This is a genomic window from Kitasatospora kazusensis (assembly GCF_039529945.1).
GTDB lineage: Bacteria > Actinomycetota > Actinomycetes > Streptomycetales > Streptomycetaceae > Kitasatospora > Kitasatospora kazusensis.
In genome coordinates this window covers 1-44,336 of the sequence record NZ_BAAANT010000046.1, presented here as the reverse complement: position 1 = coordinate 44,336, position 44,336 = coordinate 1, and the positions used below count along the sequence as shown (strand labels likewise).

At 73.9% G+C, this 44,336-nt stretch carries 34 protein-coding genes and 1 pseudogene; 6 read left to right on the top strand and 29 right to left on the bottom strand.

Annotation, left to right across the window (positions count from 1 at the left end; all coding sequences use genetic code 11):
- Nucleotides 1-64: 64 nt before the first annotated feature.
- The 10 genes from ABD330_RS27555 to rimP all read right to left on the bottom strand — a co-directional run bounded on the left by ABD330_RS27555 (nt 65) and on the right by rimP (nt 13,039).
- The gene (locus ABD330_RS27555) at nt 65-1,000 is read right to left on the bottom strand and encodes a bifunctional riboflavin kinase/FAD synthetase (protein ID WP_344468713.1); all 936 of its coding nucleotides are present in this window, start codon (nt 998-1,000) and stop codon (nt 65-67) included.
- Nucleotides 1,001-1,064: 64 nt separating this feature from the next.
- Nucleotides 1,065-4,406 carry a trypsin-like peptidase domain-containing protein gene (locus ABD330_RS27550; RefSeq protein WP_344468712.1) on the bottom strand — a complete coding sequence of 1,114 codons (3,342 nt, stop codon included), beginning with the start codon at nt 4,404-4,406 and terminating at the stop codon, nt 1,065-1,067.
- A 171-nt stretch (nt 4,407-4,577) separates the two neighbouring features.
- The gene (truB, locus tag ABD330_RS27545) at nt 4,578-5,483 is read right to left on the bottom strand and encodes a tRNA pseudouridine(55) synthase TruB (protein WP_344468711.1); all 906 of its coding nucleotides are present in this window, start codon (nt 5,481-5,483) and stop codon (nt 4,578-4,580) included.
- A gap of 49 nt (nt 5,484-5,532) precedes the next feature.
- Entirely contained in the window at nt 5,533-6,618 is a 1,086-nt protein-coding gene (locus tag ABD330_RS27540) for a DHH family phosphoesterase (protein WP_344468710.1), read from the bottom strand.
- Between the two features lie 2 nt (nt 6,619-6,620).
- Nucleotides 6,621-7,061: a 30S ribosome-binding factor RbfA gene (gene rbfA, locus ABD330_RS27535; protein WP_280719179.1), complete on the bottom strand. Its 441-nt coding sequence runs from the start codon at nt 7,059-7,061 to the stop codon at nt 6,621-6,623.
- 151 nt (nt 7,062-7,212) lie between these two features.
- Entirely contained in the window at nt 7,213-7,509 is a 297-nt protein-coding gene (locus ABD330_RS27530) for a DUF503 domain-containing protein (protein WP_344468709.1), read from the bottom strand.
- A gap of 146 nt (nt 7,510-7,655) precedes the next feature.
- A complete protein-coding gene (gene infB / locus ABD330_RS27525) occupies nt 7,656-10,811 on the bottom strand; it encodes a translation initiation factor IF-2 (protein ID WP_344468708.1) in 3,156 nt (1,051 codons plus the stop codon).
- 206 nt (nt 10,812-11,017) lie between these two features.
- A complete protein-coding gene (locus ABD330_RS27520; protein WP_344468716.1) occupies nt 11,018-11,308 on the bottom strand; it encodes a YlxR family protein in 291 nt (96 codons plus the stop codon).
- A 69-nt stretch (nt 11,309-11,377) separates the two neighbouring features.
- Entirely contained in the window at nt 11,378-12,391 is a 1,014-nt protein-coding gene (nusA, locus tag ABD330_RS27515; protein ID WP_344468707.1) for a transcription termination factor NusA, read from the bottom strand.
- Nucleotides 12,392-12,448: 57 nt separating this feature from the next.
- Complete coding sequence (gene rimP, locus ABD330_RS27510; RefSeq protein ID WP_344468706.1) at nt 12,449-13,039, bottom strand: ribosome maturation factor RimP; 591 nt, start codon at nt 13,037-13,039, stop codon at nt 12,449-12,451.
- 413 nt (nt 13,040-13,452) lie between these two features.
- On the opposite strand from rimP, the gene ABD330_RS27505 reads away from it, so the two are divergent.
- Both ABD330_RS27505 and ABD330_RS27500 read left to right on the top strand, forming a co-directional pair.
- Complete coding sequence (locus ABD330_RS27505) at nt 13,453-14,724, top strand: ferritin-like domain-containing protein (RefSeq protein WP_344468705.1); 1,272 nt, start codon at nt 13,453-13,455, stop codon at nt 14,722-14,724.
- 85 nt (nt 14,725-14,809) lie between these two features.
- Nucleotides 14,810-15,733: an aminoglycoside phosphotransferase family protein gene (locus tag ABD330_RS27500; RefSeq protein WP_344468704.1), complete on the top strand. Its 924-nt coding sequence runs from the start codon at nt 14,810-14,812 to the stop codon at nt 15,731-15,733.
- Here the strand turns inward: ABD330_RS27500 and ABD330_RS27495 are convergent.
- From ABD330_RS27495 to ABD330_RS27460, 8 genes are all read right to left on the bottom strand, one after another.
- Nucleotides 15,706-16,281, bottom strand: coding sequence for a GNAT family N-acetyltransferase (locus ABD330_RS27495; RefSeq protein WP_344468703.1), 576 nt, complete (start codon nt 16,279-16,281; stop codon nt 15,706-15,708). The two genes, ABD330_RS27500 and ABD330_RS27495, sit on opposite strands and share 28 nt — an antisense overlap.
- Before the next feature lie 53 nt (nt 16,282-16,334).
- Nucleotides 16,335-17,210: a GNAT family N-acetyltransferase gene (locus tag ABD330_RS27490; RefSeq protein WP_344468715.1), complete on the bottom strand. Its 876-nt coding sequence runs from the start codon at nt 17,208-17,210 to the stop codon at nt 16,335-16,337.
- A 344-nt stretch (nt 17,211-17,554) separates the two neighbouring features.
- Nucleotides 17,555-18,715, bottom strand: coding sequence for a flavodoxin-dependent (E)-4-hydroxy-3-methylbut-2-enyl-diphosphate synthase (gene ispG / locus ABD330_RS27485; protein ID WP_344468702.1), 1,161 nt, complete (start codon nt 18,713-18,715; stop codon nt 17,555-17,557).
- 135 nt (nt 18,716-18,850) lie between these two features.
- Nucleotides 18,851-20,161, bottom strand: a complete 1,311-nt coding sequence (locus ABD330_RS27480) for a M50 family metallopeptidase (RefSeq protein ID WP_344468701.1) — start codon at nt 20,159-20,161, stop codon at nt 18,851-18,853.
- 58 nt (nt 20,162-20,219) lie between these two features.
- Nucleotides 20,220-21,449, bottom strand: a complete 1,230-nt coding sequence (dxr, locus tag ABD330_RS27475; protein WP_344468700.1) for a 1-deoxy-D-xylulose-5-phosphate reductoisomerase — start codon at nt 21,447-21,449, stop codon at nt 20,220-20,222.
- 98 nt (nt 21,450-21,547) lie between these two features.
- Nucleotides 21,548-22,990 (bottom strand): aldehyde dehydrogenase family protein, encoded by a 1,443-nt coding sequence (locus ABD330_RS27470; RefSeq protein WP_344468699.1) that lies wholly within the window; start codon nt 22,988-22,990, stop codon nt 21,548-21,550.
- Nucleotides 22,991-23,177: 187 nt separating this feature from the next.
- The gene (locus ABD330_RS27465) at nt 23,178-24,743 is read right to left on the bottom strand and encodes a PucR family transcriptional regulator (RefSeq protein ID WP_344468698.1); all 1,566 of its coding nucleotides are present in this window, start codon (nt 24,741-24,743) and stop codon (nt 23,178-23,180) included.
- 150 nt (nt 24,744-24,893) lie between these two features.
- Nucleotides 24,894-26,942, bottom strand: coding sequence for a type IV secretory system conjugative DNA transfer family protein (locus tag ABD330_RS27460; RefSeq protein WP_344468697.1), 2,049 nt, complete (start codon nt 26,940-26,942; stop codon nt 24,894-24,896).
- A gap of 242 nt (nt 26,943-27,184) precedes the next feature.
- On the opposite strand from ABD330_RS27460, the gene gabT reads away from it, so the two are divergent.
- Nucleotides 27,185-28,525 carry a 4-aminobutyrate--2-oxoglutarate transaminase gene (gabT, locus tag ABD330_RS27455; protein WP_344468696.1) on the top strand — a complete coding sequence of 447 codons (1,341 nt, stop codon included), beginning with the start codon at nt 27,185-27,187 and terminating at the stop codon, nt 28,523-28,525.
- Nucleotides 28,526-28,965: 440 nt separating this feature from the next.
- Nucleotides 28,966-29,592: a phosphatase PAP2 family protein gene (locus ABD330_RS27450; protein ID WP_344468695.1), complete on the top strand. Its 627-nt coding sequence runs from the start codon at nt 28,966-28,968 to the stop codon at nt 29,590-29,592.
- A gap of 8 nt (nt 29,593-29,600) precedes the next feature.
- Here the strand turns inward: ABD330_RS27450 and ABD330_RS27445 are convergent, their stop codons facing one another.
- Nucleotides 29,601-29,942 (bottom strand): DUF2218 domain-containing protein, encoded by a 342-nt coding sequence (locus ABD330_RS27445; RefSeq protein WP_344468694.1) that lies wholly within the window; start codon nt 29,940-29,942, stop codon nt 29,601-29,603.
- Nucleotides 29,943-30,233: 291 nt separating this feature from the next.
- Here ABD330_RS27445 and ABD330_RS27440 point away from each other — a divergent pair.
- Nucleotides 30,234-30,545, top strand: a pseudogene (locus tag ABD330_RS27440) (MarR family winged helix-turn-helix transcriptional regulator); the annotation flags it as partial.
- A 76-nt stretch (nt 30,546-30,621) separates the two neighbouring features.
- On the opposite strand, the gene ABD330_RS27435 reads toward ABD330_RS27440, so the two are convergent.
- Nucleotides 30,622-31,578: an EamA family transporter gene (locus tag ABD330_RS27435; protein ID WP_344468714.1), complete on the bottom strand. Its 957-nt coding sequence runs from the start codon at nt 31,576-31,578 to the stop codon at nt 30,622-30,624.
- 178 nt (nt 31,579-31,756) lie between these two features.
- Here ABD330_RS27435 and ABD330_RS27430 point away from each other — a divergent pair, with 178 nt between their 5' ends.
- Nucleotides 31,757-32,656, top strand: coding sequence for a LysR family transcriptional regulator (locus tag ABD330_RS27430; RefSeq protein WP_344468693.1), 900 nt, complete (start codon nt 31,757-31,759; stop codon nt 32,654-32,656).
- 59 nt (nt 32,657-32,715) lie between these two features.
- Here ABD330_RS27430 and ABD330_RS27425 read toward each other — a convergent pair whose 3' ends face one another.
- The 9 genes from ABD330_RS27425 to ABD330_RS27385 all read right to left on the bottom strand — a co-directional run bounded on the left by ABD330_RS27425 (nt 32,716) and on the right by ABD330_RS27385 (nt 43,880).
- Nucleotides 32,716-33,555: a ZIP family metal transporter gene (locus ABD330_RS27425; protein WP_344468692.1), complete on the bottom strand. Its 840-nt coding sequence runs from the start codon at nt 33,553-33,555 to the stop codon at nt 32,716-32,718.
- Nucleotides 33,556-33,735: 180 nt separating this feature from the next.
- Nucleotides 33,736-35,346 (bottom strand): restriction endonuclease, encoded by a 1,611-nt coding sequence (locus ABD330_RS27420; RefSeq protein WP_344468691.1) that lies wholly within the window; start codon nt 35,344-35,346, stop codon nt 33,736-33,738.
- Between the two features lie 201 nt (nt 35,347-35,547).
- The gene (locus tag ABD330_RS27415) at nt 35,548-37,335 is read right to left on the bottom strand and encodes a hypothetical protein (RefSeq protein WP_344468690.1); all 1,788 of its coding nucleotides are present in this window, start codon (nt 37,333-37,335) and stop codon (nt 35,548-35,550) included.
- A 265-nt stretch (nt 37,336-37,600) separates the two neighbouring features.
- Complete coding sequence (locus ABD330_RS27410) at nt 37,601-37,891, bottom strand: cupin domain-containing protein (protein WP_344468689.1); 291 nt, start codon at nt 37,889-37,891, stop codon at nt 37,601-37,603.
- Between the two features lie 235 nt (nt 37,892-38,126).
- A complete protein-coding gene (locus ABD330_RS27405) occupies nt 38,127-38,774 on the bottom strand; it encodes a YigZ family protein (RefSeq protein WP_344468688.1) in 648 nt (215 codons plus the stop codon).
- A gap of 117 nt (nt 38,775-38,891) precedes the next feature.
- Nucleotides 38,892-40,181 (bottom strand): DUF6986 family protein, encoded by a 1,290-nt coding sequence (locus ABD330_RS27400; protein ID WP_344468687.1) that lies wholly within the window; start codon nt 40,179-40,181, stop codon nt 38,892-38,894.
- A 134-nt stretch (nt 40,182-40,315) separates the two neighbouring features.
- Nucleotides 40,316-41,893 (bottom strand): DUF2637 domain-containing protein, encoded by a 1,578-nt coding sequence (locus tag ABD330_RS27395; protein WP_344468686.1) that lies wholly within the window; start codon nt 41,891-41,893, stop codon nt 40,316-40,318.
- 161 nt (nt 41,894-42,054) lie between these two features.
- Complete coding sequence (locus ABD330_RS27390; protein ID WP_344468685.1) at nt 42,055-42,708, bottom strand: response regulator transcription factor; 654 nt, start codon at nt 42,706-42,708, stop codon at nt 42,055-42,057.
- Complete coding sequence (locus tag ABD330_RS27385; RefSeq protein WP_344468684.1) at nt 42,660-43,880, bottom strand: sensor histidine kinase; 1,221 nt, start codon at nt 43,878-43,880, stop codon at nt 42,660-42,662. The genes ABD330_RS27390 and ABD330_RS27385 overlap by 49 nt, the downstream gene beginning before the upstream one ends.
- Nucleotides 43,881-44,336: the final 456 nt, after the last annotated feature.

The following is a 44,336-nucleotide window of genomic DNA, read 5'->3' as shown; positions in this document are numbered from 1 at the left end:
CCGCGCCGCCCGCCGCAGCGGCCGCGGCTCGGCTGCCGGCCGGCCCGGTCAGCCTTCGGCCCGCTCAGCCCTCGGTCAGCTCGCGGGCCCGCTTGACGTCGTCGGCCATCCGGTCGAGCAGCGCCTCGATGGACTCGAACTTCTCCATCCCGCGCAGGTAGGCCAGGAAGTCGACCGCCACGTGCAGGCCGTACAGGTCCAGCCCGACCCGGTCGATCGCGTAGGCCTCCACCGTCCGGGCGGTGCCGTCGAAGGTCGGGTTGGTGCCGACCGAGATCGCGGCGGGCATCCGCTCACCGTCGGCCGTGAGCCAGCCCGCGTACACCCCGTCCGCCGGGACGGCGCTGTGCGGCACGGTGTCCACGTTCGCCGTCGGAAAGCCCAACTCCCGTCCGCGCTGGGCGCCCTGGACCACCACGCCCTCCACCCGGTGCGGGTGGCCGAGCACCTCGGCGGCGGCCGAGACCTCGCCCTCGGCGACCAGTCTGCGGACCAGGGTCGAGGAGAACGGCTCACCGGCCGCGCAGCGCAGCCGCAGGTCGACCACCTCGACGTCGAAGTCCGCCGTCCGCCCGAGCTCCGTGAGCAGCGCCACGTTCCCGGACGCCTTGTGGCCGAAGCGGAAGTTCGGGCCCTCGATGACCTGCCGGGCGTGCAGCGCGTCCACCAGCACCTGCTGGACGAAGGCCTCCGGCGACTCGCGGGAGAACTCCGGCGTGAACGGCAGCACCAGGACAGCGTCCACCCCGAGCTCCGCCATCAGCTCGGCGCGGCGCGGCTGGGGGGCGAGCAGCGCCGGGTGGCTGCCGGGGCGGACCACCTCGCTGGGGTGCGGGTCGAAGGTGACCACGACGGCCTTCACGCCCAGCTCGCGGGCCCGCTCCACCACCCGGCTGATGATCAGTTGGTGGCCGCGGTGCACACCGTCGAACGATCCGATGGTGACGACGCTGCGCCCCCAGTCCCCGGGGATCTCCTCCAGGCCACGCCAGCGTTGCACCCTGACCGCTCCTTGTTCCGTACGCGCGTACGCTCGGTACGCTCAAACGCTCCAACCCGAACCCCTATAGCGTGCCATGCGCCCGTCCCTGCTTCGGCACCGGAAGGCCCCCTGCGCGCGGCGCCCCGCCCCCGGCGTCCCGCTCGGCCTCGGCGGCGGCGTACTGCGGGTCGCGCCCGGCCGTCACCAGGGCCCGCATCCGCGCCAGCAGCGGGCCCCCGCGCAGGGCGGGCCCGGCGGACGGCCACTCGGCCAGCAGCCGGGCGAAGGCGGCGGAGCGGCCCGCGCAGCGGACCAGCGCGGCGTCCGCCGGTCCGGCCCCGGCACCGGCCAGCTCGACCAACTCCCTGGCCCGGGCGGGCTCGTGCTCCGAGCAGGTCTCGGCGATCCGCTCCAGCACGGCCGTCAGCACCAGCGGATCCCGCTCACCGGCCAGCAGCACGTCCAGCGCGGGGCCCCGGGCGGGCGGTCCGGGTTCGGCCAGCAGCACGGCGAAGACCCGCCGGGCGGCTACGGGCAGGCCCGGGACGACCGCCAGCAACGGCGTGGCGTCCGCTCCGCGGGCGAGCACCCGGTCGAGGTACTCGGCGAGCTGGGCGGCCCGCTCGGGGCGTTCGCGCAGCAGCTCGGCGGCCAGCTCCAGGCCGCGCCGGACGGTGGCCGGGTCGGCCGCACCCGCCAGTACCCGCAGCCCCTCCGCCGGCGCCCCGCCCGGCGCGGCCAACCGCCGCCGCAGGGCCGCCAGCACCGGCCCCGGATCGCTCGCCAGCGCGGGGGCGAGCACCTCGGCGGTGACGAACGGGTCGTCGGCGGCGTACGCGGCGAGCGCCGCCGCCAGGTGCCGCACCCGGGTCTTCGGATCGAGCACCAGCAGCGCCAACGCGGCACCGTGCAGGCCGGGTTCGCCGTCCCGGGCGAGCAGGGTGAGCGCGGTGAAGCGGAGCAGGCCGGGGCCGGAGCCGGTGGCGTGGGGGGCGGTGCGCAGCGCGTGCACGGCCGCCGCGACATGCCGCTCGGGCCTCGGGTCGTGGCTCCAGCGGTCCACCGCGCGGCAGAGCGCGGAGGGCTCCTCGGCTGCCAGCAGCGAGAGCAGGGCGTCGGCCCGGGGATGGGCCGCGGCGACCAGGCACTCCGTCAGGTCGTCCAGCGCCAGCCTGCGGTGCGCGTACAGCAGGTCGTGGGCGAGGTCGGCGACGGTGGAGCCCGGCCGGGCGGGCAGCCGTCCGCCGTCCGCGAGCCAGCGGCAGAGCAGCGGGAGCACGGTGTGCGGGTCCGCCGTGAGCAGGTCGGCGGTGACGGCCCGGAAGGTCTGCGCGGGGCCGTCGGTGCGGACCAGGCGGCGCAGCAGCTCCAGCCGGGTGCCGGGGGCCAGCGGCAGCGCGGCCCAGAAGGCGGGCCCGAACTCGCCGCCCTGCTCGCCGCGCTCGGCGAGCCGCTCCAGCAGCGGCCGGTGGGCGGTGAGGTCCGGGCTGGCGGCGAGGGCGGCGGCCAGCAGCCGCCCGGCCCACCAGGCGGGTTCGCTGCCGGGGGCGGCGGCCTCCAGGGCACGCTGGAGGCGGTGCAGCCACTGGTCCAGCGCCTCGGCGCCCCACGTCCGGGCGAGCCGCCGCAGCGCGGCCAGCACCGGCCCCACCCGGTGCCGGGGCACCCCGGGGCCGTCCGGGCCGGCGCCGTCCTCGGCCAGGAGTAACCGCAGCGCCCGGTCCAGGTCCAGGTGCTGCCCTTGCAGCCACTCGGCGAACTCCTCGTGACCGGCCCGGTAGCCGTCGCCCGCCGGTACGAACAGGCCCTCGGCCAGCACCGCCCGGGCCCAGCCGTCCTCCACCGGGAAGAGGGCGTCGAAGGCCTCCCGGCCGAGCCCGCCGTGCCCGACCGCCAGCATCTGCCGGGCCGCCTCGTGCATCCGCCCGGCCACCACGGCGGCCTGCCGCCGCAGCCGGCCCGCGCCGTCACCGGAGTCGGGCCCGGCGGCCGGGCGCGGCGCGCCCCGGCGGTGCGCGCCCGGGCGGCGGACCTCCGTACCGGCCACCAGACGGCGGCCGACCCGCAGGCAGCACAGGTCGAGGTAGGCCGCGAACAGTTCGGGCCGCCCGGGGGCCGGACCGCACACCCCGGCGACGGACAGCTCACCGGCCAGCCGCACCGCGAGCGGGTGGGCGGCGTCCGCCGGGTCGGCGAGCCAGTCCGGCGGCAGGCCGTAGCGCCGGGCCGCCCGGTCGGCGGCCTCGGCGGGCAGCGGGCCCAGCGCGTGCGGCAGGGCGGCGGCGGCCCCGTGCCGCTCCCACTCCTCGGGCCGGCAGGCCGTCAGCAGCCGGGCCCCGGCGGCGCTCAGCCACTCGGCACTCGCCCGGTGCCAGCTCTCGGACACCGCGGCGGCGGCCTCCTCGGGTGCGTCCAGCACCACCAGCAGGGGGCGCCCGGCCGCCGCGCAGAGCAGCCCGGCGGCCGTCGGGTCGGGGGGCGGTACGGACAGCAGCTCGGCGGCGCGGGCCAGTTCACGGCCGACGGCGGCGGCGAGCGAGGTGTCGGCGGCGGCCAGGCCGGCGCCGCGCAGCCACAGGGTCGGCAGCGGGTCCGGCCCGCCGGTCCGCCGGACGGTGAGCGCGGCCAGTTCGGTGCTCCGGCCGCTGCCGGCCGCGCCGACCAGCACGGTGACGGTCTCCTGCGGCTGCTCCCCCAGCAGGCCGTCCGGGCGGTCCACCCGGTCGGCGGCGAGATCGGCGATCCGCCCGGGGCCCGCGGTGGCCGTGCCGAGCTGTACGGAGGCCAGTTGCAGCACGCCGCCGAGGTTGAGCGCCCGCCCGTACGCGGGCACGGTGGCGGCGTTGCGGGCCAGCACCCCGGCCGGGGCGGCGCCGGCCACCGCGGCGGCCGGGACGCCGTCCCGGTGCCCGCCGCGCAGCCCCGGGGCGACCACCCCGAGCACGGCCCCGGTCTCGGCGTCGAGCACCGGGGCTCCCGGGGTCGCCCGGCCCCCCGGCTGCGCCAGGTCGAGCAGCAGCGCGCCCTCGACCAGGTGGAAGGTGTCGGCCCACGGGTACATCGCGGTACCGGTCGAGAACACCGCGCCCTGGGCGAGCAGCGGCTCCTCCCGGCCCTCCCGCAGGTACGGCACGGCGACCGGCCGTCCGGCCTCGGCCGCCGCGACCGGCAGCGGCGGTACGGGCACGCCGCCCACCGCGTCCGTCCGCAGCAGCGCGAGACCGCACTCCGGGAGCGGCTCGACGCTCTCCGGCCCGAGCACCCGGGTCTGGCCGCCGGGGGTGTGCAGCACCAGCCTGCCCGGCCCGGCCACCACCTCGTGCGCGGTCAGCACCGTCCCGAGCAGGTCGACGACGAATCCGAGGCCCCGCACCCGCCCGTCCGGGCCGCAGATCCGCAGCAGCGCGAGCTCCGCACCGGCCATCCGCCCCCGCCCTCCCCCGCCGGGCCGGTCGGTCCGCCCCTGCGGGGGAGGCTGCCCCTGGGCACGGGGGTCCCACTCCTCCCACGCCGTTCACCACGCACGTTCACCTCGCGCGCTCGCCCGTACGAGTGAGCCCGCGCCCGGCGTGGGTACCTCCTGCCCCCGCAGGGGTCAGCCCACGAACACCGCGACCGGCTTCGCCCGCCCGCCCGTCTCCTCGACCAGCGCGAGGAACCTGCCCTCCGGGTCGAAGACCGCGATCGGGCCGTCCACCCCCATCCCGGGGGCGGCCAGCTTCATGCCGTTCGAGAGCAGCTTGGCCTGCTCCTCGTCGATGTCCCAGCGCGGGAACGCGGCCGCGGCGGCCTCCGCGATCGGCAGGACTTCGAGCTTCTCCTCCAGCTGTTCGAGTGTCCGCGCCGACTCGACGCCGTACGGCCCGACCTTGGTGCGCCGCAGCGCGGTGAGGTGCCCGCCGACGCCGAGGTCCGCGCCGAGGTCCCGGGCCAGCGCCCGGATGTAGGTGCCGGAGGAGCACTCGACGGTGACGTCCAGGTCGACCACCGCAGTGCCGTCCTCGGCGACCGCACGGCGCATCCCGTGCACCGTGAACGAGTGGACGGTGGTCGCCCGGGCCGGGATCTCGAAGTCCTCGCCCTCGCGCACCCGGTGGTACGACCGCTTGCCGTCGATCTTGATGGCGCTGACCTTCGACGGCACCTGCATGATCTCGCCGGTCAGCTTGGCGATCCCGGCGTCGACCGCCTCCCGGGTGACGCCGGAGGCGTCGGCGGCGGAGGTGACGTCCCCCTCGCGGTCGTCCGTGACGGTGTCCTGGCCGAGCCGGACGGTCGCCTCGTACGTCTTCGCGGTGAGCATCAGGTGGCCGAGCAGCCGGGTGGCCCGCTCGACGCCGATGACCAGCACGCCGGTCGCCATCGGGTCCAGCGTGCCCGCGTGCCCGACCTTCCGCGTCCCGGCGAGCCACCGCAGCTTGGCGACCACCCCGTGCGAGGTGATGCCCTCCGGCTTGTCGACAATGACCAGGCCGTCGGGGCCGGTTCCCTTGCGCTTCATCAGTTCTTTCCGTACGGAGGAAAAGTCGGGGGGAATCAGGGGGAGAGCGTCAGCCGGCCGGCAGCGCCGCCCGGAACCGGGCGATCACCGCCGGCACGTCCTCGCGGGCGGAGAAGCCCGCCGCGAACCTGTGCCCGCCGCCGTCCAGCTCGGCGCAGACGGCGGCCACGTCGACGGCGCCCTTGGCCCGGCAGGAGCCGCGCAGGGTGCCGTCCGGGTCCTGCTTCAGGACGAGCGCCACCTCGGCCTCGGCCGGGCGCCGCAGGACGTCGATCAGGCCCTCGATCTCCTCGACGGTGACGCCGAACAGCGCGAGGTCCTGGTACGGCACCCAGGTCCACACCAGCCCGAGGCCGCCGGCCGCCGCCGGCTCGTACACGGCGCGGTCCAGCGCGGCGGCGAGCACCTTGAGGTAGCCGAACGAGGAGGTGTCCCAGAGCGTGCGGGAGATCAGGTCGTGCCGGATGCCGGTGGCCAGCAGCCGGGCGGCCAGCTCGTGGGTGGCGGGGGTGGTGGCCGCGTACCGGAAGGAGCCGGTGTCGGTGGCCACGCCGGTGTAGAGGCAGGTGGCGAGGGCCTGGTCGAGCGGGACGCGCAGGCGCCGCAGCAGCTCGTCCACGAGGACGGCGGTGGCGGGCGCGCCCGGGTCGATCAGCCGGTGGGTACCGAAGCCGGGGTTGGAGGCGTGGTGGTCGATCACCACCATGACGGGGGCCGCGAACGCCTTGGCGTGCAGCAGCCCGAGGCGGCTCTCGGAGGCCACGTCGAAGCAGAGCACCAGTTCCGGGCGGTCGGGCACCTCCGCGGCCGGCACGATCAGCTCCTGGCCGGGCAGGAAGGCCAGCGACTCGGGGATCACCTGCGGGTCCTCGCCGAAGGAGACCCGCACCTCGTGCCCGAGCGAGCGCAGCGCGATCCCGGCCGCCAGCGCGGAGCCGAGCGCGTCGCCGTCCGGGTTGATGTGGCAGATCAGGTCGATGGACGCGGCCTGCCCGATCGCCGCGACCACCCGCTGCCACTCCCGCTCGAAGCCGAGCGGTGACTCGGTGCGAGGCCCCGGAAGCACCGCGAGGGCACCCTCCACCGTGTCGGTGGAAGATGCCCCCTGGCCGGACCGGTCCGGCTCCGCGGTCATGACTACTCGTCCTCGTCGTCGGCCTCGCCCGGCACGCGGTACGGGTCCGCGTCCCCGGCGAAGGTCGCCCCGGCGGCGGCCGTGCGGACGGCGGCGTCGGAGAGCCGAGCCCGGTCCAGCAGCTCGTCGATGTTCTTGGCGTTCTCCGGCAGGGCGTCCGCGACGAAGGTCAGCGACGGGGTGAAACGCACCCCGGTCTGCTTGCCGACCTCGGAGCGGAGCACGCCCTTGGCGCTCTCCAGCGCCTGGGCGGTGGCCTGGCGCTCCAGGTCGTCGCCGTAGACGGTGTAGAAGACGGTGGCTTCCCGGAGGTCCCCGGTGACCCGGGTGTCGGTGATGGTCACGTACCCCAGCCGGGGGTCCTTGATCCGCCGTTGCAGGGTCTCTGCCACGACCACCTGGATCCGGTCGGCGAGCTTGCGCGCCCTTGCTTTGTCGGTCACGTTGTCTCCTCGTGCGGTGAGCGCGATACCCGGGTCATGGACTCACCCGGTGGGGCCCAGACCCCAACGTACCCGCCCGCGCCCAGCCTTGTGGGCGCTGTCGGTCCTCGTCGGTGTGACGGTGGTGACTTCTCCCCACCGCACCCCGATCTCAGTCATCGTCGTCGCCGTGATAACGCCTCCTCGCGGAGAGCAGCTGTACTTCGGGGCGGCCGGCGACGAGCCGCTCACAGCTGTCCAGGATCTCGGTGACGAACCCGGCTTCGCCGGACACCACCGCGACGCCGATCTCGGCCCTGCGGTGCAGATCCTGGTTCCCTACTTCCGCCGCGCACACGCTGTACTTGCGCTGCAGCTCGGCCACGATGGGCCGCACGATCGAACGCTTCTCCTTCAGCGAATGTACGTCGCCGAGCAGCAGGTCGAAGGTGAGTGTTCCTACGAACATGTGTGACAGGTCTCGCCGACCTGAAGGCCTCGTAGCAGCCCCCGGACTGGGGGTCCGCCCCTGACCGGGACTACGCCGACCCTACACAGCGAGACCGGGGCCGGTCGACGGGAATTACCCCGCCGACCGGCCCCGGCAGACCGCACTTACGCGCGCGGCTTCTCGCGCATCTCGAAGGTCTCGATGACGTCGTCGACCTTGATGTCGTTGAACGACCCCAGGGTCACACCGGCCTCGAAGCCCTCGCGGACCTCGGTCGCGTCGTCCTTGAAACGACGCAGACCCTCGATGGTGAGGTTCTCCGTGATGAGCTTGCCATCGCGGATGAGGCGGGCCTTGGCGTTGCGGCGCAGCAGGCCCTCGCGGACGATGACACCCGCGATGTTGCCGAACTTGGAGGAGCGGAACACCTCGCGGATCTCCGCGGAACCGAGGCGCACCTCCTCGTACTCCGGCTTGAGCAGACCCTTGAGGGCCGCCTCGATCTCCTCGATCGCCTGGTAGATGACCGAGTAGTACCGGACGTCCACGCCTTCCTTGTCGGCCGCCGTACGGGCGCGGCCTTCGGCGCGCACGTTGAAGCCGATGATGATGGCGTCCGAGCCCATCGCCAGGTCCACGTCGGACTCGGTGATGGCACCCACACCGCGGTGCAGGATCCGGAGCTCGACCTCGTTGCCCACGTCGAGCTTGACGAGTGCGTCCTCCAGGGCCTCCACGGAACCGGAGACATCGCCCTTGACGATGAGGTTGAGCTGCTGGATGTCGCCCGCCGCGATCGCCTGGTCCAGGTTCTCCAGGGAGACCCGCATCGGACGCTTGGCGAACATGGCGTTGCGGTCACGCGCCGAACGCTTCTCGGCGATCTGACGCGCGGTGCGGTCGTCGTCGACGACGATGAAGCTGTCGCCGGCGCGGGGCACCGAGGTGAGACCGAGCAGCAGGACCGGACGGGACGGGCCCGCCTCGGTGACGTTGTTGCCGTTCTCGTCCAGCATGGCGCGGACGCGGCCGTGGGCGTCACCGACGGCGATCGAGTCGCCGACGCGGAGCGTTCCGCGCTGGACGAGGACGGTCGCCATGGCGCCGCGGCCCTTGTCCAGGTGCGCCTCGATGGCGATACCCTGCGCGTCCTGCTCGGGGTTGGCGACCAGGTTGAGCGAGGCGTCGGCGGTGAGGACGACGGCTTCGAGCAGCTGGTCGATGTGCAGACCCTGGCGCGCGGAGATGTCGACGAACATGGTGTCGCCGCCGTACTCCTCGGCCACCAGACCGAACTCGGTCAGCTGGCCACGCACCTTGACCGGGTCGGCGCCCTCGGTGTCGATCTTGTTGACCGCGACCACGATCGGCACACCGGCGGCCTTGGCGTGGTTGAGCGCCTCGACCGTCTGCGGCATGACACCGTCGTTGGCCGCGACCACCAGGATCGCGATGTCGGTCGACTTCGCACCACGGGCACGCATGGCGGAGAACGCCTCGTGACCCGGGGTGTCGAGGAAGGTGATCGGACGCTCTTCGCCGTTCACCGTCGCCGTGACCTGGTAGGCACCGATGTGCTGGGTGATGCCACCCGCCTCACCGGCCACCACGTTGGACTTGCGGATGGCGTCGAGCAGGCGGGTCTTACCGTGGTCGACGTGACCCATGACGGTGACGACCGGCGGGCGAGGCATGAGCTCGTCCTCGTCGCCCTCGTCGGCACCGAAGTCGATGTCGAACGACTCCAGCAGCTCGCGGTCCTCGTCGTCGCGGCTGACGATCTCCAGGACGAAGCCCATCTCGCCGGCCAGCAGCTCGAGGGTCGCGTCGGAGACCGACTGGGTCGCGGTGACCATCTCACCGAGGTTGAACATCACCGAGACGAGCGCGGCCGGGTTGGCGTTGATCTTCTCCGCGAAGTCCATCAGCGAGGCACCACGCGACAGACGCACGGTCGCGCCGTTGCCGCGGGGCAGCATCACACCGCCGACGGACGGAGCCTGCATCGACTCGTATTCCTGACGACGCTGGCGCTTCGACTTGCGGCCACGGGCCGGGCGACCGCCCGGGCCACGACCGAAGGCACCCTGCGTGCCGCCACGGGCACCCGGGCCGCCGGGACGGCCGCCGAAGCCACCGGGACGCGGGCCGAAGCCACCGCCGCCACCGGCGCCGCCACCCGGACGGGGGCCGCCGAAGCCGCCACCACCGGCCGGGCGCGAGCCCGGACCGGCCGCACGGCCCGCGAAGCCGGGACGGGCGCCGCCGGCACCTGCACCGGGACCACCCGGACGGCCGCCGGGGCCACCGGGGCCACGGCCGCCGGGGCCGGGACGCGGGCCGGCGCCCGGAGCGGGACGCTGCGGCATCATGCCCGGGTTCGGGCGGGGCATACCGGACGGGCTCGGGCCACCGGGGCGCGGGCCGGCCGGACGGGGCATGCCGTCGGGACGCGGACCGGCACCGGCCGGACGCGGGCCACGGTCGGCACCCGGAGCACCGGCGGGACGCGCCGGACGGTCGCCACCGGGACGCGGAGCGCCACGGTCGGCACCCGGAGCACCGGCGGGACGCGCCGGACGGTCGCCACCGGGACGCGGAGCGCCACGGTCGGCACCCGGAGCACCGGCCGGACGCGCCGGACGGTCGCCACCGGCGGCAGCCGGACGGCGCTCGCCGGGGCGGCCCATGCCGGTCGCACTGCCCGAGGTGAAGGGGTTGTTGCCCGGACGCGGACCGGCCGGACGCGGGCCCGGACGGGCACCCGAGGACGGCGCGGCGGCAGCCGGACGCGCGGCCGGAGCGGCCGGCGGGGTCGCCGCGGCCGGACGGGCCGGAGCGGCGGCGTCACCGGCGGGAGCCGGCGAGGAGAACTCGGCGGCCGGAGCGGCCGGAGCCGGCGCGGCGGGACGCGCGGCCGGGCGCGGGCCCGGGGTCGCAGCGGCCGGGCGCGGTGCGGCGGGGGCGGCCGGAGCCGCCGGGGCCGCAGCGGCGGCCGGAGCCGCTGCCGGGGTCGGACGGGGACCCGGGGTCGCGGCAGGGCGCGGACCCGGGGTGGGGGCACCCGGCTTGGGTGCGGCCGCACCGGCGGCTGCGCCACCGGTGGGCTGGGGCGCCGCGGGCTTCCGCGGGCCAGGCTTTGCAGCGGAACCACCCGTAGGTGCCACTCCAAGAGCGTCAGTCAACTTGCGCACGACCGGCGCCTCGATCGTCGAGGACGCCGAACGGACGAACTCACCCAGCTCGGTCAGCTTGGCCATGACGGCCTTGCTCTCCAAGCCAAGTTCCTTGGCGAGCTCGTATACCCGGACCTTAGCCACTTCACTCCAGTCTATGAGTCCGGGGCAATCGTCCGCCGGACTGTCGCTACTTCATGGGCGAACCCATCGCGTACTCATCGCGTACTCATCGAGTGCTCATCGCAATCTCGACCTACTTCCAACTCGCGAGGTATTTGATGTGGCGCACAGCGCGCGACGATGCGCACGCTGTGCTGTTTACGTACGGTGGTGCCGCGCCTGAGAACTCAGGACTCCGGGGTACCGGCCCGCTTCTCGACGTACTCACGCAGGGCGTCCGTGTCGAGCGTGCCCTGGAGCCGGAAGGCCCTGGGGAACGCCCTACGGCGTACCGCGAGGTCGAGACAGGCCGAATCGGGGTGCAGATGTGCGCCCCGGCCCGGCAGTGCGCCGCGCGGATCGGGGACAACCACGCCCTCGACCGCCACGGCACGCAACAGCTGGTGCTTGGCCGCTCGCTTGCGGCAGCCCACGCAGGTGCGTTCAGGGCATGCGCGGACATGCGTCCGGCCAGACAACCTCAAGTCTACCCCTCCGAAGGGACATGGCGCCGCCCTGCCGGTCACGGCAGGACGGGGTCAAGGCTTCTACTCGTCGCGGGAGCGGTCGTCCCGCTCGCCCTCGGGGGCCTCGGTGTCCGGGCGGATGTCGATCCGCCAGCCCGTCAGGCGGGCGGCCAGGCGGGCGTTCTGGCCCTCCTTGCCGATCGCCAGCGACAGCTGGTAGTCCGGCACGATCACCCGTGCGGAGCGCTGGGCGTAGTCCACGATCTCGACCTTCGTCACCCGGGCGGGGGACAGCGCCGCGGCGACCATCTCGGCCGGGTCCTCGGACCAGTCGACGATGTCGATCTTCTCGCCGTGCAGCTCGGCCATCACGTTGCGCACCCGGCCGCCCATCGGGCCGATGCAGGCACCCTTGGCGTTCAGGCCCTGGCGGCGCGACCAGACGGCGATCTTGGTGCGGTGGCCGGCCTCACGGGCGATCGAGGCGATCTCGACGCTGCCGTCGGCGATCTCCGGGACCTCCAGCGCGAACAGCTTCTTCACCAGGCTGGGGTGGGTCCGCGACAGCGTCACGGACGCACCGCGGACACCACGGCGGACGGCCACCACGTAGCAGCGCAGGCGGGTGCCGTGCCGGTAGTCCTCGCCCGGGACCTGCTCCTGCGGCGGGAGGATGGCCTCCAGCTTGCCGATGTCGACCAGGATGTTCTTCGGGTCGTTGCCCTGCTGGACGACACCGGTGACGATGTCGCCCTCCTTGCCGGCGTACTCACCGAAGGTCTGGTCGTCGGCGGCGTCGCGCAGGCGCTGCAGGATGACCTGCTTGGCGGTGCTGGCGGCGATCCGGCCGAAGCCGCCCGGGGTGTCGTCGAACTCCTTGGGCTCGACGCCCTCCTCCAGCTCGGAGGCGTCCTCCAGCGCCCAGACCGTCACGTGCCCGGTCTTGCGGTCCAGCTCCACCCGCGCCCGGCGGCGCGAGCCCTCGGTGCGGTGGTACGCGATGAGGAGGGCCGACTCGATCGACTCGACCAGCAGCTCGAACGGGATGTTCTTCTCGGTTACCAGCCCACGCAGGGCGCTCATGTCGATGTCCACGACTACGCCTCCTCTTCTGTCTTCACGTTCATGGTGCGGAAACGGACGGCTCGGCGCTCACTCATCCTCGTCCGCGCCCTCGCCGTCCGGAATGTCGTCGTCCGAGATGTCGTCGTCCAGGATGTTCTCGTCGTCCGGAATGTCCTCGGCCGCGTCCAGCAGCTCTTCGTCCTTGCGGTTGAACTCGACCTGGACCCGGGCCCGGTCGATCTCGGCGAAGGTGAGGCGGCGCTCCTTGGGCTTGCCACGTCCCTTGACCGGCTGCACCTCGACCAGCACGTCGTCCTCGCCGACCTCCAGCAGCCGCGCGACGATCTCGCCGCCGTCCACCAGGTGCGCCTTGACCAGCCGGCCCTCGGCCCGGCGCCAGTGGCGGGGCAGCGTGAGCGACCGCTCGGCACCGGGGGAACCGACCTCCAGCACGTACGGGTCCGCGCCCATCACGTCGGAGTCGTCCAGCGCCTGGCCCACCTCACGGCTGAACTCGGCGATCGCGTCCAGGTCGACCCCGCCGTCGGCGTCCACGTCGATCTGCAGCTGGCGGCGGCTGCCGGCCCGGGTGACCTTGATCTCCTCCAGGTCGAACCCGAACTCCGAGGCCAGCGGCTCCAGCAGTTCACGCAGCCGGTCAGTGGGGTTGGTGCTCATCCGGGTGACTCCTCGGCCGCGTGTGCTGTTGTCGGAAGGTCGGGCTGCGAGTCCCCCAACGCGACCGCCGCGTGCCCTGGACCACCCCTGGGGAGTGGTTCGGATACGCGGACCGGTTGGAGCTCAATCGCAGCGGCTCGGTCCGAAGCCTATCCGGTCAACCCCCGAACCGCCGACTCCGTCCGGCCGGACGGGGCCCGTCCCGGCGGGCCGGGCCGACGGGTCCGCGGCGGCCGGGCGGGCGTTCCGGCACCCGCCCGGACCTGGGGCCCGCCCCGCCCGCCCACCCGTGCGAGCAAGGTCACAGGTCCCGGGCCGCGCCACCCCGTGGAGCTTCGGACCGTGAGCGTTCTGTAATGATGCACGGGCAGCGGGGGCTGGACGGCCCCCCACGACCTCTGCGGGAGCGTTCGATGCTGTCCCCCACTCGGCGGACCTTCCTGGCCACGGCCGCACGGTTGGCCGGTGCGGCGGCCGCCGCGCAGCTGCTCTCCGGCTGCTCGGACGACAGCGGGCAGCAGGGCCACGGCGCCGACGGCCGGCGCCCCGACGCGGACCAGCCGCTGCGGATCCGCGCGGTGGCCGCCACCGACACGCTGCTCGCCGCCTACGACGCCGCACTCGCCGGGCCGGGCTCCGCCCAGGCCGACCGGCTGCGGCCGCTGCGCGCCGATCTGGTCGCCCACCGGGCCGCGCTCGCCGAGGGGCTGCCCCCGGCCACCCCGAGCGGCAGCCCGTCCGCCTCCGTTTCCGCCTCCCGGCCGCCGTCCGCGTCCCGGTCCGCCTCCCGGCCGCCGTCCGCGTCCCGGTCCGCGTCCCCGGCGGCGTCCACGCCCGCCGCCACGTCCGCGCCCGTGTCGGTGGCGGCGCTGGCCGCCGCCGAGCGGCAGGCCGCCGGCGACCGGCTCGGCGATCTGCTCGCCGCCTCCCCCGAGCTGGCCAGGCTGCTGGCCGCCGTCTCGGCCTCGGACGCCCTGCACGCGGCGGTCCTCGGCGACCCCGGCCCGATCACGGCCCCGAAGCCCACCGCTGCCACCGCCTCGCCCGCGGCCCCGCCCGCACCGTCCGTCTCCGGCTCCGCCGCACCGACCGCCACGCCCTCCGCCTCCGCCACGAGGACCCCGCTGCCCGGCGCGGCCGTCACCGCCCTGCAGGCCGCGCTCGCCGCCGAGCACGCCGCCGTCTACGGGTACGGAGTGATCGGCGGACACCTGCCCGCCGGGCCGCAGCGCGACGACTGCCGCGCCTCGTACACCGCCCACCAGGCCCGCCGGGACGCCTGGCAGCGGATGCTCACCACCGAGGGCGCCACACCGGCCGCCGCCGCGCCGGGCTACCAGCTGCCGTTCGCGGTGACCACCCCGGGCTCCGCCGGTGACCTCGCGGTACGCATCGAGGCCCAGCTCACCGGCGTGTACGCCGAACTGGTGGCCGCCGCCACCGGCCCGCTCCGGCTGACCGCCGCCGCGGCCCTGCGGGAGGCGGCCCTGAACGCCAGGCACTGGGGCGGCACCCTGCCGGCCCTCCCCGGGCTGCCCCCCGCCGACCCCACCCCGAGCGCCTCCGCGAGCACCTCCCCGAGCGCCTCCCCCAGCACATCGTCGAGCGCATCGTCCGGTGCCTCGGCGAGAACCCGGGCCGGCGCCACGGCGGGCAGCTCGCGGAGCGCCTCGCCGAGCGCCTGACCAGCGGCTTCGCCCTCATGGCCGACAATGGGCGAGCGGTATCCCGGGGCAGGCTGCCCGGGACGGCTCCCACCGAAAGGCCAGCATGTCGGCAGTACCAGCGCAGTTCTCCGTCCCCGAGCGGCTGGCGGAGACCGTCCGCGCCTCGGGCGGCGAGCGGGGCGCCGCCTGGCTGGCCGCGCTCCCCGGCACCGTCGCGGGGCACCTCACCGACTGGGGTCTCACCCTGGAGCGGATCGGCCGGCCCGGCGGCGGGCCCAGCCTGATCGGCTACGTCCGACGCGCCGATCTGACCCCCGCCGTCCTCAAGGCCGGGCTGACCACCCCCGCGACCGCGCCGGCCCACGCCGCGCTCGCGCACTGGGACGGACGCGGCGCCGTCCTGCTGCTGGAGGCCGACCCGGCGGCGGGGGTGCTGCTGCTGGAGCGGCTGTCGGGCGACATCCCGCTGCGCTCGCTCGCCGAGGCCAAGGCGATGCTGGAGGCGACCAGTCTGCTCAGCCGCCTCTGGGTCCCGCCGGACGAGGGACACCCCTTCCCGCTGGTCGCCGACCACGTCGCACGGCTCTCGGACGGCCTGCGCCGCCGCCGCGACCTGCCGGGCGCCGCCGACGCCGGGCCGCTGGTCGACGAGGCGCTGGCGGCGGCCGCCGGGCTGCTCGCCGACGAACCCGAACGACTGCTGCTGCACGGCGACTTCCACCACGGGAACGTACTGGCCGCCGACCGCGCGCCCTGGCTGGCGATCTCCCCCCGGCCGCTGGTCGGCGAGCGCGCCTACGACCTGGCCTGGCTCGCCCGGGACCGGCTGGACACCCTGGCCGGCTCACCCGGCCCGCGCGGAGCGGCCCGCCGCCGGCTGCACCAGCTGGCCGACGCCGTCGAGGTGGACCACGACCGGCTGCGCGGGTGGACGCTCTTCCGCGCCGTCGAGGCCGGCCTGCGCAGTCTGGAGGCGGGCGACCCCGGCACCGCCGAGCTCTACCTGGAGTTCGCCGACTGGCTCTGACCGACGCCCGGCCGCAGCAACGGGAGCGGCGCGCCCATCACGGCGTACGGGCGCAGCGTGTTCGGGAAGCGCACCGCCCGGGCCAGGTCGCGGTAGCCGAGCGCGCGGTACAGCCGCCGGGCCGGGGTCTCGGCGTCGATCGCCGACAGGATGCTGCGCGGGCGCCCGGAGCGCTCGCAGAGCGTGGTGATCAGCGAACTGCCCAGACCCAGCCCCTGGTACTGCGGCAGCACGTGCAGTTCGGTGACGGCGAAGACGTCGTCCAGCCAGTCCCCGTGCCCCCGGGCCTCCAGGTGCGGCTCGATCACCGTGCTCCACCAGTGCTCCCGGTGGTTGGGCATGCCGTAGCCGAAGCCCACCAGCCGCCCGGCACTCATCGCCCCCAGCGCGATCACCCCGGGCTGCAGCGCGTGCCGCCCGACGATCTGCAGCCGGACGGCCACCTCCTCCGGCGTCAGCCCGAAGGCGACCGCCTGGACGTCCAGGGCGTACGGCGCCCAGGCCGCGAGGTCGATGGCCTCGATCGTCACCTCGGTGAGCTGCTCCATGCCCCCGGACGTTACTACTCCGCAGCTCTCCGCCGCCCGATTGTCGGAACTTGTCAGAACAGGACACTCATGAACGCGCCGACCTCGCGGAATCCCACCCGGCGGTAGGCCGCCCGGGCCCGGACGTTGTAGTCGTTCACGTAGAGCGAGACGACCGGGGCGACGTCGCGCAGCGCGAAGCCGAGCACCGCCGCCATGCCAGACTCGGAGAGCCGCCGGCCCCGGTGCTCCGGTGCCACCCAGACGCCCTGGATCTGGCACGCGCCCGAGGTGACGGCGCCGACCTCGGCCTTGAAGACCACCTGCCCGTGCTCGTCGAAGCGGGCGAACGAGCGTCCGCCGCCGACCAGTTCGGCGATCCGGGCCTGGTAGAGCAGGCCGCCGTCACCGGCCAGCGGGGAGATGCCGACCTCCTCGGTGAACATCGCCACGCAGGCCGGCATCAGGGCGTCGATCTCGCTCCGCAGCACCCGGCGGACGAGCGGGTCGGGCGCCACCTCGGCGGACGGCACGGCGGTGGCCAGCAGCGGCTGGTGCGCCCGCACCTCGCGCGCCGGGCCCCAGCTGCGCTCCAGCAGCGCCCAGAGGCTCGCCGTGGGCCCGGCCGGGCCCACGATGGAGGAGCACCGGCGGCCCTGCCTCCGGGCCCGCTCCGCGAACGCCCTGACGGCCTCCGGGCCGGCGTTCACCAGGACCAGGTTGGCCCCGGCGTAGCAGAGCGACTCCAACCGCCCGTCCGCGTCGAACCAGCCCCACATCTCACCGCCGAGCCGCCACGGGTCCAGCCCGACGGCCTCCACCCGGGTGGCCACGAAGGCGTTGGCCACCGGGTCGCGGTGCAGCACCTCCAGGGTCTCGGCGAGATCCGGGACGTCCAGGACCCGGGTGGTCGCCAGGGCGCGCGCGACCGCGAAAGGACCGGGGAGCATCACACCTCGATCGAGCACAGACACCTCACCTATGGAAACTCCTGTCGGCACCGGGAGCACCCACCGGCTCAGGCACCCTACTCCCGCCCCCGGGCCCGGCAAGGCCTGGAGCGTCCACCGGCAGGGGCCGGGACGCCGCCCCCGGCCGACGGACCCGGTCCGGGGCCGTCCGTGAACGGACGGCCCCGGACCGGGTCGGCGTTGCGGGGCACCGGGCCGCACCGCCGGGTCGTTCCCCGGGCGACGCGGCGGCCTGCCTGCGGCTGCGCGGGCGGCACGACCGCTGCCGTCCGGGCCGGTCCGCCGGCCTGCGGCCGGCTTCGGCCGAACGGCGGAGCCTGCCCCTACTCGGCCGCGACGACCGTCGGCGAGCCGGACTCGACGCCCTCGGCCTGCATCAGCTCGGCCAGCTTGAGGGCCTCCTCGATCAGGGTCTCGACGATCTTCGACTCGGGGACGGTCTTGATGACCTCGCCCTTCACGAAGATCTGCCCCTTGCCGTTGCCGGAGGCGACCCCGAGGTCGGCCTCACGGGCCTCGCCCGGGCCGTTCACGACGCAGCCCATGACGGCGACCCGCAGCGGCACCTCCATGCCCTCCAGGCCGGCGGTGACCTCCTCGGCGAGCTTGTAGACGTCCACCTGGGCGCGGCCGCAGGACGGGCAGGAGACGATCTCCAGGCCGCGCTGGCGCAGGTTCAGCGACTCCAGGATCTGGTTGCCGACCTTGACCTCCTCGGCCGGCGGCGCCGACAGCGAGACCCGGATGGTGTCGCCGATGCCCTCGGACAGCAGCGCGCCGAAGGCGACGGCCGACTTGATGGTGCCCTGGAAGGCCGGGCCCGCCTCGGTCACGCCGAGGTGCAGCGGGTAGTCGCAGGCGGCGGCCAGCTGGCGGTACGCGTTGATCATCACGACCGGGTCGTTGTGCTTGACCGAGATCTTGATGTCGCGGAAGTCGTGCTCCTCGAACAGCGAGCACTCCCAGAGCGCCGACTCCACCAGCGCCTCGGGGGTGGCGCGGCCGTACTTCTCCAGCAGGCGCTTGTCGAGGGACCCGGCGTTGACGCCGATCCGGATCGGGACGCCGGCGTCCTTGGCCGCCTTGGCGATCTCGCCGACCTTGTCGTCGAACTGCTTGATGTTGCCGGGGTTCACCCGGACGGCAGCGCAGCCGGCGTCGATCGCGGCGAAGACGTACTTCGGCTGGAAGTGGATGTCGGCGATCACCGGGATGCCGGACTTCCTGGCGATGATCGGCAGCGCGTCCGCGTCGTCCTGGGTCGGCACCGCGACCCGGACGATCTGGCAGCCGGAAGCCGTCAGCTCCGCGATCTGCTGCAGGGTGGCGTTGACGTCGGCCGTCACCGTCGTCGTCATCGACTGGACGGAGACGGGGGCGTCACCGCCGACCAGGACGTTGCCGACCTTGATCTGCCGGGACACCCGACGGGTGGCCAGCGGCTTCAGCGGCAGGGACGGAATACCGAGCGAGATCGCGGTCATGTGCGCAGGGTTCCCCAGGTGAGGTGTGTGAGCCGGCCATGTGCTCTGGTCCGGGCCGGGCGTGCCGACACAGGCACGCCCGGAAACCAACGGTACGGCACCCGGAACAGACCGGGCGCATTCGGCCGATCACCCTCAATTGATCTTTACGGGGTTCACAATGTCCGCGACCATCACCAGCGCCGTGAAACAGATGAAGATCCCGGCCACCACGTAGGCCACCGGCATCAGCTTCGCGACGTCGAACGGACCCGGGTCGGAACGGCGGAAGACCCGGGCCGCCTTGCGGCGCAGCGACTCCCACAGCGCCCCCGCGATGTGGCCGCCGTCCAGCGGCAGCAGCGGCAGCATGTTGAACAGGAACAGCGACAGGTTGATCCCGGCGAGCAGCTGGACCATGAAGGCGAGCTGCTGGGTGGCCGGGATGTTCATCGAGAAGACGTCGCCGCCGAGCCGCGCGGCGCCGACCATGCCCATCGGGGAGTCGGCCGGACGGGGGTCGTGGCCCACGATCGCGTGCCAGAGGCCGGGGATCTTGCCGGGCAGGGCGACCAGCGAGGAGATCCCGTGCCTGGCCATCGTGGTCATCTGGTCGACGCTGTCGCCGACGCCGAGGTGGACCACCCCGGTGGCCGGCGCGAAGCCGAGGAAGCCGGCCGCGACGGGGGCGCCCTGGACGGGCTGGCCGTCCTTGTCGACCGGGCTCACGGTGTTGCTGGTGATGGCGGCCGTCAGGGTCTGCTGCTGCCCCTTGCGGTCCACCACGATCGAGACCGTCCGGCCGGGTGACTTACGGATGTCGGCCTGGAGCTGCTTGTAGCTGCCGATCGAGTCGCCGTCGAAGGAGACGATCCGGTCCCCCGCCTTGAGGCCCGCCAGGTTGGCCGGCGACTTGGTGGCGTTCGCCGGGCACTTGTCGGTGGTCGCGGCGACGGCGGCGGGCAGCACGCACTCGCTGACGCTGTGCACGGTCTGCACCGGCATCTGCAGGCCGATGCCCATGAACCAGGCCAGGTAGAGCGCGACCGAGAGGATCAGGTTCATGAACGGGCCCGCGAACATCACGATGACGCGCTTCCAGGGCTTCCGGGTGTAGAACAGCCGGTGCTCGTCGCCGGGCTGGAGCTCCTCGTACGAGGCCTCCCGGGCGTCCTCGATCATCGAACGCCACGGCGAACTGCTGCGCTTGGTTATCCGCCCGTCCGCGCCCGGCGGGAACATCCCGATCATCCGGATGTACCCGCCGAGCGGGATCGCCTTGATGCCGTACTCGGTGTCGCCCTTGCGGCGGGACCAGACGGTCTTGCCGAAGCCGACCATGTACTGCGGGACCCGGATGCCGAAGAGCTTGGCCGTGGAGAGGTGCCCCAGTTCGTGCCAGGCGATCGAGAACAGCAGCCCGACCACGAACAGCAGGATGCCGACCACCCACATCACTTGACTCACTGCTCGTCCTCCGTCGTACCGCTCCGCTCGTACCCGCCGGTCAGCCGGTACGTACCGCTCAGCCTGCCGCGAGCTCGCGCGCCCGGGCCCGGGCCCAGTCCTCCGCCTGGAGGACGTCCTCCACGGTCAGGGAAGTTCCCGAGGCAGGGATGCCGTGCTCGGCGACCACCTTCGCCACAGTGTCCACGATCTGCGTGAAAGCCAGGGTGCCCTTGAGGAATGCGTCGACGCACTCCTCGTTGGCCGCGTTGAACACCGCCGGTGCCGTTCCGCCGAGCGTACCCACCTCCCGGGCCAGCGCCACGGCGGGGAACGCCTCGTCGTCCAGCGGGAAGAACTCCCAGGTGGCGGCCTTGGTCCAGTCGCAGCCGGGCGCGGCGTCCGGGACCCGGTCGGGCCAGCCGAGGCCGAGCGCGATCGGCATCCGCATGTCCGGCGGGCTGGCCTGGGCCAGCGTCGAGCCGTCGGTGAACTCCACCATCGAGTGGACGACCGACTGCGGATGGACCACGACCTCGATCCGGTCGAACGGCACGTCGTAGAGCAGGTGCGCCTCGATCACCTCCAGGCCCTTGTTCACCAGGGTGGCGGAGTTGATCGTGACCACCGGGCCCATCGCCCAGGTCGGGTGCGCCAGTGCGTCCTGGACGGTGACCCCGGCCAGCTGCTCCCGGGTCCGGCCCCGGAACGGGCCGCCGCTGGCGGTGACCACCAGCTTGCGCACCTCGGCCCGGGTGCCGCCGGCCAGCGCCTGGAACAGCGCGGCGTGCTCGGAGTCCACCGGGACGATCTGGCCGGGGGCGGCGACCGCCTTCACCAGCGGGCCGCCGACGATCAGCGACTCCTTGTTGGCCAGCACCAGGACGCGTCCGGCCCGCAGCGCGGCCAGCGTCGGGCCGAGGCCGATCGAGCCGGTGATGCCGTTGAGCACCGAGTGGCACTCCGTCCGGGCCAGCTCGGTGGCCGCCTCCGGGCCCGCCAGGATCTCCGGCAGCGGACGCCCCGCGGCCTTCGCCGCCAGCGCCTCGCGCAGCGCGGGCACCGCGCCCGGGTCGGCGACGCCGACGGTGTGCACGCCCAGGCGCAGCGCCTGCTCGGCGAGCAGTTCGACCCGGCCGCCGGCCGCCGACAGGGCGACCACCTTGAACCGGTCCGGGTTGCGCAGGACGATGTCGATGGCCTGGGTGCCGATCGACCCGGTCGAGCCGAGGAGGACCAGCTCCCGGGGGCCGTCCGGGTCCCTGACCACAGGGGTGAAGCGCAGCTGAGGGGCGGCGAGCGAGTTCATGGGGTCCATTGTGGCGTGCCGTGCGGCCGGTACGCACCGATGCCCCGCCACCGGCTCGCGGTGACGGGGCATCGGCGGGGACGACGCCCCGGCCGGTCCTAGAGGTCGATGCCGGTGAGCACCAGGACACGCTCGTAGGTGAAGTCGCCCATGGCGTACTTGACCCCCTCGCGGCCCACGCCGGAGTCCTTGACGCCGCCGTACGGCATCTGGTCGGCGCGGTAGGAGGGGGCGTCGCCGATGATCACGCCGCCCACCTGGAGCTCGCGGTGGGCCCGGAAGGCGGTCTGCAGGTCGTGGGTGAAGACGCCGGCCTGCAGGCCGTACTTGGAGTCGTTGACGGCGGCGAACGCCTCGTCGACGCCGTCCACCTTGTGCAGCGAGAGCACCGGGCCGAAGACCTCGGCGGTGGCCAGGATCGCGTCCGCGGGCAGCTCGGCGAGCACGGTCGGCGCGTACGCCGCACCCTCGCGGGTCCCGCCGGTGAGCACCTTGGCGCCCTTGGCGACGGCGTCCTCCACCCAGGACTCGACGCGCTTGGCGGCGTTCTCGTCCACCAGCGGGCCGACGTCGGTGGCCTCGTCGCTCGGGTTGCCGGTGACCTGCGCCTGGACCTTGGCGACGACCTTCTCGACCAGCGCGTCGTAGACGGACGCGTCGGCGATCACGCGCTGCACGGCGATGCAGGACTGGCCGGCCGAGTAGTTGGAGAAGGTGGCGATCCGCGAGGCGGCCCACTCGATGTCGGCCTCGGAGGACCAGTCCGCGAGGACCACGGCCGCCGCGTTGCCGCCCAGCTCCAGCGTGACGTGCTTGCGCGGCACCGAGTCCATGATCTGGTAGCCGACCTTGTCCGAACCGGTGAAGGAGATCACCGGCAGGCGGTCGTCCTGGACCAGGGCGGGCATCTTCTCGTTCGGCACCGGGAGGATGCTCCAGGAGCCGGCCGGCAGGTCGGTCTCGGCCAGGATCTCGCCGAGGACCAGCGCGGAGATCGGGGTGGCCGGGGCCGGCTTGAGGATGATCGGGGCGCCGACGGCGATCGCCGGGGCGACCTTGTGGGCGACCAGGTTCAGCGGGAAGTTGAACGGCGCGATGCCGAGCACGACGCCCCGGGGGAACTTGCGGACCACCGCGAAGCGGCCCACGCCGCCCGGGTCGGTGTCCAGCCGCATGGTCTCGCCGTTGGTCCGGCGGGCCTCCTCGGCCGCCCAGCGGAACACCGAGATGGCACGGCCGACCTCGCCGCGGGCCCACTTCACGGGCTTGCCGTTCTCGGCGGTGATCAGCCGGGCGACCTCCTCGGAGCGCTCGGTCAGGCGCTTGACCACGTGGTCCAGGGCGGCGGCCCGGATGTGCGCGGGGGTCGCGGCGAAGACCGGGGCGGCAGCGGCGGCAGCGGCCACCGCCTCCTCGACCTGGGCGTCGGTGGGGACGCTGACCTTGCCGACCAGGCTGTCGTCGAACGGGTGGCGGACCTCGAAGTCCGAGTCGCCGTTCGCCCGGCGGCCGGCCAGCCAGAAGTCATGAGTGGTGGTCACGGTCGCACCGGCCCTCTCGTCGTCGTCTGCGGCCCCACGGTCGTGAAGCCTGAGCCCCACGGTAGGGCGCCGCGGACGCCAACCGGATTGGCCACGACGTCACGATCGCCCATTCGATTACTACACAGCGGCCATCCGACCTGACAGACCATCGAGCGGGCCGGCGCCCGTCGGCCGCTCGGCGGGGCTACTCCTCGCCCGCACGCAGGGCCAGCCAGAGCTCCATCCGGACGTCGGTGTCGTCCAGCGAGCGGCCCAGGAGTTCCTCGACCCGCCGCATCCGGTACCGCAGGGTGTGCCGGTGGACACCGAGATCAGCGGCGGCCGCGTCCCACTGGCCGTGTCTGGAGAGCCAGGCCCGGAGCGAGGCGACCAGGTCCCCGCGCGAGGTGCGGTCGTGGTCGCGCAGCGGCCGGAGCAGGCCCTCGGCGAAGGCCGTCACGGCCTCCTCGCCGAGCAGCGGCAGCAGCGAGCCCGCGCCGACCTCCTCGTGGTCGACCGAGCGGCGCCCGCCGCGCAGCGCGACCGCGAGGGCCCGCTCGGCCTGGGCGGCCGCGGCGCCGGCCTCCTCCAGGGTGCACGGCGCCGAGATGCCCAGCGCCAGCCCCTCGTGCTCCTCGACCGCGCCCAGGCAGGACCGGTGCGCCGCGCCGTTGTCTATCGCGAGGACGGTCAGCCGCGGGCCGTGGGCACCCTCCTCGCGGGAGACCAGCAGCCGTTCGCCGACCCGCCCGCCGGCCTGCTCCGCCCGGTCGCCGAGCTCGCCGAGCGCCTCCGCGGCGTCGGCCCCCGGCGGCGCTCCGGCCACCAGCACCCGTACGGTGCCCTCCGGCAGCCCGCCGAACAGCCCGGCCGCGACCTGGCGGGCCGTCGCCACCTCACCGGCCAGCACCATGCCCAGCAGCGCCGCGCCCATCCGCTCCTCGGCCTGCCGCAGCTCGCGCGAGCGCTCCAGGGTGAGGGTCAGCAGGGCGACGGCGGCGTTCAGGACGTAGCGCTCGGTCGGGGTGATCCGGTCCTCGGTGCCGACCGCCAGGAATCCCCGGGCCCGCCGGTCGGCGCCCAGCGACTGGACCACCACGTAGTCCTCGTCCGCCGTGTCGATGCCCGGCGAGCGGCCCTGGAGCGCGGCGCTGGAGGGCGCCGGGCGCCGGCGCAGCCGGTCCACCTCGGCGGCCAGCCGGCCGGCCCGGCGGGCGGCCCAGTCGGGCGCCACCGCCGAGAGCGCGCCCGAGCCGTCGTAGAGCGCGGCCCAGCCGCCGAGGCGGGCCGCGAGCTTGCGGACCACGGCGGTGGTGCCGTCCTTGCCGAGGGCGGCCCGGGTCAGCTCCTCCTGGGCCTCGAAGCTGGTGGTCACGGCCTCGTACTGCTCGGCGGCGAGCGCGGCCGAGACGGACTTGCTGATCGCGATGAAGGGGGTCGCCTCCGGGACGCGGATCAGCGGGAGCCCGCGCTGCGCGGCGGCGTCCACCAGCGGCTGCGGCACCTCGGTGTGCGAGAGGCCGACCCCGAGGCCCAGCCCGATCACCCCCGCGTCGGCCAGCCGGTGCACGTACGCCTGCAGGCGCGCGGCGCTCTTGCCCAGTTTGATCCCGGTGGTGAGCAGCAGCTCGCCACCTTCGAGGAAGGGGGTGGGGTCGTCCAGTTCGCTGGTGTGCACCCAGCGGACCGGCCGCTCCAGGTGGTCCGCGCCGGCGAGCAGGGTCAGGTGGAGCGAACTGTTGCGGACGACGGAGGCGAGAGTGGGGGGCATGGCACCTTCGGTGGTTCGACCTGCTGCGGCATGGGCCACTGGGCGGCGGGCACTGCGCGGCGGGCGCCGCCCAGTCCGGCGAGCGGAGGGCATCTCAACCCATTATGTACGCGCCGGACAACCCGTGCGGTCGAACCGTCCGCGGCGGAGTCAGGCCCGCAGATCCACCAGCAGCGGGGGCACCTGCTCGCCGTCCACGGTGGTCAGCGACACGACCGCGTGGCCGGTGGGCAGCGCGTGCGCCAGGTCGGAGGGCGACCAGCGGTGCCGCTCGACGTCGCGCACGGTGATGCTCTCGGTCTGCGCCGTGGTGCCCGACAGCGCCTTGCGCCCGGCCCGGCCGGCCTTGCGGAGCAGGCCGCCGGAGGTGTCGGGGGCGTGCGTGACCGCGGTCTCGCGGACGAGGTGGGTGCCCCACGCCTCGGAGAACAGCTTGCCGTCCCAGGGCGCGATCCCCGGGAAGGCCATCCGGCAGCCGACCGCGCCGAACAGCGGCGCCCGCAGGGCCTCCGGCAGGTCCACCAGGGTGCGCAGCAGCAGCACCGCGCCGGCGTTGGCACCGCGCATCCGCTGGAGCCCCCGCACGGTGTGCGCGTCCAGCGCCGCCGACGCGTCGTCGACCACCAGCCCGGCGAACAGGGCCCGCTCCTTGCGGACGGCGGTGGCCTGCACGAACTGGCCCAGCACCAGCCGGGAGAGCATCCGGGCGGCCTCGGGGTGGCTGCGCTCGGGGAGCTTGACCCGCACCCGCAGCGGGTGGTCCAGGGCGCGCATCGCGAAGGCGGGCAGGCCCGGCTCCGCGCCGGGGAAGCAGCCGGCGAAGGCCGGCCGGTCCAGCAGGGCGAGGCGGTCGGCGAGCAGCGCGCCGGGGTCGTCGGCCCGGCCGTGCTGGCGCTCGCGGTGCCGCAGGTCCGGCTCGTACGCCGCGAACCGGCCGCTCTCGCGCAGTGCCTTGCCGAGCGCGTCCCAGCCGTCCGGGTCGCCGCCGAGCAGGGCGCGCAGCTCGCGTACCCCGGGGTAGCGGCGGTACGCGGCGTGGAAGGGGCCGACGGTCTGCTGGAGTGCGATCCGGGCGCTCTCGGCGCGGGCCGCGAGCTCGTCGGGGAGCAGTGCGTCGGCGAGCCGGGCGGCCGCCTCGTCCACGTCCTCGGCGGCGCCGAACAGGTCGAGCCCGTACGCCGACCGGGGGTCGCCGGGGGCGATCACCACGTCGTACCAGTCGTCCGGCCCGAGGTCCGCGTCGGCCGCGCCGATCACCACGGCGCAGGCGGTGCCGGCCAGGGCCTGCAGGCAGAGCGCCTCGGCGACCGGGCGGGCGAGGCGGGTGGTCTTGCCGGTGCCCGCCGGGCCGACGGCCAGCAGCGAGGTGCCGAGCAGGGCCGGGTCCAGGGCGAAGCCGGCCGAGCGGTGTCCGGGCGGGTTCTTGATCACGTCCTGGGCGGTGCCGAGCCGGACCTGGCGGGTCAGCAGGTCGTGCCGGGCGCCGCGCCCGGGCAGGTCGCGGGCCTCCGACGGGTGCGCGCAGGCAGCGCCGCCGCGGGCGGTGACCTGCTCGGCGAAGGCGGGCAGCAGTTTGGGGTCGCCCTGGACGGCCTCCCAGGCGCGCTGGATCCGGACGTAGTCCACGTCGCCGACGGGGGCGGCGGCGAGCAGTTGGGCCGCCGGGGCGGCGCCGCCGGTGCGCAGCGCGTGCCAGGGGTCGGCGGGGCCGGGCTGCGGGGCCTGCTCGGGCTCGGCCGGCTCCTCGTGGGTGACGGTGCGGGCGAGCAGCGGGGAGATCCAGCGCCGCCAGACCTCGGGCCAGCGGCCCATCCGGCCGAACAGCTTGATCACACCGGTCAGCACGACGGCGTGCACGAACAGCAGGACCACCAGCGCCAGGGTCTCGGTCTGCGGGACCACGCCGAACAGGCCGGCCACGTAGTAGACGAGCCCGACGGCGTAGATCTCGGCGAACCAGGCGACCAGCAGGTTGAGCCCGGCCCGCAGCAGCAGCGGGCCCGCCGGGACGCCGGCGTCCTTCGTCCGGGCCGGGTCGACCGGCCGGTAGCCGTACCGGAAGACGCCCGGGCCGGCCTCCGGGCGCGGCTCGTTCACCCAGCCGGCCAGATCGAAGGGCAGGCCGCGCTGCGCCGGGACGGCGGTAGCCTGGTAGACCGGTTGTGCGGCCTTCCCCCCGTGTGTGCCGTCCAGTCCCATTGCGGCCCCGCTCCCTACGCCCACCCGGCACGTCGTCAATTCGATGCGGCCATACCCATGCCGCCCGTAGGACGACACGCCCGCGCTCAATGTAGTGGAGCGAAACCGCCAGGTAGCCGATCCGCGTGCGCTGGCCGCGCCGGACAAGTCCGACAGCCCAGTGCTACCGAGTGGCGCATGCCCGGCCCGGCCGTGCCGCCGTAGCCTGCGATTACCGCGCCTTGAGAACTTGGAGAATCACCATGAGCGCTTCAACGCCGCTCCCGCAGGAGCGCCGCCTGGTCACCGCGATCCCCGGCCCGAAGTCGCAGGAGCTGCAGGCTCGCAAGCTCGGCGCGGTGGCCGCCGGTGTGGGCACCACGCTGCCGGTCTACGTCGCCCGCGCCGGCGGCGGCGTGCTGGAGGACGTGGACGGCAACTCGCTGATCGACTTCGGTTCCGGCATCGCCGTGACCAACGTCGGCAACAGCGCCGCCGCGGTGGTCGCCAAGGCCACCGCGCAGCTGGAGGCCTTCACCCACACCTGTTTCATGGTGACCCCGTACGAGGGCTACGTCGCCGTCGCGGAGCAGCTCAACGAGCTGACCCCTGGTGACCACGCCAAGCGCACGGCGCTGTTCAACTCGGGTGCCGAGGCGGTCGAGAACGCGGTGAAGGTCGCCCGCGCCTACACCAAGCGCACCGCCGTCGTGGTGTTCGACCACGGTTACCACGGCCGCACCAACCTCACCATGGGCCTGACGGCGAAGAACGTGCCGTACAAGCAGGGCTTCGGTCCGTTCGCCCCGGAGATCTACCGCGTCCCGGTCGCGTACCCCTACCGCTGGCTGACCGGTGCCGAGAACTGCGCCGCCGAGGCGGCCGCGCAGGCGATCGACATCATCAACAAGCAGATCGGCGCCGACAACGTCGCGGCGATCATCATCGAGCCGATCCAGGGCGAGGGCGGCTTCATCGAGCCGGCCAAGGGCTTCCTCCCGGCGATCGTCGAGTACGCGAAGGCGAACGGCATCGTCTTCGTCGCGGACGAGATCCAGACCGGCTTCTGCCGCACCGGCCAGTGGTTCGCGTGCGAGGACGAGGGCATCGTCCCGGACCTGATCACCACCGCCAAGGGCATCGCCGGCGGTCTGCCGCTGGCCGCCGTGACCGGCCGCGCCGAGATCATGGACGCCGCGCCGATGGGTGGCCTGGGCGGCACCTACGGTGGCAACCCGGTCGCCTGCGCCGCCGCGCTGGGCTCGATCGAGACCATGAAGGAGCTGGACCTCAACAGCAAGGCGCAGCACATCGGCGAGATCATGCTCGGCCGGCTGCGCGCCATGCAGGAGAAGTTCGACGTGATCGGCGAGGTCCGCGGCCGCGGCGCGATGATCGCCGTCGAGCTGGTCAAGCCGGGCACCAAGGAGGCCGACCCGGCGATCACCACCGCCATCGCCAAGGCGTGCCACGCCAAGGGCCTGGTCGTGCTGACCGCCGGCACCTTCGGGAACGTGCTGCGCTTCCTGCCGCCGCTGGTGATCCCCGAGCACCTGCTGGTCGAGGGCATGGACATCATCGAGAGCGCCTTCGCGGCGGTCTGACGGGCCGTCCGACGTTCCGCCGAGCGGGCCCGGTCCGCCTGGACCGGGCCCGCTCGGCGTCTGCCGCCCGCCCCGGCCGGCTGCTCCCGGCCCCTCCCCGCTGCCGCCGGACGCCCCCGCCGCTGCCTCGCCGCCTCCCCGCCGCGCGAGCCGTTCCGAGCCGTTCCCGACTGCTCCACGCGGTGAAGACCGGGGTGAAGATGCTGTGCGGAAGCACGGAAGCTCCTCGGTCCGGCGGGGACCCTGACGTAGGGTCGTCACAGATGGACAGCACACCGCAACCCTCAGCGACACCGTCCACCGCTCCACCCGGGGTGGTGACGTCCGAGGACCGATCGACCGACCGTCCGGCCCACACCCCCCGGGGCGCGCGGAACGGCGATCACCCCAGCCGCCCCGGAGCTCTCCCCCCTGCTCCGGGGCGGCTCTCGCATGTCGTGGTGCCGCTGCTGCTGACGGGGCTGCTGGCCGTGATCTCCTGGCAGGTCGCCGTCGGCGGACCGCTGCTCGGGCTGGACCTGAGCGCCCGGCACGGCGTGCACGAGCTGCGCGGCTGGCTGGACAACCCCTGGGTCGACTACGGAGCGCGTGGTCTGGCCGATCTGGGCGGCGCCTTCCCCGCGATTCCCGTACTGCTCGCCGCCGCCGTGCTGGCCGCCCGGCGGCAGTGGCGGGCGGGCGGGCCGCGCTGGTGGCTGCCGCTGCCGGCGGCCGCGCTGGCCGCGGTGCTGATCCCGTTGCTGGTGGTACCGGCCAAGGCCTGGTTCGCCCGCCCGGGACCACTGGGCGAGACGGTCCGGGCCGGCGGGCTGGGCTGGTACCCGTCCGGACACACGGCCACCTCGGCGATCGCGTACGGGACGGCGGCGCTCCTCGTCGGCCGGACGCTCGCGAGCCCCGCGGCCCGGCGGTGGCTGTACGCGGCGACTGCGGCGGTCTGCTGCGGCGTGGGCGCCGGCCTGGTCTGGAGCGACTACCACTGGCTGCTGGACGTGACGGCCAGCTGGTGCCTGGCCGGGTCGGTGCTGTGGGCGCTGGACCGCCGGCTACCCGGTCCGGTCGGCTGACACACGGGTCACTCGCCGTCGGCGGGCGGCTCCTCGTTGCGGTGGACGAGACCGGGCTCGCCGTTGTCCCGCTGCCACTCGACCACCAGCTCGTCACGGGCTCCGAACCGCACCAGGTGACGGCCCACCACGTCCTCCAGCATCGGGAGGTCCTCGGCCGCCCCCTCCACGGTGAGCAGCAGGGCGCCCGGCTCGGCGACCAGGGTGCCGGTACCGGCCCTGAAGGTCAGCTCACCACGGCCGTCCTCCTCCGACCAGGCGGCCTCGATCTTGCGCCCGAGGTGGGCGGCCAGCTGCTTGCCGTAGCGGGCGGGGCGGTCGGTGGCCACGCGGGCCTGGGAAAGGGACATGCGGACTCCATTGTTGACAAGGGTTGTTGACAGGGGCTGTTTGCAGGGGCTGCCCACGGGGGCGCCGTGCTGACAGCGCCCCATCGACCGACACGGTAACCTGGATACTGAGTTTGGCTCAAGGTGTTATTAGATCCGTACCTCACGGTCCCCACGACTCCCGGTTGCACGGCTCCCGGGCTCGCAGTTCGCCCCGGGCCTGCCGCCGGGACACCGGACGGGGCCGATAACCTGGCCCCACCACCCTCCCCCAGCCTCCGGGCAGGGGCACCCCCTACCGGGAGCCCGCCGATGACCACCCCGCCGACCGAAACCGCCGCGGACCTCACCGACGCGCTGACCCGGGCGATGAAGCGGATCCGGCGGCAGACCATGCGGCAACTGGAGCCGCACGGCATCACCCCGGGCCAGGCCCGTGCGCTGCGCACCCTCGCGCACGCCCCCGGCTGCGAGGGCCGGGAGGCGATCCGGCTCAGCGAACTCGCCGACCGGCTGCACATCGCCCCCCGCTCGGCCACCACCGTGGTGGACGCCCTGGAGGAGGCCGGCCTGGTCGAGCGCACGCCGGACCCGGCGGACCGGCGCGCCGTCCGGGTCGTCCTGACCACGGCCGGGTACTCCGCGCTGGAGCGGATCGGCCAGGTCCGGCACGAGGTCGCCCAGGAGTACTTCGGGCCGGTCAGCCAGACCGACCAGGACGCACTGCTGCAGGCACTGCGGGTCGCCGAGGCCGCGTACGAGACCCGGCAGTGCCCGTCGGCCGCTGCGCGCCCCGGGCCCACCGAGGCCGCCGCAGCGCGGTGAGGCCGATCCCGGCGATCACCAGCACCGCCGCGCCGCCCGCCACCGCGCTGATCCGCTCGCCGAGCAGCAGCCAGGACGAGGACATCCCGAAGACCGGGACGAGCAGCGAGTACGGCGCGACGGCGGAGGCGTCGTAGGTCCGCAGCAGGAAGCTCCAGGCTACGAAGCCGAAGAGGGTGGACAGCAGCCCGACGTAAGCGAGTGCGCCGACACCGGTCGCCGTGATGCCGGTCAGCGCGCGCAGATCCGCCGTCGGACCTTCGACCAGCAGCGAGAGAGCGAGCAGCGGCAGCGGCGGGACGACGCTGATCCAGACCATCCAGCGCAGCGCGTCCGGCGGCGCCGCCCGGCGGGTCAGCACGTTGGACAGGCCCCAGAACGCCGCCGCGACGATCACCAGCACGAACGCCCCGGCCGGACCGCTCGGACCGGCGTCCGCGGCCGCCAGGCAGATCCCGGCGAAGGCGATCGCCAGCCCCGCGAGCCGGCGGCCGCTCAGGCGCTCGCGCAGCATCACGGTGGCGAACAGCGCGGTGAAGATCGCCTGGCTCTGCAACACCAGGGAGGAGAGCCCGGCCGGCATCCCGGCGTGCATCCCGAGGAAGAGCAGCCCGAACTTGACGATGCCGAGCGTGCAGCCCACCAGCAGGATCCAGCGCCAGGAGACCTTCGGGCGGCCGACGAAGAAGACGGCGGGCACGGCGACCACGGTGAACCGCAGCGCGCAGAACAGCAGCGGCGGGAAGTTCTCCAGGCCGACGTGGATCACCACGAAGTTCAGGCCCCAGACGGCGGCGACCAGGACCGCCAAGGCGATGTGGCGGGGCGTCATGGCGCCGGTGGCAGCGGCGGTGCCGGTGGCAGCTGTAGCGGTGGCGGCAGGAGCAGGAGCGATGGCGCCGGTGGCGGCGGTGGCAGTACGGGTGGTGGCTGGCATGGGTCGAGCATGGCCGTCCGGGACCGTGTAGCACCAGCGATGAGTTCTGGAGTACACCGTTTAGTATTGCTGCATGATGGATCTGGGACGGTTGCGGGCGCTGCGCGCGGTCGCGGTGCACGGCTCGGTCGGCGGGGCGGCGGCGGCTCTGGGGTTCACGCCCTCGGCGGTCTCCCAGCAGATCGCCAAACTGGAACGGGAGACCCGCACGGTCCTGCTGGAGCGGCAGGGCCGGGGGGTGGTGCTCACCGACGCCGCCCGCGAGCTCTCCGAGACGGCGCAGCGGGTGCTGGCCCTGGTCGAGCAGGCCGAGGTGACCCTGGAGGAGCAGCGCGGCCAGGCCGTCGGCCGCCTGCTGGTCGCCGCCTTCGCGACCGGCGCGCGCGGGCTGCTCCCGGGCGTACTCGCCGACCTGCGCGACCGCTGCCCCGAGCTGGACGTACGGCTGCTGGAGAGCGACCCCTACCCGGCCGCCGAGCTGGTGGCGCGCGGCGAGGTCGACCTGGCCCTCGTCCAGGACTGGCCGAACGTGCCACTGCCGGTCCAGGAGGGCCTGTCCCGGCTGGACCTCGGCAACGACCCGGTCGATGTCCTGCTGCGCGCCGAGGACCCGCTGGCCGAGCCGGCGGTCGTGCCGGTCGCGCGGCTGTGCGGGCAGCGCTGGATCAGCGTGCCGCCGGGCAACATCTGCCACGACTGGCTGGTGCGCACCATGCGGGAGGCCGGCGAGGAGCCCGACGTGCGCTACCAGGTCGGCGAGTTCCAGACCCAGATCGCGCTGATCGCGGCCGGGCTGGGGATCGGGCTGGTCCCCCGGCTGGGACGCGGTCCGCTGCCGCCCGGGGTGGTGGCCCGGCCGCTGTTGCCCGAACCCGCCCGGCGGGTCTTCGCGCTCTGGCGGACCCAGACCTCACGGCGGCCCGCGATCACAGCGGCGCTGACCGCCCTGCGGGAGCGCTGGGACGCGGGCTGAGACCGCCGGTCAGGGGACCCGTCGGTCGGGTGGTGAAGTCGGTCAGGTGGTGAAACCGGTCAGGTGGTGAAACCGATCACCAGCCACATGAACCCCACCCCCACCAGGGTGCAGAGCAGGGTGGCGCGGGACGGATGCGGGCTGTGGGCCTCGGGGAGGATGTCCGAGGTCGCCAGGTAGAGCAGGAACCCGGCGAAGAAGCCCAGGTAGAGGCCGAGCACGTGCTCCGGGATGGAGAACAGCAGCGTGATGCCCGCGCCGGTGACGGGCGCCAGCGCGTCCGCGCCCAGCAGGGCCAGCGCGCGGCGGCGGTCGTTCCCGTACATCCGGGTGATGGTGTAGGTGTTGAACCCGTCCGCGAAGTCGTGCGCGACGACCGCGATCGCCACCGCCGTGCCGACGGTGCCGCCCGCCTGGAACGCGGCGCCGATCGCGAAGCCGTCCATCAGGCTGTGCCCGACCAGCGCCCCCGCCGCCGCGAGGCCGACCCCCGGTCTTCGGTCCTGACCGTGCGCGCCGCCGTGCGCACCGCTGGAAGCGCGGCCGTGGGAATGACCGTGCGAGTGGGCGTGCGAATGGGCGTGGGCGTGGCTGTGCGCGCGGCCGTGGGTGTGGGCCGCATACTCGTCCTCGTGTCCCCGGTGGATCGCCACGGCGCGCTCCACTATGTGGATCGCCAGGAAGCCGGCCGCGAACATCAGCAGCGCCTGCGGTACGCCGTGCAGCTCGCCCGGCGCGGCCCGGATCGCCTCGGGGAGGAGGTCGAAGGCGACCACCCCGAGCATCAGCCCGGCCGCCAGGCCGAGGACCAGGTGCCGCCGGTCCCCCGTGCGCTGAGCGACGAAACCGCCGATCAGGGTCATCAGGAAGGCACCGGCGGCGACGAGTATCGCGGTCATCCCAACCCTCCCGCCAGAGCGCGACCGGGTCGCGTCGTGCTGCCTCGTGCCGCGTACCGCCAGCCTGTCCGGCCGGGCGGTACGCCGCGCGCGGGCTGGGCTGTCGGGGTGACGGCCCGGTGGTGCGCGGCCGGGTGCTGCACCGCCGGGTGCTGCACGGCCGGGCGGTGCGCGGTTGCCTCAATCCCCGACCGAGAAGGGCAGGCCGAGGTGGGTACTGGTCAGTTCCCGCACGCCGTCGCCGTCGACCAGGTGGATCTGCTCGTACGCCTCGCCACCCGCCAGATCGAGGGCCGCCTCGGTGAACCGCCCGCAGGTGAGCCTCAGGCCACGGTCCGCCCCCTCCTCGCGCACCGCGTCCAGCAGGGTGTGCAGCTCCTGCTCCCCCACCGGTGACACTCCTCGGGACGCCCAGACCACCCAGCGGCCCGGCAGCCCGCTGCCCGGACCGCCCGCCCCCGTGGCGACCAGCCCGGCCGGCCCGCGCAGCCGGACGCTCCAGTCGGCCAGACCGCCCCGGGTGAGCAGCTCCCTGACCAGGTGGGCGAACTCGTTCGAGGACAGGTCCGCCGCGCTCGGGACGGCGGGGCCCGCGGTGCCGCTGGGCTCCACGCCGGCCGGCGCGTACGGGTCGGGGGTGACCACGGCGGCGAGCTCGCGCAGCCGGACCAGCGCTTCGTCCTGCTCCGCGTCGGTGTAGACGCCCTCGCCCGGGCCCTGCTCGTGCACGGGCTGGTCGGGCGGGAGCAGCCGGGTGCGGGCGAGCGCGTCGCGGTCGGCGTCCACGCTGAGCAGGCAGACCGGCTCGTCCTCCGGGGTCGGCCGCAGCCAGCCGTTGAGCACGACACCGGTCAGTATCCCGTCGGTGTCGACGGCGTCCGCCGCCTGGAGCGCCCGCAGCGCCAGCCGGGCCGCCAGCCGGAGATAGTCGGACACCCGGTCGGCCGCCGGACGGGGCACGGGGTCGATCTCACCCTCGGGCGTGAGCCGGTACCCGGCGAGCGACGGGACGAGGTCGAGCGGCGGCAGGTCCAGATCGAGGATCGCCGTCCGGGTGAGCGGCCGGAAGAGCGCGCGGCAGGACGCCGGCAGGTCCTGGGTGGAGCCCTCCGCCGCCGCCAGGGCCCGCTCCAGCAGGGACTCCACGGCGGCGGGCTCGGCCAACCGGTACGCCCGCCGGCACTCCTCCAGGCTGTCGTTGTACTCGCGGACGGCCCTGGCCCGGGCCTGCTCCGCCTGCTCGTGTACCTCCCGGGCCGCCGCCAGGCCGGAGTCGGCCGCCTCGGCGTGCTTGCTGCGCCACTCGCGCAGGTCGCGCTGGTGGCGCAGCCGGGCCTGGGCCAGCTCGCGCTGGTATCCGGAGTCCAGCAAGCGCCGGGACGGCGCCTCCGAGGGGTCGGCGCCGGGCGGGCCGGACGGTGCGTAGTCCTGCCAGCGCGGTTCGGCTTCACCGCCGGACTCCCGCTCGCCCGCCGGGTACGGACGCGGCTCGTAACTGCGCAGCTGGCTCTCGAAGTCCATCGCGGAGACCGGCAGCGCGGAGCGCCGGAGCAGGTCGGCCAGCCGCTCGTGCTCCGCCTGCACCGTCAGCGTCCGATGGTGCGTCAGCGCGGCCGCCCGGCCGTGGGCGGCGACGCCGTCGTCGGCCCCCTCGCTCTCGGTCAGGCGCTGCCCGGGGACGACCCGCTGCTCGGGAACGTCCGCCCCGAGGTCGCGGAAGACCGAGGCGAGGAAGCCCGGCTGGAGGGTGGTGGCAGTACCGTCCGGCCGGCCCTCGGGTGAGTACTGCATCGGCGGTCGTTCCCCCATGCTCGTCCGGTGTGCTCGACGGGCCCGCTGGGCAGTGCCCCCTGCGGGAGGCCGTGGCGTGGCGAGCCCTGCCCAGCATTGTCCACCGTAACGGCGCCCGGGGTCAGCCAAGCGCTCCAGTTGACCCCGGCCGCCGGTCGGGCGGGGGTGATGCCGACGACGGCCGCGTGGCCGGACGCCGGGTCAGTTCGTCCGGGTGTTGGTCAGGTGCAGCCCGATGTAGCCGACGTAGATCCGGCCGCTGCCGGAGCAGTCGTCCAGGTAGTGCAGCCGGGGGGCCGTCCGGCCGCCACCGATCCGCAGGTGCGCGCCCATGAACGCGCGGCGTGAGGAGTCGACGCACTCCGGCACCGGGAGCATCCGCTCGCGCTTCCACTTGGCGTGGCTCTCGACCGTCCGGGACTCGCCCCGGACGGCCTTGCGCGGCGGGAAGTGGTGGCAGCCGGCCGGGGTGTGCTCGCACCACTGCTTGAAGTCGCCGTGGGCCTCACCCCGGACGGCGGCGGCCGCGTACTCCTGGAGGGCCGTCAGGCCCTCCCAGGCCAGCCGGGCCCAGCCGGCGCCGGAGCACTGGCCGTCCAGCGCGAGCGCCTCCTTCTGGTCCCCGGTGAACTCCAGCAGTGGGAACTCACGGAACCGGCCGACCAGTTCACCGAAGTTGGCGGGCGCGCCGTCCTCCTCGGCCCGGGCGTCGGCGGCCAGCCTGGCCCGGTCCACCGCGTCCGGACCGGCGACGGTGCAGAGCCGGCCGCTCAGCACCCGGACCTGCGCGCTGACATGCCGCAGCGCGGCGTACTGCTCGTCGTTCTCGGCCAGCAGCCGGTGCTCGCGGCGCCGGGAACGGTAGAGGCTGTGCCGGACCCGCTGGAGCTCGTCCGCCCGGACCTGGTGCTCCGCCAGGTCGGTGGCCTCGGGCGGGCCCGGGCGAGCGGACGGACTTGCGCCGGTGGTGCGCTTGGGCTCGGGCGGCACCCGGAAGACCGGGACGGCGGCGAGCGGCACCGGCACCGGGAGCTCGGCCGCCGCGCGGCGGGGCTCCCGGGCGATCAGGGAGGCCGCGCGGCGGACGTCCTCCTCTATCCGGTGACGGGGCATCACCGGATGCCTGGCGCCGTCGTGCCGGGAGGCCGGGTCGACCTCGGGCAGGTAGGTGCGGACCGCGCCGCCGTACACCTTGTGGTACTCCAGCGCGACGTTGAAGAGCGGCAGCGCGGCGTGGTCCAGCACGTACAGCACGGCCAGACCGCTGAGGTGGCGCATCAGCGGGCGGGCCGTCTCGGCCAGCCAGGCCTCGACCGAGGCGGCGGGCGGCACGCTCGCCACCACCGTCGGCAGGCGGCGCTCGGGGTCGCACAGCTCGTCGATCAGTGTGTCCACCCCGGCCGGGGTGACGAGCCTGGGCAGCGGGCCCACCACGGCGGGGCCGTCGGTGGCGTCGAGCAGGGCGAGCAGCGAGCGGGCCACGTCCGGTACGGGGACCCGGCCGACCGGCCGGACCCCGGCACCGGTCGGCAGGTGCTCGGCCTCCACCCGGATCCAGGTCTGCCGGTCGGCCACGGTGGAGCCTTCCGAGCCGGCGGGCGGCGGGGCGGACGCGGATGCCGCCGTGGCGATGGTGACGGTCAGCTGGTGGGTGCCGTGCGGGACCGGAGTGCGGAGGCGGCGGCGGGTGTAGCGGCCGCCGTGGGCCGGGCTCTGCGGCGGGGGGCCCTCGGCCAGTGGGCCGTTGTCCCGGTCGAGCAGGACGCGGGTGCCGGGGCGGAGCCGCTCCGCGCCGGGGGTCACGGCGGCGGGCGGGGGCTCCTCGCAGCCCTCCTGCTTCAGCCAGGCGGTCAGTAGTTGATCTGCGAGGGCGACCACGTCCTGATGCGGCCCGGTACTGGCGACCGTCATCCGGTAGGGCACCGACTGGCCGAACCTGCCCAGGGCGTCTGGTGGTTGCTCTTTGAACGGGGTGTGCTCCGGAGTCATGCGAGGTACCTCCCGTGGTGCGGTGGTGGGGTCTGGATTCCTCCATCGATGGGTCGGTCGTCCGGCTCCGCCCGGCAGGTGCCGGGTATGGATCCTTGCCGGGAAAACGCAAGAGCCCGGAGCGGAAGTTCCAACTCCGGGCATGGTTAATTCGTTCGAGTGTCATCCAGACTTCGCCCCACCGCGAGAGCGATGGTGTGCCGACGGCGGGGCGGACCGGGCGGGGCTCTGGGCCGGGACAGCAACCAGGACCCGGAACCGGTGCTCAGCGGCTCCACTGCGGGGCCGGCGCGTCCACCGCGAGCGGACTTCCCTCGGGGGCGTCGTACAAGGCCGCCAGCACCACCGGCACGCTTCCGAGGTTGCGCCCGATGTGCACGAACTCCGGGCCGGCCTCCTCGACCAGCCCCTCCCCCGGGCTGCTGACCACGACCGATCCGTCGGCCAGCGTGCGGGTCAGCACGCCGGAGAGGACCATCACCTGGACCCGCCCGGGGTGGTAGTGCCAACCAGTGCTGGCCCCCGGTGCGAGCGTGATGGTCTGGACTACGGGCATCGCTGGTTCCGGCTCCTGGGTCGGCGGCGGCCCAAGGCTATCCAGCCGTCCGAACATACCGGAACCCTCTGTGTGACATTGTCCGAAACAGGCCCAGCCACCGACCAGAGGGGCTAACCTGCCCCGCCGACGCTGCGACTCCGCCGACCCCTGCTGCCTCAGCTGCCCCTGCTGCCTCTGCTGCCTCTGCTGCGCTTGCCGACTCCGCAGCCCCCGCCGCCGTGTCCGCCCGGACTCAGACCGGCACCTCGACGAAGGTCCGCCCGGCCGCCACCGCCACCGCTCCCCCGCCGGTGGCCTCCGCCAGCCAGGTGTGAAACGCCGTCACCTCCGGCTCCGGCACACCGACCTCGATCCGGACTCCGGCCGGCTCGTACGCCAGGCCGCGCACCGCATAGCCCGCCGCCCGCAGGTCGTTCTCCAGCCGTCCCGCCCGGGTGTGGTCGGCGGCGACCGCGAGCAGCGCGACCGGGCGGCGCTCCAGCAGTCCGACGGCGTCCACCGCTTCGGACACCGCGCCGCCGTACGCCCGGACCAGGCCGCCGGCACCCAGTTTGATCCCGCCGAAGTACCGGGTGACCACCGCGACGGTGTCGGTCAGCCCGCGCCGCCGCAGCACCTCCAGCATCGGCACCCCCGCCGTGCCACCGGGTTCACCGTCGTCACTGGAACGCTCGCGCGGGTGCTCGCCGCCGACCACGAAGGCGGTGCAGTTGTGCCGGGCGTCCCAGTACTGCCTCCGGATGCCCGCGACGAAGGCCTGCGCCTCGTCCTCGTCGGCGACCCGGGCGAGATGGCAGATAAACCGGGACTTCTTGACCTCGGTCTCGTGGCTGCCGGAGCCACGAATGGTCAGGTACGGCTTCGCGCTCGGCTCCGACATGGCGCGGTGACTCTCCAAACACGAAAAAGCTGGCGGGGTCGTGGACGACCCCGCCAGCTTAGACCGGTCGGTAGCTTGGACCGGTCGGCCCTCACGGCCTTGTCCGGGCGACGGCCGTCAGCGGCCGGCCAACGCGTCGAGCTGCTTGCGGTCCAGGCCGGTGAGCCCGGTGACCTCGGCCTGGTCGACCGCCCCGCAGTCGAGGCCGCGCAGCAGGTAGCCACTGAGCGCCTTGGCCGTGGCGGGCTCGTCCATCACGTCACCACCGGCCTTGGCGACGTACGCGGCCAGCCGGGCGGCGGCGGCCTGCAGGCCCTCGCGGTAGAAGGTGTAGACGGCGACGTACCGGGTCGGCAGGTGCGCCGGGTGCATGTCCCAGCCCTGGTAGTACGCACGGGCCAGCGAACGGCGGACCAGGTCGTGGTGCAGCTTCCAGGCGGCGTGCACCTGCTCGGTCGAACCGGTCGGGATCACGTTGGTCGAGCCGTCCGAGAGCCGCACGCCCGTACCCGCCGCGGCGACCTGCATGACGGCCTTCGCGTGGTCGGCGACGGGGTGGTCCATGCTCTGGTAGGCGGCGCTGACCCCGCAGGAGGCGCTGTAGTCGAAGGTGCCGTAGTGCAGACCGGTGGCCCGGCCCTCGGCGGCCTCGATCATCCGGGCCACCGTCGCCCGGCCGTCCGCACCGAGGATCGCCTGGGTGGTCTCGATCTGGATCTCGAAGCCGATCCGCTTCGCGGGGAGCCCGGCACGCGCCTCGAAGTCCTCCAGCAGCCGGACCAGTGCGGTGACCTGCTCGACGTACGTCACCTTGGGCAGCGTGAGCACCAGGCCCTCGGGCAGACCGCCCTCGGCGAGCAGCGTCGACAGGAAGAGTTCGAGGGTGCGGATGCCACGGTCGCGGACCGCCGCCTCCATGCACTTGATCCGGATGCCGATGTACGGCGGCGCGGTGCCGTCCGCCACCGCCGCGGAGACCAGCCGGGCCGTACGGACGGCGGCCGCGTCCTCCTCGGCGTCCGGGCGGGGGCCGTAGCCGTCCTCGAAGTCGATCCGCAGGTCCTCGACCGGCTCGCGCTCCAGCTTGGCGCGGACCCGGGCGTGCACGTCGGCGAGCAGTTCGTCCACCGGGACGCCCAGGGCTGCGGCCAGCTCCGCCGGGGTGCCCGCGTGGGCGTCGAACGCCGTCAGGGCCGCCCGGCCCCAGCTCTGCACGGTGTCGGCCTCGAAGGCGTCGGCCGGCACGTAGACGGTGTGGACCGGCTGGCGGGTGCTCGGCTCACCCGGGTACCGGGCCGCCAGCTCGGCGTCGACCGGCGCGAGCAGCGCGTCCACGGCAGCCCGGGCGGCACCGGAGAACGACGCCCCGCTCTCGGACTGACTGCCGTCCACCTCGACCTGCGACATCCGGGCTCCTCCACACTGCAGTCATTCAACAGATTGTTGATGCGAAGGTAACGGCGGCTGCCCGGACACGTCAATGCCCGCTCACCGGCCGGACGGACCTGGCCGGTGAGCGGGCAGAGGTGGAGCCGGACGGGTCAGTCCCGCCCGGAGTCGGCGTAGCGGGCCCGCAGGCGCGGCAGGATCTTCTCCAGCTCGGCCGGGTTCACCGCACCGTCGGGACGCGAACCGACCACCCCGAACTCCATGGTGAGGTGCTCGGCGAGGCTCTGGACGTCGGGCTCGTGGCCGTACTGGTCGATGTAGCCGACCAGCGCCTGGAAGCACACGTCCGGGTCGAGGGGCTCGACGGCCTGACGCCGGTCGCCCTCGGAGCGGCCGCTCTGACGCGGGGCGTTGGCGGCGCCCTCGTCGATCACCTCGATGTCGGCGGGCTCGACCGTGGCCAGAGCCGAGGTGTCCTCGGAGTGCCCGAGCTGTTCGAGCCGGACCGGCCGGTGGCCGATCGACGCCTGTGCCACCGCGACCGCCGCGACCGGTGCCGGCTGCGCTGCGGGTCGCGCTGCGGCGGGGGCCTGCGCCGGGCCCGGAGCGGGCGCGGCGGCCCGCAGCGGGACCGGCGCCGGGGCGCCTTCGTCCGACCCCGGCCGCAGGGGGCGCGGCGGCTTGAACCAGGGCGAGGCCTGACCGGGGACGCGCGCCGTGTGAGCTGCCTGCGCATGCGGGGAGTGGGCCGGGACGGCCCGAGCCATCCACACGTTGAGCTCCGGCTGCGGCGGCAGCGGGGCAGCGTCCTCGGCGTGGGCCGGCTCCTGCGCGTCCCGCAGCCGGACAGCCGCGAGCCTGGCGAGCGTGGGCACTGCCACGGCCGCGTCGACCGCCGTGGCGGTCGGCGCGGCGGCGGGCGCGGCGGCAGGACCAGCGGCGGCCGGGGCCGCGAGAGGCGACTGCGCCGTGGGGCCGACCGCTGCCACCGGCTGGGCGACGGGCTGGGCAAGAGTCTGCGCGGCAGGCTGGGCAACGGGCTGGATCTCCAGCGGGCCGTCGATCCGGTCCAGGATCGTCGGATCCAGCGGCACGCCGTACTTGGCGAGCTTCAGCGGCAGCAGAGCCTGGAACGGAGCCGACCGACGCCACCCCCGGCCGTAGCGGAAGCGCAGCTGAGCCCGGTACACCAGACGGTTCTGTTCGAGTCGCACGGTCTCGTCGTAGGAGCGCAGCTCCCAGAGCTTCATCCGGCGCCAGAGCCGGAAGGTCGGGACGGGCGACAGCAGCCAGCGCATCAACCGGACCGACTCCATGTGCCGGTCCGCGGTGATGTCCGCGATCCTGCCGACCGCGTGCCGAGAGGCCTCGACCACGACGACGAAGAGCACCGGGATCACCGCGTGCATCGCCATCCCGAGCGCGTCGCCCCAGGAGGCCGCCGCGTTGAAGGCGATGGTGGCTGCTGTGAGGAGCCATGCGGTCTGCCGCAGCAGCGGGAACGGTATCCGGAGCCAGGTCAGGACCAGGTCCAGCGCGAGCAGCACCACGATGCCCGCGTCCACCCCGATCGGGAAGGCATAGGCGAACGTGCCGAAGCCCTTGTGCAGGGCCAGCTCACGTACAGCGTTGTAGGAACCCGCGAAGCCGATGCCCGAGATGAGGCAGGCGCCGGCTGCGACCAGACCGAGCAGGACCCGGTGGGCGCGGGTAAGGGATGGACGTGCCATTCGTTGATCAACCCCTGGGATTCGGCTGCTGCCGTACGCGACCGTTGTGCTGCCGGGTCCGCCCTTGCCGAGGGCGGGATCACCGCACCATCGACCGTCTCGGCCCACCGGATATTACTCGCACACCGGTTTGAGTACTGCGTCCGCCCAGGGCTGCCGGACTACACCGGAACGCCGTTGAGGTGCGCCAACACCGCCAGGACACGGCGGTTGGCGTCCTCGGCGGGCACCAGTTCCAACTTGGTGAAGATATTGGCAATGTGTTTGGCGACAGCACCATCACTGATGATCAGTCGGCTGGAGATGGCCGAGTTCGAGCACCCCTCGGCCATCAGTTCCAGCACCTCCCGCTCGCGGGGCGAGAGGCGCTGGAGAGGCTGCGAGTGGGCCCGGCTCTGCATCAACTTGGCGATGACGTCGGGATCCATCGCCGTACCGCCGGCCGCCACCCGCCTGACCGCGTCGATGAACTGCTCCGCATTGAACACCCGGTCCTTCAGCAGATACCCGACCCCGCCGGTGCCGTCCGCCAACAGCTCGCGCGCGTAGAGCTGCTGGACGTGCTGCGACAGCACCAGGACGGGCAGTGCCGGGATCTGACGCCGGGCGGCCAGCGCCGCCTGCAGACCTTCGTCCGTCAGGGTCGGAGGCAGCCGTACATCCACCACAGCGACGTCGGGCCGGTGCTCCAACAAGGCCTCCAGCAGGTCGGGACCGGTCTCGACCGCTGCCGCGATGGTGAATCCATGCGCCTCCAGCAGGCGGATCAGGCCTTCTCGAAGGAGGTAGAGGTCCTCGGCGAGGACAACGCGCACGGCAACTCCATGGTGATGGTCGTCGGGCCGCCCGGCGGGCTGCTGAGCGAGAGGACACCGTCGAAGGCGCCCAGCCTACGTTCGATGCCGCGCAGCCCGCTGCCGCGCTCGGGGCGTGCCCCGCCGTGCCCGTCGTCCGTCACGGTGATCCGCAACTGACCGGCCCGGAAAAGGATGTCGACCCAGGCCTGTCCCGCGCCGGAGTGCTTGGCGACGTTGGCCAGCAACTCGCTGACGCAGAAGTACGCGGCCGACTCCACCGGAGCCTCCGGCCGGGCCGGGAGACTCACCGTCACCTCCGTGCTGAGGGAGCCGTCCAGGGCAAGCTCCCGAACCGCATCACCCAACCCCCGCTCGGCCAGGACGGGCGGGTGGATCCCCCTGACCAGATCACGCAGCTCCTGGAGCGCCTTCGCCGAAGACTGCCTTGCCTCGACCAACAGCTGACGGGCCGCAGGCGCGTCGGTGTCCATCAGGTGCTCGATCGTCCCCAGCGTCATCCCGATCGCCACCAGACGGGCCTGGGCACCGTCGTGCAGGTCCCGCTCGATCCGGCGGAGCTCGGCGGCCTGGCCGCCGACAGCATCGGCGCGGGTCGTGGTGAGGTACTCCACCCGCTTGGCCAGCCGGACCTTCTCCGAAGCCTGGGAACTGAGTGCCCGGTGCATCCACTCGCCGTAGAACCGGAGCGCGTGCGGCGCGACCCACAGGCTCGCGGCCACGAGCCCCAGAGCGAAGACCAGCTGCACGAGCTCCCCGAGGGTCTCACGCGCGTGGAAGTAGTAGACGCCGCCGCTGTAGAGCTCCGCCAGATCGACGGCCGCCATCAGTGCGCCGAAGGCCAACAACCCGACCGTGGGCACTGCCAGGAGCGTCACGGCAACCGCGTTGCCCGCCAGCCACCTGACGTCCCGCCAGGTTTCCGGATCGCCTGTCACCTCCCGCACGAAGAGCGCCGATTCGGCCGTGCGCTTCTGGCGGTAGTACGAGTGACCCGTCCACCAGTGCCCACGCTCGTCCTGCGTCAGCGCGGGCATGGAACGGTACCGCTTCGGGATGACCAGCCCGAACCACTCCTGTGCCCAGCGCCGTGACTGGGCGGAGTGAGTGCGGCTCCACCACAGGAGAGCGACCGGCCACGAGATCAACCCGGCGAGAGCGAACAGCGTCACCCTCGACCCCCTGGCCGAATCCATCACCAGCGACACGGAGGCCAGCGCCCAGATCCCCAGCACAACAGGCCCGATCCCCGCCTGCACACCCACCTGGAGGCAGCGCCACTGAGCCAACAGGCCTGCCACTGCACGGTCTCGGTACTGCCCCGCCCAATGAGCGGCGGTCGGCACGGTCTGACTCGTCATGTGCACCTCTTCAACTTCAACTCACGGTCTCTCTGGCCCGGAGATCAGTCTGTCGGGGCCGGCCGTCCAGAGCAGTAGCCTCTGGACCCGACTTTCAGGTGGACCTAGCACCACCCTCAGCCCTGTACCTGCCGCCGGTGTCGAGCGCGGGACGGTTTTCGACAACAGGTCCGGACATGCAAATGACCCCCCATCCGTTCCCGGATGAGGGGTCATTTGTGAATAATTGTTCGGCGGCGTCCTACTCTCCCACAGGGTCCCCCCTGC

Excerpts from the sequence above, each read along its gene's own strand:
- ABD330_RS27445 (WP_344468694.1), bottom strand. The coding sequence starts at position 29,942 with ATGTCCCTTTCCCAGGCCCGCGTGGCCACCGACCGCCCCGCCCGCTAC.
- dxr (WP_344468700.1), bottom strand. The coding sequence starts at position 21,449 with ATGAACTCGCTCGCCGCCCCTCAGCTGCGCTTCACCCCTGTGGTCAGG.
- ABD330_RS27490 (WP_344468715.1), bottom strand. The coding sequence starts at position 17,210 with ATGCTCCCCGGTCCTTTCGCGGTCGCGCGCGCCCTGGCGACCACCCGG.
- ABD330_RS27395 (WP_344468686.1), bottom strand. The coding sequence starts at position 41,893 with ATGGCACGTCCATCCCTTACCCGCGCCCACCGGGTCCTGCTCGGTCTG.
- ABD330_RS27505 (WP_344468705.1), top strand. The coding sequence starts at position 13,453 with ATGCTGTCCCCCACTCGGCGGACCTTCCTGGCCACGGCCGCACGGTTG.
- gabT (WP_344468696.1), top strand. The coding sequence starts at position 27,185 with ATGAGCGCTTCAACGCCGCTCCCGCAGGAGCGCCGCCTGGTCACCGCG.
- ispG (WP_344468702.1), bottom strand. The coding sequence starts at position 18,715 with ATGACCGCGATCTCGCTCGGTATTCCGTCCCTGCCGCTGAAGCCGCTG.
- rimP (WP_344468706.1), bottom strand. The coding sequence starts at position 13,039 with ATGAGCACCAACCCCACTGACCGGCTGCGTGAACTGCTGGAGCCGCTG.
- ABD330_RS27530 (WP_344468709.1), bottom strand. The coding sequence starts at position 7,509 with ATGTTCGTAGGAACACTCACCTTCGACCTGCTGCTCGGCGACGTACAT.
- ABD330_RS27495 (WP_344468703.1), bottom strand. The coding sequence starts at position 16,281 with ATGGAGCAGCTCACCGAGGTGACGATCGAGGCCATCGACCTCGCGGCC.
- ABD330_RS27405 (WP_344468688.1), bottom strand. The coding sequence starts at position 38,774 with ATGTCGGAGCCGAGCGCGAAGCCGTACCTGACCATTCGTGGCTCCGGC.
- ABD330_RS27430 (WP_344468693.1), top strand. The coding sequence starts at position 31,757 with ATGATGGATCTGGGACGGTTGCGGGCGCTGCGCGCGGTCGCGGTGCAC.
- ABD330_RS27435 (WP_344468714.1), bottom strand. The coding sequence starts at position 31,578 with ATGACGCCCCGCCACATCGCCTTGGCGGTCCTGGTCGCCGCCGTCTGG.
- ABD330_RS27540 (WP_344468710.1), bottom strand. The coding sequence starts at position 6,618 with ATGACCGCGGAGCCGGACCGGTCCGGCCAGGGGGCATCTTCCACCGAC.
- ABD330_RS27420 (WP_344468691.1), bottom strand. The coding sequence starts at position 35,346 with ATGCAGTACTCACCCGAGGGCCGGCCGGACGGTACTGCCACCACCCTC.
- ABD330_RS27400 (WP_344468687.1), bottom strand. The coding sequence starts at position 40,181 with ATGTCGCAGGTCGAGGTGGACGGCAGTCAGTCCGAGAGCGGGGCGTCG.
- ABD330_RS27410 (WP_344468689.1), bottom strand. The coding sequence starts at position 37,891 with ATGCCCGTAGTCCAGACCATCACGCTCGCACCGGGGGCCAGCACTGGT.
- ABD330_RS27460 (WP_344468697.1), bottom strand. The coding sequence starts at position 26,942 with ATGGGACTGGACGGCACACACGGGGGGAAGGCCGCACAACCGGTCTAC.
- ABD330_RS27465 (WP_344468698.1), bottom strand. The coding sequence starts at position 24,743 with ATGCCCCCCACTCTCGCCTCCGTCGTCCGCAACAGTTCGCTCCACCTG.
- ABD330_RS27415 (WP_344468690.1), bottom strand. The coding sequence starts at position 37,335 with ATGACTCCGGAGCACACCCCGTTCAAAGAGCAACCACCAGACGCCCTG.
- truB (WP_344468711.1), bottom strand. The coding sequence starts at position 5,483 with ATGAAGCGCAAGGGAACCGGCCCCGACGGCCTGGTCATTGTCGACAAG.
- ABD330_RS27550 (WP_344468712.1), bottom strand. The coding sequence starts at position 4,406 with ATGGCCGGTGCGGAGCTCGCGCTGCTGCGGATCTGCGGCCCGGACGGG.
- ABD330_RS27500 (WP_344468704.1), top strand. The coding sequence starts at position 14,810 with ATGTCGGCAGTACCAGCGCAGTTCTCCGTCCCCGAGCGGCTGGCGGAG.
- ABD330_RS27425 (WP_344468692.1), bottom strand. The coding sequence starts at position 33,555 with ATGACCGCGATACTCGTCGCCGCCGGTGCCTTCCTGATGACCCTGATC.